The sequence below is a fragment of the Gammaproteobacteria bacterium genome (assembly GCA_024235095.1).
GTDB lineage: Bacteria > Pseudomonadota > Gammaproteobacteria > Competibacterales > Competibacteraceae > UBA2383.
The window spans coordinates 2233819-2291489 of sequence record JACKNC010000001.1; the positions used below are offsets into that span (position 1 = coordinate 2233819).

The 57671-nt window shown below is 56.5% G+C and carries 51 protein-coding genes, 1 tRNA gene, 7 pseudogenes and 1 CRISPR repeat array (1 of these 60 running past the window's edge); of the genes and pseudogenes, 34 read left to right on the top strand and 25 right to left on the bottom strand.

Annotated features, from left to right (window positions below; all coding sequences use genetic code 11):
- The 7 genes from H6973_09915 to H6973_09945 all read right to left on the bottom strand — a co-directional run.
- A protein-coding gene (locus H6973_09915) for a hypothetical protein (GenBank protein ID MCP5125931.1) crosses the window boundary here: on the bottom strand, positions 1-395 show its 5' portion. Its footprint begins 214 nt before the window's first position; the window shows 395 of its 609 coding nt (coding positions 1-395); the start codon lies at positions 393-395; its stop codon lies beyond the left edge, outside the window.
- 208 nt (positions 396-603) lie between these two features.
- Positions 604-1143, bottom strand: a complete 540-nt coding sequence (locus tag H6973_09920) for an NADP oxidoreductase (GenBank protein ID MCP5125932.1) — start codon at positions 1141-1143, stop codon at positions 604-606.
- A complete protein-coding gene (locus H6973_09925) occupies positions 1139-1879 on the bottom strand; it encodes a (2Fe-2S)-binding protein (protein MCP5125933.1) in 741 nt (246 codons plus the stop codon). Before H6973_09925 ends, H6973_09920 begins: the two co-directional genes overlap by 5 nt.
- Positions 1876-3693 (bottom strand): NAD(P)H-dependent oxidoreductase subunit E, encoded by a 1818-nt coding sequence (locus H6973_09930; protein MCP5125934.1) that lies wholly within the window; start codon positions 3691-3693, stop codon positions 1876-1878. The genes H6973_09925 and H6973_09930 overlap by 4 nt, the downstream gene beginning before the upstream one ends.
- A 238-nt stretch (positions 3694-3931) precedes the next feature.
- A complete protein-coding gene (locus tag H6973_09935) occupies positions 3932-5149 on the bottom strand; it encodes a M23 family metallopeptidase (GenBank protein MCP5125935.1) in 1218 nt (405 codons plus the stop codon).
- Positions 5150-5277: 128 nt separating this feature from the next.
- Positions 5278-5655: a cupin domain-containing protein gene (locus tag H6973_09940; GenBank protein MCP5125936.1), complete on the bottom strand. Its 378-nt coding sequence runs from the start codon at positions 5653-5655 to the stop codon at positions 5278-5280.
- Between the two features lie 67 nt (positions 5656-5722).
- On the bottom strand, positions 5723-6166 hold the full coding sequence (locus H6973_09945; protein MCP5125937.1) for a low molecular weight phosphatase family protein: 444 nt from the start codon (positions 6164-6166) through the stop codon (positions 5723-5725).
- Between the two features lie 42 nt (positions 6167-6208).
- Here H6973_09945 and H6973_09950 point away from each other — a divergent pair, with 42 nt between their 5' ends.
- Positions 6209-6679, top strand: a complete 471-nt coding sequence (locus H6973_09950; GenBank protein ID MCP5125938.1) for a YbhB/YbcL family Raf kinase inhibitor-like protein — start codon at positions 6209-6211, stop codon at positions 6677-6679.
- Between the two features lie 171 nt (positions 6680-6850).
- Here the strand turns inward: H6973_09950 and H6973_09955 are convergent, their stop codons facing one another.
- The 4 genes from H6973_09955 to gatC all read right to left on the bottom strand — a co-directional run bounded on the left by H6973_09955 (position 6851) and on the right by gatC (position 11547).
- Entirely contained in the window at positions 6851-8254 is a 1404-nt protein-coding gene (locus H6973_09955) for an FAD-binding oxidoreductase (protein ID MCP5125939.1), read from the bottom strand.
- 78 nt (positions 8255-8332) lie between these two features.
- The gene (gene gatB / locus H6973_09960; GenBank protein ID MCP5125940.1) at positions 8333-9769 is read right to left on the bottom strand and encodes an Asp-tRNA(Asn)/Glu-tRNA(Gln) amidotransferase subunit GatB; all 1437 of its coding nucleotides are present in this window, start codon (positions 9767-9769) and stop codon (positions 8333-8335) included.
- A 12-nt stretch (positions 9770-9781) separates the two neighbouring features.
- Positions 9782-11233, bottom strand: coding sequence for an Asp-tRNA(Asn)/Glu-tRNA(Gln) amidotransferase subunit GatA (gene gatA, locus H6973_09965; GenBank protein ID MCP5125941.1), 1452 nt, complete (start codon positions 11231-11233; stop codon positions 9782-9784).
- A gap of 20 nt (positions 11234-11253) precedes the next feature.
- On the bottom strand, positions 11254-11547 hold the full coding sequence (gene gatC, locus H6973_09970; GenBank protein MCP5125942.1) for an Asp-tRNA(Asn)/Glu-tRNA(Gln) amidotransferase subunit GatC: 294 nt from the start codon (positions 11545-11547) through the stop codon (positions 11254-11256).
- A gap of 228 nt (positions 11548-11775) precedes the next feature.
- Between gatC and H6973_09975 the strand changes: the two genes are divergently transcribed.
- Entirely contained in the window at positions 11776-11937 is a 162-nt protein-coding gene (locus H6973_09975) for a hypothetical protein (protein ID MCP5125943.1), read from the top strand.
- A gap of 138 nt (positions 11938-12075) precedes the next feature.
- Here the strand turns inward: H6973_09975 and H6973_09980 are convergent, their stop codons facing one another.
- The gene (locus H6973_09980) at positions 12076-12237 is read right to left on the bottom strand and encodes a transposase (GenBank protein MCP5125944.1); all 162 of its coding nucleotides are present in this window, start codon (positions 12235-12237) and stop codon (positions 12076-12078) included.
- A 276-nt stretch (positions 12238-12513) separates the two neighbouring features.
- Here H6973_09980 and H6973_09985 point away from each other — a divergent pair, with 276 nt between their 5' ends.
- The 12 genes and pseudogenes from H6973_09985 (at position 12514) to cmr6 (ending at position 24216) form a co-directional block, all read left to right on the top strand.
- Positions 12514-13194, top strand: coding sequence for an SOS response-associated peptidase (locus tag H6973_09985; GenBank protein MCP5125945.1), 681 nt, complete (start codon positions 12514-12516; stop codon positions 13192-13194).
- Between the two features lie 429 nt (positions 13195-13623).
- Positions 13624-14781 (top strand): TIGR02584 family CRISPR-associated protein, encoded by a 1158-nt coding sequence (locus H6973_09990; GenBank protein MCP5125946.1) that lies wholly within the window; start codon positions 13624-13626, stop codon positions 14779-14781.
- Between the two features lie 73 nt (positions 14782-14854).
- Complete coding sequence (locus H6973_09995; protein ID MCP5125947.1) at positions 14855-16021, top strand: TIGR02221 family CRISPR-associated protein; 1167 nt, start codon at positions 14855-14857, stop codon at positions 16019-16021.
- A gap of 5 nt (positions 16022-16026) precedes the next feature.
- A complete protein-coding gene (gene csx16, locus H6973_10000) occupies positions 16027-16326 on the top strand; it encodes a CRISPR-associated protein Csx16 (protein MCP5125948.1) in 300 nt (99 codons plus the stop codon).
- 55 nt (positions 16327-16381) lie between these two features.
- Positions 16382-17365: a type III-B CRISPR module RAMP protein Cmr1 gene (cmr1, locus tag H6973_10005; protein ID MCP5125949.1), complete on the top strand. Its 984-nt coding sequence runs from the start codon at positions 16382-16384 to the stop codon at positions 17363-17365.
- Positions 17362-19266, top strand: a complete 1905-nt coding sequence (gene cas10 / locus H6973_10010; GenBank protein ID MCP5125950.1) for a type III-B CRISPR-associated protein Cas10/Cmr2 — start codon at positions 17362-17364, stop codon at positions 19264-19266. Before cmr1 ends, cas10 begins: the two co-directional genes overlap by 4 nt.
- Entirely contained in the window at positions 19263-20423 is a 1161-nt protein-coding gene (locus tag H6973_10015; GenBank protein MCP5125951.1) for a hypothetical protein, read from the top strand. Before cas10 ends, H6973_10015 begins: the two co-directional genes overlap by 4 nt.
- Before the next feature lie 20 nt (positions 20424-20443).
- Positions 20444-20830, top strand: a pseudogene (cmr4, locus tag H6973_10020) (type III-B CRISPR module RAMP protein Cmr4).
- A 91-nt stretch (positions 20831-20921) separates the two neighbouring features.
- A pseudogene (locus H6973_10025) lies at positions 20922-22096 on the top strand (IS630 family transposase).
- A 105-nt stretch (positions 22097-22201) separates the two neighbouring features.
- Positions 22202-22561 carry a hypothetical protein gene (locus H6973_10030; GenBank protein MCP5125952.1) on the top strand — a complete coding sequence of 120 codons (360 nt, stop codon included), beginning with the start codon at positions 22202-22204 and terminating at the stop codon, positions 22559-22561.
- Positions 22562-22564: 3 nt separating this feature from the next.
- Positions 22565-23116 carry a type III-B CRISPR module-associated protein Cmr5 gene (cmr5, locus tag H6973_10035; protein MCP5125953.1) on the top strand — a complete coding sequence of 184 codons (552 nt, stop codon included), beginning with the start codon at positions 22565-22567 and terminating at the stop codon, positions 23114-23116.
- Entirely contained in the window at positions 23113-24216 is a 1104-nt protein-coding gene (cmr6, locus tag H6973_10040; protein ID MCP5125954.1) for a type III-B CRISPR module RAMP protein Cmr6, read from the top strand. The genes cmr5 and cmr6 overlap by 4 nt, the downstream gene beginning before the upstream one ends.
- A gap of 11 nt (positions 24217-24227) precedes the next feature.
- On the opposite strand, the pseudogene H6973_10045 reads toward cmr6, so the two are convergent.
- Positions 24228-24652, bottom strand: a pseudogene (locus tag H6973_10045) (type II toxin-antitoxin system VapC family toxin).
- A complete protein-coding gene (locus tag H6973_10050) occupies positions 24649-24897 on the bottom strand; it encodes a toxin-antitoxin system (GenBank protein MCP5125955.1) in 249 nt (82 codons plus the stop codon). Before H6973_10050 ends, H6973_10045 begins: the two are co-directional and overlap by 4 nt.
- Before the next feature lie 174 nt (positions 24898-25071).
- On the opposite strand from H6973_10050, the gene H6973_10055 reads away from it, so the two are divergent.
- The 8 genes from H6973_10055 (at position 25072) to cas4 (ending at position 33758) form a co-directional block, all read left to right on the top strand.
- Entirely contained in the window at positions 25072-27078 is a 2007-nt protein-coding gene (locus H6973_10055) for a CRISPR-associated protein (GenBank protein MCP5125956.1), read from the top strand.
- A gap of 3 nt (positions 27079-27081) precedes the next feature.
- Entirely contained in the window at positions 27082-28023 is a 942-nt protein-coding gene (cas7b, locus tag H6973_10060) for a type I-B CRISPR-associated protein Cas7/Csh2 (GenBank protein MCP5125957.1), read from the top strand.
- 8 nt (positions 28024-28031) lie between these two features.
- On the top strand, positions 28032-28751 hold the full coding sequence (cas5, locus tag H6973_10065) for a CRISPR-associated protein Cas5 (protein MCP5125958.1): 720 nt from the start codon (positions 28032-28034) through the stop codon (positions 28749-28751).
- On the top strand, positions 28748-31087 hold the full coding sequence (cas3, locus tag H6973_10070) for a CRISPR-associated helicase Cas3' (protein MCP5125959.1): 2340 nt from the start codon (positions 28748-28750) through the stop codon (positions 31085-31087). The genes cas5 and cas3 overlap by 4 nt, the downstream gene beginning before the upstream one ends.
- Positions 31075-31755 (top strand): hypothetical protein, encoded by a 681-nt coding sequence (locus H6973_10075; GenBank protein ID MCP5125960.1) that lies wholly within the window; start codon positions 31075-31077, stop codon positions 31753-31755. Before cas3 ends, H6973_10075 begins: the two co-directional genes overlap by 13 nt.
- 113 nt (positions 31756-31868) lie before the next feature.
- Positions 31869-32885 carry a CRISPR-associated endonuclease Cas1 gene (gene cas1, locus H6973_10080; GenBank protein ID MCP5125961.1) on the top strand — a complete coding sequence of 339 codons (1017 nt, stop codon included), beginning with the start codon at positions 31869-31871 and terminating at the stop codon, positions 32883-32885.
- Positions 32848-33153 carry a CRISPR-associated endonuclease Cas2 gene (gene cas2, locus H6973_10085; GenBank protein MCP5125962.1) on the top strand — a complete coding sequence of 102 codons (306 nt, stop codon included), beginning with the start codon at positions 32848-32850 and terminating at the stop codon, positions 33151-33153. Before cas1 ends, cas2 begins: the two co-directional genes overlap by 38 nt.
- Positions 33150-33758: a CRISPR-associated protein Cas4 gene (gene cas4 / locus H6973_10090; protein ID MCP5125963.1), complete on the top strand. Its 609-nt coding sequence runs from the start codon at positions 33150-33152 to the stop codon at positions 33756-33758. The genes cas2 and cas4 overlap by 4 nt, the downstream gene beginning before the upstream one ends.
- Positions 33759-33931: 173 nt before the next feature.
- Positions 33932-36750: a CRISPR direct-repeat array (repeat unit 37 nt; unit sequence GCCTTAATGGCTAATCCAGAACAACAAGGATTGAAAC).
- 3 nt (positions 36751-36753) lie between these two features.
- Here the strand turns inward: cas4 and H6973_10095 are convergent.
- Positions 36754-37047, bottom strand: a complete 294-nt coding sequence (locus tag H6973_10095) for a transposase (protein MCP5125964.1) — start codon at positions 37045-37047, stop codon at positions 36754-36756.
- 203 nt (positions 37048-37250) lie between these two features.
- On the opposite strand from H6973_10095, the gene H6973_10100 reads away from it, so the two are divergent.
- The 4 genes from H6973_10100 to H6973_10115 all read left to right on the top strand — a co-directional run bounded on the left by H6973_10100 (position 37251) and on the right by H6973_10115 (position 39778).
- Positions 37251-38768 carry an IS21 family transposase gene (locus H6973_10100; GenBank protein ID MCP5125965.1) on the top strand — a complete coding sequence of 506 codons (1518 nt, stop codon included), beginning with the start codon at positions 37251-37253 and terminating at the stop codon, positions 38766-38768.
- An 11-nt stretch (positions 38769-38779) separates the two neighbouring features.
- The gene (locus H6973_10105; GenBank protein ID MCP5125966.1) at positions 38780-39148 is read left to right on the top strand and encodes an ATP-binding protein; all 369 of its coding nucleotides are present in this window, start codon (positions 38780-38782) and stop codon (positions 39146-39148) included.
- A gap of 254 nt (positions 39149-39402) precedes the next feature.
- Complete coding sequence (locus H6973_10110; GenBank protein ID MCP5125967.1) at positions 39403-39615, top strand: hypothetical protein; 213 nt, start codon at positions 39403-39405, stop codon at positions 39613-39615.
- On the top strand, positions 39599-39778 hold the full coding sequence (locus tag H6973_10115) for a hypothetical protein (GenBank protein ID MCP5125968.1): 180 nt from the start codon (positions 39599-39601) through the stop codon (positions 39776-39778). The genes H6973_10110 and H6973_10115 overlap by 17 nt, the downstream gene beginning before the upstream one ends.
- A gap of 73 nt (positions 39779-39851) precedes the next feature.
- Here the strand turns inward: H6973_10115 and H6973_10120 are convergent, their stop codons facing one another.
- Together H6973_10120 and H6973_10125 are read right to left on the bottom strand one after the other, a co-directional pair.
- Positions 39852-40607, bottom strand: coding sequence for an ATP-binding protein (locus H6973_10120; protein ID MCP5125969.1), 756 nt, complete (start codon positions 40605-40607; stop codon positions 39852-39854).
- A 16-nt stretch (positions 40608-40623) separates the two neighbouring features.
- Entirely contained in the window at positions 40624-42153 is a 1530-nt protein-coding gene (locus H6973_10125; GenBank protein MCP5125970.1) for an IS21 family transposase, read from the bottom strand.
- Between the two features lie 207 nt (positions 42154-42360).
- Here H6973_10125 and H6973_10130 point away from each other — a divergent pair, with 207 nt between their 5' ends.
- Positions 42361-44358 carry a recombinase family protein gene (locus H6973_10130; protein ID MCP5125971.1) on the top strand — a complete coding sequence of 666 codons (1998 nt, stop codon included), beginning with the start codon at positions 42361-42363 and terminating at the stop codon, positions 44356-44358.
- A 32-nt stretch (positions 44359-44390) separates the two neighbouring features.
- Positions 44391-44894: an ATP-binding protein gene (locus tag H6973_10135; GenBank protein MCP5125972.1), complete on the top strand. Its 504-nt coding sequence runs from the start codon at positions 44391-44393 to the stop codon at positions 44892-44894.
- A 10-nt stretch (positions 44895-44904) separates the two neighbouring features.
- Here H6973_10135 and H6973_10140 read toward each other — a convergent pair whose 3' ends face one another.
- A complete protein-coding gene (locus H6973_10140; GenBank protein MCP5125973.1) occupies positions 44905-45342 on the bottom strand; it encodes a transposase in 438 nt (145 codons plus the stop codon).
- Between the two features lie 169 nt (positions 45343-45511).
- Between H6973_10140 and H6973_10145 the strand changes: the two genes are divergently transcribed.
- Both H6973_10145 and H6973_10150 read left to right on the top strand, forming a co-directional pair.
- On the top strand, positions 45512-46963 hold the full coding sequence (locus H6973_10145) for a transposase family protein (protein MCP5125974.1): 1452 nt from the start codon (positions 45512-45514) through the stop codon (positions 46961-46963).
- Positions 46960-47811: an ATP-binding protein gene (locus H6973_10150; protein ID MCP5125975.1), complete on the top strand. Its 852-nt coding sequence runs from the start codon at positions 46960-46962 to the stop codon at positions 47809-47811. The genes H6973_10145 and H6973_10150 overlap by 4 nt, the downstream gene beginning before the upstream one ends.
- Before the next feature lie 55 nt (positions 47812-47866).
- On the opposite strand, the pseudogene H6973_10155 reads toward H6973_10150, so the two are convergent.
- From H6973_10155 to H6973_10165, 3 genes and pseudogenes are all read right to left on the bottom strand, one after another.
- Positions 47867-48795, bottom strand: a pseudogene (locus H6973_10155) (IS1595 family transposase).
- A gap of 75 nt (positions 48796-48870) precedes the next feature.
- Positions 48871-49416, bottom strand: coding sequence for a hypothetical protein (locus tag H6973_10160; protein MCP5125976.1), 546 nt, complete (start codon positions 49414-49416; stop codon positions 48871-48873).
- Positions 49417-49710: 294 nt separating this feature from the next.
- Positions 49711-49787 (bottom strand) — tRNA-Met (locus H6973_10165).
- Between the two features lie 480 nt (positions 49788-50267).
- On the opposite strand from H6973_10165, the gene H6973_10170 reads away from it, so the two are divergent.
- Positions 50268-51278, top strand: a complete 1011-nt coding sequence (locus H6973_10170) for a hypothetical protein (GenBank protein ID MCP5125977.1) — start codon at positions 50268-50270, stop codon at positions 51276-51278.
- A 20-nt stretch (positions 51279-51298) separates the two neighbouring features.
- Complete coding sequence (locus H6973_10175) at positions 51299-53092, top strand: hypothetical protein (GenBank protein ID MCP5125978.1); 1794 nt, start codon at positions 51299-51301, stop codon at positions 53090-53092.
- Positions 53093-53199: 107 nt separating this feature from the next.
- Here H6973_10175 and H6973_10180 read toward each other — a convergent pair.
- Together H6973_10180 and H6973_10185 are read right to left on the bottom strand one after the other, a co-directional pair.
- Positions 53200-53933: pseudogene (locus H6973_10180) on the bottom strand (formylglycine-generating enzyme family protein).
- A 9-nt stretch (positions 53934-53942) separates the two neighbouring features.
- Positions 53943-54248, bottom strand: a complete 306-nt coding sequence (locus tag H6973_10185) for a hypothetical protein (GenBank protein ID MCP5125979.1) — start codon at positions 54246-54248, stop codon at positions 53943-53945.
- Positions 54249-54482: 234 nt separating this feature from the next.
- On the opposite strand from H6973_10185, the pseudogene H6973_10190 reads away from it, so the two are divergent.
- Positions 54483-54566, top strand: a pseudogene (locus tag H6973_10190) (transposase).
- 304 nt (positions 54567-54870) lie between these two features.
- Here H6973_10190 and H6973_10195 read toward each other — a convergent pair.
- Together H6973_10195 and H6973_10200 are read right to left on the bottom strand one after the other, a co-directional pair.
- The gene (locus H6973_10195) at positions 54871-56235 is read right to left on the bottom strand and encodes a transposase (GenBank protein ID MCP5125980.1); all 1365 of its coding nucleotides are present in this window, start codon (positions 56233-56235) and stop codon (positions 54871-54873) included.
- A 160-nt stretch (positions 56236-56395) separates the two neighbouring features.
- Positions 56396-57115 carry an IS1 family transposase gene (locus H6973_10200; protein MCP5125981.1) on the bottom strand — a complete coding sequence of 240 codons (720 nt, stop codon included), beginning with the start codon at positions 57113-57115 and terminating at the stop codon, positions 56396-56398.
- A gap of 74 nt (positions 57116-57189) precedes the next feature.
- On the opposite strand from H6973_10200, the pseudogene H6973_10205 reads away from it, so the two are divergent.
- A pseudogene (locus H6973_10205) lies at positions 57190-57570 on the top strand (transposase).
- Positions 57571-57671 lie beyond the last annotated feature (101 nt).

A 57671-nucleotide genomic window follows, 5' to 3' on the forward strand; every position in this document is an offset into this window, starting at 1 on the left:
TGACCCAATCCACTCATAATGTTTTCATTCTTTGCCTCTACAAGAGCAATCACTGGCGATTTTATAAATAGCTGCTCTGGAGATAAGCTAACTATGAAATCACAATAACCATTCAAGCCTCTATCTTTATCAATATTAAATTCTATTCCCGAGAAAAAACTGATCTTTCGATTAAATTTTTTTCTTACTTCAATTAGTACATCTGAAACAATTAGCTCAGATTTCGCCTTTTCTGTATTTATAGCAACAGCTAATGGCAGATTTTCTTCAAGAGTTTTAGAGAAATAGTCACTGATTTGAGAACTTTCAATGTTTGAAAAAATACCTAAACCTTCGACTATCTCTAACCCAAAGTCATCCTGGGTTTTTTTAATGCTAAAATCGCTGTATGACATGGTTAGTCCATTTATAGAGGTTCCAGGCATCAAGAACGGAAACAGGGTTCTTTCCCTCCAAAAACAGGAGGGAGTTTAAAGAGCAACCGTTCAGTTCCCCCCTTTAGCAAAGGGGGTGAGGGGGGATTTTGGCCTCGTCGCCCGTGCGAAATCCTCCCCGGCCCCCTTCAGCAAAGGGGGGAGATGAATGCTTATTTAGAGACATCACCTAATCGTAATGAACCTGCCGGTAGGACAACGCAATGGGTTGTCCCGACAGTAATTCGTTAATAAAGGTCCAGATGGTGTCCGCCGATGGTGGGCAACCGGGCAGAGAGTAGTCAATCTTTACCACTTCATGGATCGGATGCACTTTATTCAGCAACAGTGGAATTTCCGGATCGCTGGGAATTTGCGCATTGACCAAGCCAATCCCGCGCACGTAGGACTCGTCCAGGCATTCCTTGAGATCATATTGATTGCGCATAGCCGGAACGCCGCCATTCAGCGCGCAGGCGCCGATCGCCACCAGAATTTTGCAACGCGAACGAAACTCGATAAGAGTGTGAACATTTTCCGCGTTGCACACCCCGCCCTCAATCAAGCCAACATCGCAATCCCCTAGTTCCTTGATATCGGTCAGAGGACTGCGATCCAGCTCCACACGTTCGGCCAGATCAAACAACCGCTCGTCCAGATCGAGCAACGACATGTGACAACCAAAACATCCGGCTAGCGAACAGGTCGCAATTTTCAGTTTGGCTTCAATCATGGCGGCGCCCTCCCAAACTTTCCGACAACTGCGCCACATCGCCGACGACGTTGATCGGCTTGCGATCATAAAGCCGTTGCCCAATCGGAATATTATAACCCTGATGCTTGGTCAGAATCGAGCCGGTGGGACAGACTTGAGCCGCTTTGTCGTGAATGCTGAAATTTGTTGCGCCCAATTGTCCGGAAGGGGTGTTGACCACTAGGTGAGCCTGGATGCCGCGCCCTTCGACCGCGAAGATATTTTTACCATCCACATCCCGGCTGGCCCGGACGCAGAGTTCACAGAGAATGCAGCGGTTAAAGTCGATCACCGCCTCGGGATGCGAGGCATCCACTGGCCGGCGCGGGTAGAAATGCTTGAAGTGTGGCGCCAGCATCCCGACGTAGTAGGCGACCGCCTGCAATTGGCACGCCCCGCTTTTCTCGCAGGCCGGACAGACATGATTACCTTCGACGAACAGCATTTGCAAAATGCCGCGCCGAATGTCCCGCACTTCATCGGTCTCGCTTTGCACGGTCTGCCCGTCCGCCGCTGGCGTAGTGCAGGCCGCCTGCATGCGGTTGTTGACCTTGACCAGACAAACCCGGCAACTGCCATGCGGGGTAAATTCCGGGTTAAAACACAGGTGCGGAATATAGACGCCAGCCTCCAGCGCGGCTTGCATGACCGTCTGACCGTCCTGAAAGGGAATGCGCCGCCCGTCTAGGGTAAAGCTGTGTTCTTCGCTCATGGCATCACCCCTACCAGTAAATCTTCTTCGTTTAGGTATGCACCCGGATCATGCCGACCGGTCAACTGGCGGGCCTCTTCCAATGCCGCATTCAAATTGAAAGCTGGCTCATAGGCGGTAGAACGCAGGCGTCGTTCGTAGGCTTCCGTGAACTGCTCCAGGCTGTCCAGCACCGGATTGGGCGCGGTCTGGCCCAACCCACAATGGCAACTAACCTGCATGATCCGCCCCAGTTTGCGCATTTCTTCCAGATCATACAACGTGCCGTGACCGGTATGGACTTTTTCGACCAGATCGCGCATCAATGATGTGCCGACTCGACATGGCGTGCAGAATCCGCAGCTTTCATGAACAAAGAAATGGGCGAAATTACGCACCCCGTCCAGGATATCCCGTTTCTGATCAAAGACCATGAATGACCCGCCGGTCGCCAGATCCTCAAAGCAGATGCGTCGATCAAATTGCTTCTCGGAAATCATGTGCCCGGCCGGACCAGCCATCTGAATACCCTGTGCGTCATGCGCTCCGCAGTCTTCCAGCACTCGTCTGACGGTAACACCGAAGGGATATTCGTAGATACCCGGTCGCTCGCAGTCACCGCTAACGCTCAACAGCTTGGTGCCCTTGGAATGGGCGGTGCCGCGACTGGCGAACCAGTCACCGCCATCGACCGCAATTTTCGCGGCGGTCGCAAAGGTTTCGACATTGTTGACCACCGTGGGTTTATTCAAATAGCCATGTGTTGTTGGAAAGGGCGGACGGATACGCGGCACGCCGTGCTTACCTTCCAGCGACTCGATCAGCGCCGATTCTTCGCCACAAACATAAGCGCCTGCGCCGAGATGAATTTCAATATCGAAATTGAAGGAAGGGTCGCCAAGAATCCCCTCGCCCAGCAATCCCGCCTCGCGGCGCTGCTGGAGGGTAGCCTTGAGCGCGTTCAATAGATAACGATATTCGCCGCGCAGGTAAACAAACCCCTGACGCGCGCCGATGATTCGGCCACACAGGGTCATGCCCTCGAAAACGAGATCAGCGAAATCCTGCATCAACACCCGGTCCTTGAACGTGCCGGGTTCGCCTTCATCGGCGTTGCAGACCACGTATTTCATATCGCCCGGCGCATTGCGACAGGAGAGCCACTTGTTCGCCGAACCGAAACCGGCGCCGCCCTGACCGCGCAAGCCGGATTTGACCATTTCCTCCATGATGGCGTCCGGCCCCCGCTTCTGCGCCGCGCGCAGGGCTGAACCATCGGCGAAGTGTCGGCCCAGCAGAATATCAGCGCGGCGAATGTTGCTGTACACCTCGAAAAACTCGCGCGGCCATTCTGTCAGCGGAATGCGGCTTTCGACCAGATTAGCGATACGATCCAGGCGAGGTTTATCCAGGTGGGTCAGCGTATAGCCATTGACCAGCGCCGCCGGTCCCTGGTCGCACATACCGGTGCAGGACGTTGCGCCGACCGTGACCAGGCTATCAGCTCGGGTTTCGTTAACGCCAACTTTCAACCGTTCGCACAGATAATGTAACAGTTCACGGTTGCCCAGCATCCGGTCAGTAATGTTGTCGCTGAACAAAATGTCGTAGCGCCCACGTGGAGCCGTGTAGAGGAAGGAATAGAATTCGGCCACGCTGCGCACCTTGTCGGGTGAAATACCGAGTTCCTCGGCAACTCCCTCCAGGGTTTCGGGTGACAGCCAGGTTAAACGATCTTGTATGTCGCGCAGAATTTGCAGCAACCGGGTCGGCATGCCGCCGTGGCGCTGGACGATGTCGCGAATCGCCCCGGTCAGCGTACTGGATTCCGCCATGGCCACCTCCATTATTTAAACGCCGATCCGCCGGCGTCGGGGTGTGCGGATGGCGCATGATTTTATCGGACAGGCTTTGAACCTGGGTGTTATCAAGGATACCGCAATCGCATAATAAAAGCCCTTTTTTACCAATATTGACTTGACGCCTGTTCAGTTAATTTCAAACCATTCGCGCCTGCGCGGTTGAAGATTGTCTTGAACGTTATCAGGAGGATCTGTATGCGCATAGCCACGTCTACAGATTTAACCAATCGATCACGGTCAGGTCCAGGGGTAGCTCGCGGATGTGTCGACTCGGAGGCTGGACCGGTACGATCATCGCAGGCTGGCCGGTTTCCTCCGCATGATCGAAATCCGCCGTGCCGGCCTCATCTACGCCAGTGATTCGGAAGCGGCTGAACACATAGGGCAGTCCATTGGCCACCAGGCCGGAGGGCGCATCCATGACCTGCAAATGCAAATGGGGGGCAATGGAGTTGCCGGAGTTTCCGACCCGACCCAGTACCTGACCGCGCTGCACTCGATCCCCGGCGCGAACTTGAACGCTACCCGGCTGTAAATGGGCGTACAGCACATAAGCGCCTCGACCAAGATCAAGGATGATGTGGTTACCATCGGCCTCGGCTAAGGGGAGGTTCTCGGGAAACGCGCCCGGCGTCGCTTCCAGAAGACCATCCACCGCCACCGCTACGCGCGCTGGGGCGACCGCCAGAACCGGCTGCCCGTAGATGAAATAACTGTGCGGGTCATCGCGTGGTCCCTCGTAAATGCGATTCAGTCTGTCCAGTTTTTCCCAGTCGATGGCGAAGCGCTGACTGAGTCGGTACTCGCCATTCAAGGGCAACAGAGCGCGCAGATGGCGCGTCGAAGCACAACAGCCATCTGCGGCGATGTAACCCGCGCCCTGGAGCGGCGGCCCCAGCACTACCGTCGGCGATGATCCGACCTCGCTCGGCTCCCCCCTGGAAAGGCTCCGTTCCTGCCCAGGAGGCACGGCTGTCAACTGGGCGGTGACCCAGTGTTCCAGGGCGCCAGGCACGGATTCACGATCTGGAAAGCTCAAATGCAGGTACAGGATGCCAAACTGAGCGGCTTCCAGCAGGGCGGTGGTGACGCGCTGACCGGCGATCTGAAATTGCTCGGTGAGGCGTTCCCCGGAAAAGGCTTCCAGGACCACCAGGCGCTCGGCATCGCGCACCTCGACCTGCTCCAGCACCGCCGGGCCTGCCGTGGTGTTGCGTAACTCCAGCTCATAGACCAGATGCCAGCGCCGATCCGAGCCGAGAACCGCCTGCGGCTCGGCTAACACCCGCGTGAGAATCGGCGTGAAAACCGGTTCAACCGGTGGCGTTCGCGCAGCGATTTCGGTACCCGAGGCGACGCCCCCGATTAAACCCCACCCGAGCAGTAAACATAAAGCCAGGGTCAGTAAGTTCTTGTCCGATGTTTGCATGGAGTGCTCCCCGATTTTCAATCGATCCGAATGTCTGCTTAAATGTTTGTAGGTGATCCGGCCCGAAGAACAGGCCGCCGAGCATCTGGCGTGCTTTCGTCATTTTGAGTTGCGCGCTCCGGGAAACCTCAGTCCGGCTCAAGGTCTTCATAACACGCAGGAGTAAAACGCGGGGTACAGATCGCCAGAAAAATCAGATCGACAGCACCAATATTAGTGAGGCGTTGACGAGTTTCCGGCGGAATCACCACCACCGCTCCTGGTTCCACGGCTTCCGGCGGTAAGTCACCCACTTCAACCTGTCCCTGTCCTTCCAGAATCAGGTAGCGTTCGGTGACGCTCCGCAGGCGATGCCAGCGCGTAGTCATGCCCGCTTCCACCCGCGCGCGCGCCACCGAGACCGCATTATCTGTAGGCGCATTCCACCACTCGGTGATGAAACACCCCTCTGCAAAGTAATACTCGGCAGCCGGACTGTGATGAATCCAGGGTATCAGGGACTTCATACGGATAATGCCCAAAAGAAAATTACTGGTCCGATCCACCCCACAACGGAATCAGCGGCCACAACTCCTACGAACGCAGCGCCGCGACCAAATCCTGCACCGTCTCGGTCATGCAAGCCACCGCCTCAGCGGGTAAGGTCCACGGTAAATCGCCCACTTCCCAGTATTCAATAATCGACGCATAGGTCGGAAAGCGTTCAGTCACCATCGGCGCATGCTCCTGGCGACTCAACGCAATGATCCGCTGCGCCTGAGCGAAATCCTCCGATTGCGCAGACAACGGAGGGCGCAACGCGGACTCCAACGCCACCCCCAGGGCGGTCAATGCCTGATGGGTATGCGGCGACAGCGGCCCCGGATTGCGAAATACCGTAATGTCCGGCGCCAACCCCCGCGAATCCGCTCGCCAGGTAAGCGCGCGTTGCATGGCCAAATGGTTGAAATAGGCTTCACAGAACCGGCTACGATAATAGTTGCCGGTGCAAAGAAAGAGCACCTTGCGCATCAACACACATCGACCTCATTGGTTTTTAGCCTCCAGGGGAACATCACCATGACGCTGACGCTCATTTCTCCGGCCTTTGCCGAAGGCCAGACCATTCCCGCTCAGTATACCTGTCAAGGCCAAGATATTTCGCCACCCTTGCAATGGACGGGCCTTCCCGAAAAGACCCGCAGTCTGGTTTTGATCGTGGATGATCCCGATGCGCCCGACCCAAAGGCCCCGAAAATGACCTGGGTGCATTGGGTGCTGTACAACCTGCCGCCCGAAGCGTCCGGATTGACCGAAGGCATCGCCACCGCCCAGTTACCCCTGGGGACGGAGGAAGGTCTGAACGACTGGAAACACACTGGATATGGCGGACCTTGCCCGCCCATCGGTCGTCACCGCTATTTCCATAAACTCTATGCGCTGGATACCCATTTGGCAGGCCTGAGTAAACCCACTAAGGCCCAAGTAGAAGCCGCGATGCAGGGGCATCTCCTCGCGCAAGCGGTGTTGATCGGAACCTATCAGAAATAAGATGCTGTTCCGAAAACCGACCGAGCCTCACCCGTCGGCATGGCCCTTATTGGCGATGCCGCCCACCGGGCCACCCGGAATGCACTCGCATCCGCCAAGGTTAGGCGTACCGCCGCCCAGTATTACGCCAGTCACTGATTTTGAACAGAATTCGCGGTGCAATGGCCTTTCCTAATCAAAAATCTTCCCTGGATTCATAATTCCATTCGGATCAAATACTTGCTTGATCGCCCGCAGGTAACCGATTTCAGTTTCATCCCGGGTATAGCGCAGATAAGGCTTTTTCAGCAGACCGACCCCATGTTCGGCAGAAATGCTGCCGCCATGTTGTTGCAACACCGTGAAGAGATGCTCGCTGACATTCCCGCATTTTTTCGCAAACGCCGCCGCGTCCAGATCAGCGGGTTTGAGAATGTTGATGTGTACGTTGCCGTCGCCAATATGGCCATACCAGAGCACCTCGAAATCCGGGTATTCCCGAGTTAACAGGGCGTCAGCCTCACTCAGAAAAACGGGTACGCGCGAAATACGCAGGGCGATGTCATTTTTATAGGGTTGATAACCCGCGATGGATTCGCTGATATCTTCGCGCAGTCGCCACAACTCCTGGGCCTGTGCTTCACTCTGGCTAATCACGCCATCGGTCAACCAGCCTTGCTCGGCGCAATGTTCAAACAGATTTAAGGCCGTGTCCGTCTGTAATCCGTCTGCGTTCTCAAATTCAATGAGCACATAATAGTCCGTCTGCGCCTCGAAAGGCCGGTGCAGACCCCGGGCTAGCACGTGGCGTAACGCCTTTTCCGAGAAGAATTCGAAAGCGCTCAACTCCAACTTGTTGCGAAAGATGTGATACAGCGACATGATGCTGTCCAGATTCGGCACACCCAGCACCATCACGCTTGGTTCGCGCAGAGAGCGGGTCAGTTTTAGCGTCGCCTCGACGATGAGGCCCAGGGTGCCTTCGCTGCCGATGAACAGATGCCGCAGGTCGTAACCGCTGGCGTTTTTAATCAAGCCCCGATTGAGGTCCAGCAAGTCGCCGCGCCCCGTGACGACTTTCAGTCCGGTGACCCAGTCGCGGGTCAAGCCATAGCGAATCACCTTGATGCCGCCAGCGTTGGTGGCGATGTTGCCGCCAATCTGGCTGGAGCCGCGCGATGCGAAATCGACCGGATAGTACAAACCATGTTCACGAGCAAAGTTTTGCAGAACCTCGGTGATCACTCCAGCTTCGCAGGTCACGCTGCGGTCGGTGGGGTCGAAGTTGAGAATCCGGTTCATGCGCTCCATCGAAATCACGATTTCCCCCTGGCAGGCGACGGCTCCGCCGCTCAGGCCAGTGCGTCCTCCGGATGGAACCAGCGCCAGTTGATGCGCATTAGCGTAACGGACCAGCGCTTGCGCCTCTTCAATCGTTCCCGGCAAAACTATGGCCAGCGGATTGGGCGTGTGCAGTCGCGTCCAGTCGCGACCATAGTTCAGGCAACAGTCGGGATCGCTGCGCACATAAGCAGGTTCGATGAGGGTTTGCAGGCCGTCCAGCAGGGCGGCGGCATTCGGGTCATGCAAGGTCATCGGCGGTTGGCGCTCCGAGGTAAAAGTACTGAATTGACCAATCCCAGCCAAAATGGCTCTGTTTGAATCCGTTAAAATTTAACCCTTCAGCTTCTCCATCAACAATTCGTTCACCTGCTGCGGATTGGCTTTGCCCTTGGACAGCTTCATTACCTGGCCGACGAAGAAGCCAAACAGCTTGTCCTTGCCGGCGCGGTACTGAGCGAGCTGATCCGGATTCGCGGCAATCACATCATCAATCACTTTTTCAATCGCCGATGTGTCGGTAATCTGCCGCAGACCGCGTTTTTCAATGACCGCGTCCGCATCGCTCTCGCCAGCCCACATCGCTTCGAAGACTTCTTTAGCGATCTTGCCGGAGATGGTGCGGTCCTGGATCCGGCGCAGTAAGCCCGCCAATTGCGCGGCGTTGACCGGACTGTCGGCAATCTCCCGGTTCTCCTTGTTCAGGAACGCCGAAAAATCGCCCATGACCCAATTGGCGCACAGTTTCGGCTCACCGCCCAAAGCCGCGACCGTCGCTTCGTAATAACCCGCCAATTCACGACTCACGGTCAATACAGCAGCGTCATACGCCGATAAGCCATACTGCTCCATGAACCGCTGTTTTTTGACATCCGGCAGTTCCGGCAAGTCGGCGCGAGCAACATCGATAAACGCCTCGTCCAGCGCCAGCGGCAACAGATCGGGGTCGGGAAAATAACGGTAGTCATTCGCTTCCTCCTTGCTGCGCATGGAGCGGGTTTCGCCCTGGTCTGGATCATACAGCCGGGTTTCCTGCACGACCTTGCCGCCGGATTCGATCAGATCAATCTGCCGCTCGATCTCGAATTCAATCGCTCGTTCCACAAAACGAAACGAATTCAGATTCTTGATCTCGGCGCGGGTGCCGAACTTGGGATCGCCCTTAGGTCGCACCGAAACATTCGCGTCGCAACGGAACGAGCCTTCCTGCATATTGCCGTCGCAGATACCCAGATAGACCACCAACTGATGCAGCTTCTTCATGTAGGCTACGGCTTCCTTCGCCGAACGCAAATCCGGCTCGGAAACGATTTCCAGCAACGGCGTCCCGGCGCGGTTCAGGTCAATCCCGGACTGGCCGTGGAAGTCTTCGTGCAGCGACTTGCCGGCGTCCTCTTCCAGATGCGCGCGCGTGACGCCGATGACCTTGCTGACGCCCTCTTCCAGGTCGATGACCAGTTGGCCTTTCTGCACCACTGGTAATTCATACTGGCTGATCTGATAACCCTTGGGCAAATCAGGATAGAAATAATTCTTGCGAGCGAAGATCGACCGGCGGGCGACTTCCGCACCGATCGCCAACCCGAACATGGCCGCCATGCGCACCGCTTCCCAATTCAGAACCGGCAACACGCCTGGCATCCCGAGATCAATCGCGCAGGCTTGCGTATTTGGTTCTGCGCCATAAGCCGTTGCAGCGCTGGAGAAGATTTTGCTTTTGGTAGCAAGTTGGGCATGGATTTCCAGCCCAATCACGGTTTCCCATTCCATATCGTTGACCCTTTAAAAACCCGCTGGAGTGCGTGCGTGCCAATCGGTCACCTGCTGATAGCGATGCGCAATGTTCAGTAGTCGGTCCTCGGCGAAGTAGCGACCAATCACTTGCAGGCCAACCGGACGCGCGCCGATAAAACCTACTGGCAGCGATAACCCCGGCAATCCAGCCAGATTTACGGCAATCGTGTAAATATCTGACAGATACATAGTGATTGGATCATCCGCCTTCTCGCCGAGATTGAACGCCACGGTCGGCGAAGTCGGTCCCATAATCACGTCGACCTGTTCAAACGCCCGCCGGAAGTCATCACTGATCAAGCGGCGAATCTGCTGCGCTTTCAGATAGTAGGCATCGTAATAGCCGGCGGAGAGCGCGAAAGTCCCCACTAGAATCCGGCGCGTGACTTCAGGGCCGAAGCCTTCGCCGCGCGAACGGGTGTACAAATCCAAAAGGTCCTTGGGATTTTTGCAACGATGACCGTAGCGCACCCCGTCAAACCGCGCCAGATTAGAGGAGCATTCAGCCGGGGCGACCACGTAATAGGCAGGGATCGCCAACTGACTGTTCGGCAGGCTGATCTCTATCGTTTCCGCGCCCAGTTTCCGGTATTCGGCAATCGCTGCTTCAACGACTTGCGCGACCGCGTTGTCCAGTCCCTCACCGAAATATTCTTTGGGCAGACCGATTTTCAGTCCCGCCAAAGGCGGGTCGAGAGCGGCGGCGTAGTCTGGGACAGGGCGGTCGACGCTGGTGGAATCGCGGGGATCGAACCCCGCCATCGCGCCCAACAACAACGCGCAATCTTCAGCAGTGCGCGCCATGGGTCCGCCCTGATCGAGACTGGAAGCATAGGCAATCATGCCCCAGCGCGACACCCGGCCATAGGTCGGTTTAAGACCGGTAATGCCACACAACGCGGCGGGCTGGCGAATCGAGCCGCCTGTGTCCGTACCTGTTGCGCCCGGCGTTAAACGCGCCGCCACCGCGGCGGCGGAACCCCCGGAGGAGCCGCCGGGCACCGCATCCAGATCCCAGGGATTGCGCACCGGGCCGTAGAAGCTGGTCTCATTGGACGAACCCATGGCGAATTCGTCCATGTTAGTCTTGCCGAGCATCACTGCGCCCGCGGCGTTCAGCTTTTCAACGACAGTGGCGTTATACGGTGCGATAAAGTTGTCCAGCATCCGGGAACCGCAGGAAGTGCGAACGCCGTCGGTGCAGAAAATGTCCTTCTGCGCGATGGGAACGCCGGTTAAGGGTCCGGCCTCGCCCCGTTGCCGGCGTTCGTCAGCAGCGCGCGCCTGATCCAGTGCGGATTCAGCGGTCAGGGTGATAAAGGCGTTGAGTTGCGGATTGAATCGCTCGATGCGCTCCAGTAAAGCGCGGGTCAATTCTTCACTGCTGAATTCGCCGGCGGCGAGACTGGCGCTGAGTTGGGCAATCGTTTTGTCGTGCATAGCGGCGGATAGCAAAATAGTTATTCAATAACCTTCGGCACCAGATACAACCCGGCCTCGGTCAAGGGAGCGATGGACTGGAAATGTTCGCGCTGATTGACTTCGTTGACTTCATCGGCGCGCAGACGTTGCGCCATGTCGTCCAGCGGATGGGCCATGGGCGTGACGCCGGTTGTATCCACGGCGTTCATTTGCTCTACCAGTTCCAGAATAGCCGACAGGTTGCGGGCATAGGCGGGTGCATTTTCTTCATGAATGGCCAGTCGCGCCAGATGCGCGATTTTAGCAACTTCGGCAGTTCCCAAAGGCGTCATGCGCATTTTCTCCTTAGCAATGGATTCGGACGCGCAACCCTATCATAATCAGGACTATCGCGCCATGTGGAAGGTTAATCATCTCACCACCTATCAGTTCCGCATCAGTAGATGTTGTAGCCTGGATTCCGCTTCGCTTCATCCAGGCTACGAGTTACGAGCTGCAAGCTATCGATCTGTCCGCGATGAGGAACTGATAGGTGGTAAGGGTTAACCATAGCGATGGCGGTGAACTACGGTAGCTTGCCCTTTGCCGAGGTGCTGGCCTTCTTCCGCCATAAGCTCAACCTGCCTACCCAGCAGTGGGACGATCTGCTCGGCGCGGCGCAGGATCGCGCCTTCGTCGTTGTCGGGGCGATGCAGGCGGATTTATTGCAGTATTTAACGTGAGTTATTCCTTTACTAATACCATTTACTGAAAGATTCTGTTATTTAATGGCATTAAGAGTAAAATTATAGCCTGTCAGGGAGGCGAGTTCATTTTGAGTAATAGACTGAATGATCTTATCAACCTCGCGGCGCAGATCATCAATACTTTTTGAACCAACTCAGTTTTTCTTTAAAAAATTGCCAAGCTCTCTCAATAGGATTGAGTTCCGGACTATAGGGCAGCTGAAAGATAAGAATAATATTTTTAGGAATCTCAATTTTTTTCGCTAAATGAAATCGCCCATTATCGAATTGAACCACATTTAAATTGTTCGGATAAGTCGATGTAGGGTACGCACCGCGTACCTTGGAGTGCAGGCTAAACAGGTTGCCAGACTACAGGAGTATTTATACCAATTACCGTTAGGTTTAACTCGAAAAATGGAGGGGCCGCTAGGGTTACCCAGGGAAAGAAAGATTCAGAATCTATCGGTAAACGGTATTACGTCGTCAGGGCGGGTTTGGATGCAGCGCCACTGAGCCTTTGCTACACTTCGTCAACTTCTTCCAATCTCCGTCAAAAATGGCGTGTCCTGCATGTGTGGCCGGTTTATCCAATCCTCGTCCAGCGACCGGCTGGCCGAACGGTTCCATCTGCCGGCGATCCCGGCCCGGACGCCGCGCTATAATCTCGCGCCAAGCCAGTCCATCCTGGCCATCCGTATGGCCGAATCGGGGCAGCGGGAAGCCGTGGCCTTGCGCTGGGGCTTGGTGCCAGCCTGGTCGCCAGAACCGCGCACGGCGTACAGCACCATCAATGCCCGCGCCGAGACCGTGGCCGAGAAGCTGACCTATCGCCAGGCGTTTCGGCAACGGCGCTGTCTGATCCCCGCCGATGGGTTCTATGAATGGCGTAAAGAGGGTTCGCGCAAACAGCCGTACTGTATTGCCCCGACCGATGGCCAGCTCCTGACCTTTGCCGGTTTATGGGAACACTGGGAACGGGAGGGGCAGTTGGTGGAGTCCTGCACGATTCTGGTCACTGCGGCCAATGCTCTGATTGCCCCGATTCATGACCGGATGCCGGTAATTCTCGCTCCCGAGGACGAAGCCCGCTGGCTGGATCCAGCGCTCACCGATCCTGCCGTCCTGAAACCGCTGCTCCGTCCTTGTCACCCGGCGCGGTTGCGCGTCTGGCCAGTGAGCACCGCCGTCAACGCGCCCGGCCACGACGGGCCGGAACTGATGGCGCCACTGCGAGCCAGCTTGAACCTGTAAGCCGCCTGATCTCCCTGGATCACCGTCTCATCTGCAATCAATTCTGTTACGCCTTTGCACCGCTTTCCCGGAAAGCATGTTGAAGAGTTAGGCTACACGAAACCCCGGAATAAGGCGGTTCTTGCTCTAACATGATTACACTTTATTAATCATGAAGTTATTGTCTTCTCTTTTCCGTTCTCGTCTGCCATACTCAAAGAAAACCCGAGAACGAAAATGCTAAATTCACCCACACTTCCCAGGCGAGGCAGGCCGTACGCTTCCAGCAATGATCCGATGGCGTGACTGCCAGGAGCCAATGTCGACTTTTACAGCTACCCGATCGACCGATTATTAAGTGTGGGAGGCGGCAAGCTTGTCGCCCCTGATTTCTCCGGTTAGCGCGGGTACAGTGGTGGTTGATCCTCGTGTTATCAGGAGTCCGCTGCTATGAACCCGCAAGATTATCCCCGCCGTATTTTGTTATGTGTCACCGGCCTGTCGCCGCAGATCGTAACCGAAACCGTCTATGCGCTCACGATGATCAGTGAGCCGCGTTTTATCCCGACCGAAATCCATGTGCTAACCACGGCCGAAGGCGCCGAACGGGCGCGGTTGACGCTGCTTAGTGAGGATCCGGGCTGGTTCCATCGGTTACGCGGAGATTATGGCCTACCGGACATCGACTTTACGCATCATCATCTGCATATCCTACGCGACGCTGAAGGCCGGTTGCTCAACGACATTCGCGGCGTGAGCGATAATGAAGCGATTGCCGACGCCATCACTGCCCAAGTCAGGGAACTCACCGCCGATCCGGAGAGCGCCGTCCATGCCTCGATCGCCGGGGGACGCAAGACCATGGGCTTTTATCTCGGCTATGCCCTGTCGCTGTTTGGGCGGTCCCAGGATCGCCTTTCCCATGTCCTGGTTTCGAGTCCCTTTGAGACCAACGCCAACTTTTTCTACCCCAGTCCCACGCCAAAAGTCATCTTTGCCAATCCGCCGGATCAACGGCCGCTGGATGCCAACTCCGCCGAAATTACCTTGGCCGATATTCCCTTTGTGCGGTTGCGCGATGGTTTGCAAGAGCATCTCCTGGAACCCGGCGCCAGCTTCAGCGCGGTGGTGGCTCAGGCGCAACGTAATCTGGCCGCGCCTCATCTGACATTAAACCCGGCACGCTGTCAGGTGCGCTTTGGCGAGACGGCATTGACATTGCCCCCCGTGGATTTCGCTTTTTATGCCTGGTTGGCGCGGCGGTCCCTTGCGGGACAACCCGGTGTTTGCCGTGGCCGAATCAGTGCGGCGGATACCCTTGAGTTTCTCAAAGAATACCAAGGGTTGCGCGGCGATCTGGATCAGGAAATAGAGCGTGTAGCGCAAGCGCTACGTAACGGTATGGATCCCAGCTACTTCGATAACCGTTTGACGAACCTGCATCGAAAACTGGTGCGGGCGCTGGGCAAACCCGGCGCACACGCTTATTTCATTCACAGCGATAAGCAGCGTCCTTTATCGCGCTATGCCTTGACCTTGCCACCGGGACAGATTTGTTTTGTCGCGATGGCGAATGACAAGCTTGTCACCGGCGATGAATCGCTCTGATGTCCTGCATACTCGACTCGATCGCTACAACAACCGGCTCGACTGAAGATCGGGCGTCTTACGGAGAATATGAATGGCGCATACGCTGATTTCTTTCCTGGGTCGGGTCCCGAAGGGTGAAAACGGTTACCGGACAACCCGCTATAGCTTCGATGATCAATTGGCGGAACCAACGGCGTTTATTGGCTGGACCTTGCGTCAGCGACTGGCGCCGGATCGGCTGGTGATTCTGGGTACGGCCGGCAGCATGTGGGATCACTTGTTTGAAAGGGATATCAATTTTGGCGTTGTGGCGGAGGATGAACGCCTGGCGTTGCAGGAGGCAACCGAGACTAAAACGGTCACGGAAGCATTATTGGAACCCTTAATGCCCTTGCTGGAAAAGGAATTCGGTTGCGAGGTGCGCCTGGTCTTGATTCCCTATTGCCGCAATGAAGCGGAGCAACTGGAGTTGTTGCGTCTGATGGCGGCGGAAGTGAACGCTGGCGATCAGGTCAGTCTCGATGTGACTCACGGTTTTCGACATTTGCCCATGTTGGCCCTGCTCAGCGCCATGCATTTGCAAGCCGTGCGTAACGCGACCGTTGAAGGTATCTATTACGGTGCTTACGATCATGATTCCGGCGAGGCGCCGGTCTATAACCTCGCTGGTTTGCTCCGCATCGCCCGTTGGTTAAATGCACTGAATACTTACGACAAGGATGGCGACTATGGCGCATTTTCCGAATTACTTGGACCCGCCGGCGCGCAATTGGCAAAAGCCGCTTTCTTCGAGCGCACCAGCAACCCCGTCAAGGCGCGTGAAGCGCTTACCGCCTGGATCAATCGCGATGATCGCTATCCAGACCATGATCCGGCGACCTTCCTTTTTCGTGATCAGTTAGAACAGCGTATCCGCTGGTTTCGTTTTCCCAGTCGGCCTGATTGGGAGAAAACCCTGGCTTGGGAGTACCTGGAGCGTGGTGATTATGTGCGCGCCGCCATCTACGGTTTGGAAGCGGTGATTTCCCAGGAGATCATTGAACGCGGTCAGGATGCTGGTGATTTCGACTGCCGCGATGCGTTGCGTAACGAGCTAAGGGATACACGGGAGGGCTTCAAAACCTTGGGGCGGATGCGCAATGCATTCGCCCACGGAGTGCGTCCTTTCAACCGGGATGCGGAATGGGCGATTAGCAGCCCTACCAATTTACGCAATACCCTGAAAAGTCTTTTCATGCAATTGCTCGGCCCGCAGTAAAGCCCATGACCACCTACTTTGTAACGCGCCACCCTGGCGCAGTGGATTGGGCCGCTACGGAAGGACTCATCGTTGATATACAGGCAGCCCATCTCGATCCGCAAATTATCCAGGCGGGCGATACGGTGATCGGGACGCTGCCGATTCACCTGGCCGCGCAAGTTTGCGCGCGGGGTGGACGCTATCTGCATTTAAGTATGGAGATACCAGAAGAGGCGCGGGGTCGTGAATTAACCGTCGCTGATTTACGTCAGTTTGGGGCGCGGCTGGAGGCTTATCAGGTTATTCCGGCCAGTACGGATTAAGCAGTTCAAAGTTCTATGACATTTTCCAATCGACCTCTGAATCGTGAGGATCGCTATGAGTGTATTGACGGCAACATACCGCATCGTGACACCGATGTTTATCGGCAATGCGGAGCAAAAAGCGGATAGTGTGCGACCGCCCTCGATCAAGGGCGCGTTGCGTTTCTGGTGGCGCGCGTTGAACTGGGGGCGCTTTCTCCGGGAAGACGGAACTGTGACGGTAGCCCTCAAACATTTGCATCAAAAGGAGGCTTATTTGTTTGGCAGCGCTGCCGATGAACCGGGTTCCGGACAGGGGCGGTTCTTACTCCGGGTCAGCCACCAAGCGCGCATCGCCCTGGAAACCGTCTGGCCACAAAACAATACCGGCAGTGGTTATCTGGGCTATGGACTCATGGCGACTAACGATAAACCGCACCGTGAAGGCTTAAAGGAAGGAACCGATTTCTGCCTGGAGCTACGTTTCAAACCGGGAACGCCGCCAGCGGACATCGATGCGCTAACGGCAACTTTGCGAACCTGGAGCCTCTTTGGCGGCTTGGGGAGTCGGGCGCGGCGCGGATTTGGTTCGGTGACGCTGCTGAAACTGAACGATCAGGATGAACGACTGGATCAGTCCGCCTATGAAGCAGCGGCCCGGCGCATTCTGACGACCGCCGCCGAGGTTGAAGCCTTTCCACCCTATACTGCTTTCAACCGCCACGCCCAATTCGGCATTCTGGCAAACGGTCGCGAGGCGCGCGAAACGCATAACCAGGCCGGATTACAGTACAAAAACCACCGTGGCCAGCCGAGCGCTTTGCGCGGCGCGGCCAAAATTCCCTTCGGTTTGCCGTTGCCGCTACAAGGGATTGATCTGGAAAGCCGCCGCGCCAGTCCGTTGTTTTTTCATATTCATGCTCTCCCGGATGGCGGTTTCACGGCCGCCGTGCTGTATCTGCCTGCCGAATTTCACTGTGAACCCCGTCATCAACCGGCGGATCTGGCGGGATTTTACCGTGAAGTAGCTCGCTTTGTGCCTGCAGAGGCCCAGCCATGACCGACCGTACTTTTCACTTCACGCTCGGTCCCGTGCAGGGCTTTGTGGCCCAGGCCCGGCGCACCCGCGATTTTTGGGCGGGTTCGTTCCTGTTGTCATGGCTGGCCGGCGCAGCCATGCAAACGGTGATCGTTCAAGATAGAACCATCGTCTTTCCGACCGCTGACCAAGACTATCTCGCCTGGTTACGGGGTGAAAGAAAAGGCAAACGCCCGCGTCAAGGTGGGATTCCCAACCGTTTTAAAGTCACTGTGAATGATCAGTTCCAGCCAGCGCTGGTTGAACAGGCGGTGCGCAAGGCGTGGCGGGCGGTTGCCGAGAAAGTCTGGGAAAAAGATTTAAAGCGACATTGCGAGCGCTATCCCGACAGTCGGGTGATCTGGGACCGGCAGATTAACGGTTTTTGGGAAATCGCCTGGTGCATCGGTGACGATGATTCGCTGCTGGATCGCCGCAAGAACTGGCGAACTCAGATCCCGCCCGCCGAGGCAGGCGTCAAGTGTTCGGTGATAGCCGGCTGGCAGGAGTTGTCCGGTTTGCCGGCGAAGACATTGGAGACGTTCTGGAAACCGCTACGTCAGGACTGCGGACGTGATTTCGCTGACGATGAAGCGTTATGCGCGATAGCCTTCGTCAAGCGCCGCTTTCCTCATTATTTCGAGCAGGTTGAGGCAAAAATGCCCGGTGGCTGGACGCTGCATGGTTGGTCGGTGAATCCACGCACGCCTTCGACGCTCGATCTGGCGGCGGCTCCTTGGTTGGCGCAGGCCGTCCGCCATGAGTCGGAAGCCGCGTTACTACGGTTGCATGAGGCTGCCAAGTCTTTGTTTTCCGAGGGAGACAGTGGTATTGACCGGCTGCGTTGCGTCAAGGACGCCTACCGGGAGCGCAGTGGCCTGACGCGGTTGAACAGCAGCGCACTGTTCGCTCATGTCCTCGATAACAAAAAAGAATGTCCTGACCAAACCGCCGTGCGGGAGATGAAAAAAGCGCTTAAGGCCCTGCAACGTCAGGAATCGCCAACGCCGTTTTACGCCATTTTGTTGATGGATGGCGACAGTCTGGGCGCACTGCTGCGCAATCAGGATCACCAACTGAAAATTCCAAAGGCGCTGGAGCATTTTACCCGTGCGGTTCCCGACATCGTCGACCGGTACAACGGCTTTCTGATTTACGCGGGTGGTGATGATGTGCTGGCGCTGTTGCCGTTGGAGGATGCGTTGCAATGCGCAGCGGCAGTGCGCCAAGTCTATCTCGATGCGTTCGGCGCTCAAGGCTTGCAATCCACGATCTCGGCGGCGGTGGAATACGCCCATGTCAAGATGCCGCTGACCCGAATTCTCGGCGATGCGCACAAGCTGCTGGATGAAGTCGCCAAAGACGAGCGGGGGCGCGACGCTCTTGCCGTGCGTGTGTGGAAACCGGGCGGTAAAGCGCTGGAATGGGCGATGCCGTGGGAATGGGCGCTGGACGGCGCGGAGGTAAAACTGAGTCAGTTAGCCGCACAATTTGCCCGCGACGATGCCACCGTCAAAGGCAAGGAAGCCGACCGTTTCAGCAGCAAGTTCTTCTATAAAATCCGCGAGCGCTTCGATTTGCTCAATCCACCGCGTTGCAAATCCGGGCAACCGGAAGAATCAGCCATCTTCAACGAAAGTGATGCGTTATCCCTATTGGCAGTGGATTACCTGGCATCTGGGGTCAACGAGGGTCGTGAGCCTAAGCTCAAGATCAAGGATGCTGAGGAAATCTTACGTCCCCTGTTGCAGCAGTGCCGCCCAGTGACCCGCGATCCTGAAGAACAGGATGAAAACAAGAAGTTTACGTCAAGCCAGCGGCTGGAAGTAGACGGCGCACTACTGATTCGATTTTTAGCGCATAAAGGAGTGGAACGCTCATGAACAATGGCAAGGAATGGCGGTTCGAGTCTTTGGATAGCTGGTTTTTCCGCGAGGCGCGGCCATTTAACGTCGCAACAAGCAACGAGTTGAGTAGCGTCTTTCCTCCGCCCGCCCGTGCTGTGGCAGGGGCCGTGCGCACGCTGATCGGCGAAACGCAGGGTGTGGATTGGGAACGGTTCGCACGGGACGGTGAGTATGCTGAATTAAAGCGCTGGATCGGTGCGTGTGACGATCTCGGCGATTTGAAAATCACTGGACCTTATCCGTTGTGGGAAGGAAAACGACTGTACCCCGCACCACTGCATCTGTTAGCCAAAGGATCGGAATACGTTTTTCTGCAACCGGGCGCTCCCGTCGAATGTGATTTGAGCCTGGACTCCCCTCGCTCTCTGGGAGAGGGGCCAGGGGTGAGGGCTAAAAAACTGGTACGCCTGCCAACGCTGGAAAAGTCGCTGCCCGGTGCAAAACCCCTGGAAAACGCCTGGCTGAATAGCGCTAATTTACAACAGGTTCTATGCAGCCAGTGCCCCGAAAAAATTATTCGCTCCAGCACATTGTATGACGAAGAACCCCGGCTGGGCATCGCCCGCAACAACGCCAAACGCACCGTCGCCGACGGCTTGCTGTACCAAACTCGACATCATCGACCACGTCCCGGACTCGGTATTGGCGTCACAGTAAGCGGTATTCCCTCAGAGCAGCATCCAGAACACGGCATCATTCGCTTTGGGGGCGAAGGCCGACCCAGTGCCGTAACCGTGGATAGTGCGCCGCCAAGGTTGGCGACGCCAATAGCCAATGGCCCTAACGTGCTGCTGGTGCTGTTGACGCCTGCCGATTTCGGCGGTGATGAGTGGTTGCTCCCGGGTTTCAAGCCGGACATGCAAGGCGATGTAAAGGTCTGGCGCGGGCAACTGAATGGCGTTGATTTGGTACTGCATTGCGCCGTGTTGGGCAAGGCGGTGCGCGAGGGAGGCTGGGACTTGCTCCATCAACGCCCGCGTCCGGTCAGAAGCCTGATTCCGGCGGGCAGCGTGTACTTCTGCACCGTCCAGGGCAATTACCAAGGCGCTATTGATGCGCTGCACGGTCAGCACATTGGTCACGATACCGCGCTGGGACGGGGCGAGTTGGCCATCGGCTCTTGGAAATCCTGAGAATTTTGGAGAGATGAAGAATGAACAACAATACCGCTTTACTCGGCTTGTTGGCCGAAACCTCCATCCATGCCGGTGCGGGACAAATGGCCGGGGTGATTGACCTGCCCATCCAGCGCGAGGCGCATACCGACTGGCCGGTGGTGTTCGGTTCCGCAGTCAAAGGGGCGCTGCGCACCCTGGCGGATGAGCAAAAAGCGCCGTGGCTTAACGCCGTATTTGGGCCGGAAACCGCGAATGCGTCTGACCATGCTGGCGCGCTGCTGGTCAGTGACGCCCGTTTATTGTTGCTGCCGGTGCGCTCATTGACCAGTCATTTCAAGTGGGTGACCTGTCCAGCCCTGTTAAAACGCTTTCAGACCGATATGGAGCGCCTGGGATTAGGGAATACCGCCTTTGCAGTCCCTGAAGTGACGGATCCGAACTAGTGGGCTGACACAGAAGTTTTGACAGGTAGCGGTGGGTGCCCTATGGTTGAGATCAACAGGAGGAATCACCATGGCCCACAAGTATCTGGTTGATCTAACTGAAGAGGAGCGGGAAGACCTGCTGAAGGTCATTCATAAAGGCAAGGCAGCGGCGCGCAAGGTTGCCCGTGCCCATGTGTTGCTGCAGGCTGCGGAAGGGGCGACGGATGAGGCCATTGCCCAAAGCCTTCACTTGGGGATTTCGACCGTTCATCGTACCCGTCAACGGTTTGTCGACGAAGGGTTGCTGGCGGCGTTAAGCGAGCGGCCACGAGTCGGTTTGCCCCCGGCCTTGACCGGCAAACAGGCCGCCTTTCTGGTCGCCTTGGCCTGTAGTACCCCGCCCGCTGGCCGTTGTCAGTGGACTCTCCAATTGTTAGCGGACCGCTTCATGGAACTCCGGCCCATCGAAGCCATTTCCCGTGAGAGTGTGCGGCGCATCCTTAAAAAAACGACCTCAAACCCTGGCAACGTCAAGAATGGTGTATTCCCAGTGTCAGTCCCGATTATGTTTGGCATATGGAGGATGTGTTGGACCTGTACGCCGAACCCGATGATCCTCAATACCCCCAAGTGTGCTTCGATGAAAGTCCGGTGCAATTGACCAGCGAAACCCGCTGTCCTCAACCCGCCCGCCCGGGTCAACCGGCGCGCTATGACTGTGAATACAAACGCGAAGGCACCGCCAATTTATTTCTATTCGTACAACCCTTGCGCGGGTGGCGTCATGTTAATGTCACGAAACAGCGCACCAAACGCGATTTTGCCCAGCAAATGCAGCAACTCGTTGATGTGTACTTTCCGAAGGCGGAGCGAATCCGGTTGGTCGTGGATAACCTCAATACCCACACTCCTGCGGCCTTGTATAGTGTCTTTTCTCCAGAGGAAGCCCGCCGGATCACCCGCAAGCTCGAATTTCATTACACCCCCAAGCATGGCAGTTGGCTCAATATGGCGGAATGTGAGTTCGCTGTTCTCGCCGGCCAGTGTTTGAATCGCCGCATTGCGAACCTCGAAACTTTGCGGAAGGAAATCGCCGCTTGGCAAGGCCCACGCAACCTACGTCAGACCAAAATCCACTGGCAGTTCGGCACCGACTTGGCCCGGGTCAAACTCAAGCGCCTCTATCCTCCCTTGAAATCTTCTGAAACCCCGGTGGACCTAGAAACCTCTGAACCTGTCAAAACTTCTGTGTCAGCCCACTAGGCGCTAACCTCGGAAAGTGCAGCGAATGCCCTGTTCCTGGAAGAATTCAGATTCACGGTGAAGTCCGCCGATTTGGGCGGAGTCACTACGGCGCTGGCCCGGTTGATGGGTCGGGAGGACGCCGCCGCCGCGCTGCAACGGCAACTGGTGGTCGTGAACGATGACCGGTTCAGTCACCTGGCGCGTTTCGCCACGCCGGTGAATCCGCATGTTTGCATCAACAATCAAACCAAAACCGTCAAGCCGGGGGCGCTTTGGTACGAGGAAAGCCTGCCCTCTGACACGGTGCTGTATGTGAGCTTGTATGCACAGGCGGCGCGGGTTAAGGGCGAAACCAAGACCGCCGTGGAAGTGCTCAACCACATTACGCAGGATCTGTTCGTCCGGCCCTATCTGCAACTGGGTGGCAATGAGACGGTAGGCATGGGCTGGTGCAAAGTGACGATTTGCCGGGAGGAGGGTTGAGCGATGCCTAAAAAACACCGCAAAGAACAACGGCAAACAGCACCACAAAGTAAGGTTGAAAAAAAGTCAGCGCCTCTGACACCGCCTGAGCCAACCACCCCGGCGCCAACGTCGCCACCCCTCCTTAACCAAGAAGGGGAACAAGACACTGTGCTCCCGAACGCCACCTTGCAACAACGCCGCGCGCACTTCGCTTTACAGCGGATTCGGGCGTTGGCGGACGAGTGGAAAGACGAACTAAAGAAACAAAAGGAATTCAACAGCTACGCCAGCGCCATGCCGTTCATGATCCATGCCAATGGCTTGGGGCAAACGGCAGCGTTCTATCGGCGCAAGGGGCCAGATCACACTTATTATCGGCTTTACAAGCTGCTGGGCGACTGGCTGAGTCAAACGGATCAACCGTTTTCCGGCAAGACGGATCTGCTGGAGGGCGTTACGCAATCGGATATGGATACTTATCTCGCCGCACAGACCGAGGCGATGTTGTTTCTCGATTGGGTCAAGAAGCTGGCCAGCGCGTTTCTGGCCCGTGAAGAGGAGGCGTCTGTATGAACCTGCCTCTGTATCGACTTGACGTACCACCCGTATTAGCGACGGATGGCAACCGGGGACTCTGGTACAACCGTTTTTTCAACCGGTATAACGACGATGACTGGGAAATTCCTGAAGACGGTAAACGCCAGTGGGTCAGCGAAAACGCCCAGCGCACCGGTTCGCGTGAAGTCCTGGAAGCGCAGGCGTTACGGCATTTGGCGCTGATCACCACCCTAGGCGGACGGGGCGCCGTGTTCAAAACCGACTGGCATTTCGCTACTGGTCTGGGCCTGCCGCATCCGGTCGAGAATGGCTTGACCTGGCATCACACTCTGGGCGTTCCCTACCTGGCGGGCAGTGGCGTGAAAGGATTGGTCAAGGCCTGGGTCGAGGTTTGGGATGAGTCGCTGAACAACGAGGAAAAAGCGCGGCGACTGAACGACTGGTTTGGTACGACTGAACAGGCCGGTTGCTTTCGGTTCTTCGATGCATTGCCGGTGGAACCGGTGACGCTGGCGGCTGATGTGATGACCCCGCACATGGATCAGTGGTACGAACAAGGTGGAAAGATCGGTGAGCCTTGCCAGGAGCCGCATAGGCGCATTCCTGCCGACTGGCATAGCCCGGTGCCGGTACCGTTTCTGGTGGTGAAAGAAGCCAAGTTGCTGTTTGGCGTTGCGCCGCGCTGCCCGGAATTTGCCAATGAATTGCCCCAGGTGTTTGCGGCGCTGAAACAGGCGCTGGACTGGCTGGGGGCGGGCGCTAAAACCGCAGCCGGTTATGGGCGGATGCTGGAATACGAAAGCGCCGTGACAAGCTTGCAGAAGAAAGCGGAACAAGCGGCGGCGCAGGCTGAGGAGGCAACGCTGAGTCAGGAACAGCGGGCCTTGCGGGCGCTGCAACAGCGATTCAAGGCTGACCAGGAACACAACGTCAAGGAAGCCGGTGGTGAATTGATCAACCAAACCAACCGGTTGCTTAAAGACGGCCTGGAGTGGCTGCCAGCGGATCGGGAGGCGTTGGCGAATCTGGCCGAGAAAGTATTCAGCTATGTCGGTTGGGGCAGCGGCCCGAGGAAGAAGGAACGTAAGGAAAAAATCGCGGCATTGCGGGAGTGAATTGCAATGATTTACGGGATATCCGTGCAATCCCAGGGATTGACCGCTGATATTCCTTCAAAGTGCTTGAGATTACGGGTCGCCAAGGTTGCATGGTTTGCTAACACGATGCCGGCAATCAAAGTATCCCGAATATCGACCGGCCGCCCCGCTTTTTGTCTACCGGCTGCTAGCATCGCGGTATGGAGAGCAGCATCGCTATCGAAAGACAGCACACGATTTGCCAAGTCTTCTTCCAACACACGGATAAGCGCCGCCTCCAAAGTGCGCCGCCGTCGACCATCGGCTAACAGTGACAGACCCAGGCGCGCTTCAAACAGGGTAATACTGGTTATCCAGATGGTCTCGGCAGGCTGCTGGTTCAGCCAGCGCACGACAACCGCTTCGGGCTCGTTTGCATCAATGCAGACAAGACATTGGTATCCAGGATGATCATGGAGCAAAGTCAATGGGGTAAAGGATTTGCCCATGCAATTCGGGCAGGTCATCAGTCAACCCCGATTGGGCGAAGCGGGCGGCAATGCGTGAACCCAGGCCTTTCTGAAGCGGAATCTCTTCTTTTACTGCATCGTGCAGGATGCGTTGTATTTCTTCTTCCACACTGCAGCCATGCAGAGTTGCACGCTGCCGGAGACGTATCTCAACCTCTTCTTGTAAATGGCGAATGGTGACTTGAGCCATACCTACCCCATTAATTCATAAAACCATGATGAGGGTATTCATACCACAAGAAAGAGATTGAGTCATTCGCTCAATCGCTGGATTGAAAGCCACCGACAAGCTTGTCAGGTCGGACAAGGCGCGCTGAGCGTGACAGGCTGTATCGAATATTTGGATGTTCAGGAGACAAATACCATGTTGGAAACGATGCGGGAACTGGCGTTGTTGGAATTGAATCATCGTGCTGGGGAGAATGGCTTGGGTTTAGATGAAATTCGCGCCCGGCATGGCGAGCAACTTGCGCCACTGCTGGTAGAGGCTTCGGAGAAAATTCCCCGCGTTTATTTATTACAAGCGATACCGGATCAACCGGGCGTGGTGCGCATGTGGGTTGAAGAACTCGATGATGCTAAGCGACGGCGGTTACCGTTCAATAAACCCAGTGGCTCTCAGGCAGCAGCACTGGGGCCGGTCTTCAAACGCACCAGCATATCTAAGGAAAAACCGCCCTATGGTCCGAAGCTTAAAATCCAGAACACCACTGAAAAAGGGTTCATGGCGCAGGCCGGAAGTACTGCAACATGGAGCGGCTACTTTCAGGAAGCCTGCACCGTTCTGTTTCAAAGCCAGGCATTGGTCTACGGCGATACTGCGCATCCGGTCGGTTCCGATCAGGCGGATCCGCACACGCTGGCAGCAGCAATCCGCCTGATCCCGGAAAAGGAGACCGTATTTCTTAGCGTTGTGGACGCTGCTGGACACTGGCCGGGCGATCGTGCTGAGTATCAGGCTTACCTGGCTCATGCGTTGGCAAACATCAAATATGTCACTGGCGAAGCCGCTGCACACGACCCTGCCGATTGTCCACTTTGCGGGGCGACTGGAGTCACAGTGTATCCGAACCTGCGTGGCACTGGCCTTAATTTCGCCAATATGGATCGAGCGGGCGCATTTCCAGGACTGGATACTGGCGAAGCTTGGAAGGGCTATGGCCTGTGCCTCGATTGTGCGGATTTACTCTATGTCTTCAAGAATCATCTGCTCGGTCAATTTCTCGGCAATGTAGCCGGCGATAAAGCGCTATTGATTCCCAGTCTGCTGGGTAATCCTGACGGCAAGCGCCAGTTTCTCGAAGACTGGCGGAAATATCTGAAAATTCTGGATGGCGACAAAATTGCGCAAGCAGACCCGTTACTGGACTCACACGAAAAGGATCTGTTGGAATTCATAAAAGGGCGAAATGACGCTCAAGTCGTGCTGCACATTCTCTGGGCCACCTTCGGCCAAGTGGTTGACGAAGTGCGTGGCGTGGTCAATGACATTTTGCCGTCCCGCTTGCGTCAACTGGCGAAATACAACCAACAGGCCAATGGCTGGAATCACGCGCTCGCCCCGCGCTATCCCATCGACGATGCCCGCTTTGATTTAGGTTTGAACCTGTTATTGGTCTTGCTGAAACGTCCCGGTGGCCGGAAAGCCGCCAAAGTAAATGACAGCAGCCGTTTGTTCACGGTCAAGCGGCAATTAGCCGAGGTGATTTACCACGGCTCGCTGCTAGGCACGGCGCAGATTGGATTATGGCGCGAAATCCTGACCACCGCCCGCTGGTATCTGGACGACATCGCTGAAACCGACAATACCTGGGCTTTGCTGCATGAAGGCTATAGCGAGAAAAGCGGCAAGCAAACCCGTTACTGGACGCTGGCCGGATGGGTCCGTCACTTGGCCCGCATTCTCTATTACCTGGACCTAACTGGAGTATTACCAATGGAAACGACCGATGATCTATTTGAACCCTCTCTACCGGCGCTCAAGCCGTATTTTCAGCCCGGCTCCGGCCTGAACAGCCCGGAAAAAGCGTTCACCTTCATCCTTGGCATTTTGTACGGCAAGGTGCTGCAAGTGCAGGCAGTACGGGGTGTGAATGTTGCTTCCAATGCGCTGACTTGGCTTAAGCGACTCAACATTAATGGCCGCGACCTGCCAGAACTCTATAACAAAGTCCGCGAGAAATTACTGACCTATGAAACCGAAGCCAACGCCGATGTCCGGGTGCTAATTCAAGACTTGGGTCGGCTCGGCGGTAAGCAATTGGGCAATGCCATTACGCTGGATAACACGACTACCTGCTATTTCTTATTGCTCGGCCAGTCGGTCATGGTCGATGTACTCCCTTCCAAGCCCAGGACAAACAAGGATTAATCCATGTCTACGCTCTCTTCTCGCCGGGAACCGCTATTTATCTATGACATCCGGATGGGCAATCCGAATGGTGATCCCGATGAAAACCGTCCGCGCAGCCTGCCCGATGGCCGGTTCTACGTTACTGACGTGCGACTGAAACGCTTTGCTCGCGATTATCTCGCAGCGCAGGGCCAAGAGATTCTGGTCGGCAATATTGAGGGCCGCACCACGAATCTGACCGGGCGAGTAGCACATCATCTGGAAAAAGTCGGCAAGGCCAAAGCCAATGGCGAGGAACTGGTCAACATCCTGCTGGACGCCTTCATCGATGCTCGCTGGTTTGGCTCTTCGCTGGCGTTCAAGAAACAGGATGACTGGGAGCCGAAACCGTTGCCCAAGACCCTGACCGGGGCGGTACAGTTCAACATGGGCGAGGTGCTGCATGAGGCGGAGGAAATCCAGATTCAGGGCACCTCGGTGTTTGGTAGCGATGAGGAGAAGAAGCAGGGCACTTTTACCAACTACGCGGCGTTGCGTTATGCCCTGATCGCTTTTCACGGAATCGCCAATGAACACGCCGCGAAAAAGTCACGGATGACTGACGCTGATTACGACGCATTGCTACGGGCGCTATGGAATGGCGTTCGTTCTGCCGGCAATACCCGCACCAAGATCGGCCAGGTTCCTCGCCTGCTGCTATCAGTCGAATATCAGCCGGGTGAAGAATTTCAGTTCGGCAACCTGATGGATTACGTCAAGTTGCAAGCGGCGACGGGTAAACCAGAACGTGCTTGGGCATCACCGGATGACTACCGGGTCGATCTGTCGCGGCTATTGGAGCGATTAAACGGTCAACGCGCCCGTATTGCTCAAGTACGTTATGAGTTGTCACCCGATCTGCAATTTGTTGGTGCCGGCATTCCTGGCGACTGGCGGCCGCTTGGTTTTGATCAAGCCGTGTGAGCAGGATCATGGACATCCTTAGTTTTCGCTGGTCGGCCAAATACGGTCACTTCCTGCGCGCCGAGGCCAACGTGAACGCTCTTAGTTATCCCGCGCCGCCGCGAACAGCAGTGTTGGGCATGTTGGCGGCGATTCTCGGTTTGGAAAAGGACGCGCTTGCGATTGAATTAGCCGAAATTCGGGTCGCAGTAGGCGGCGCGGTTCCCTCGCGGTTCTGGCATCGAGTCAAATTGCGTAAAGATCCGCCGACGGCATTGCCGTGGGAGGTCAAGCGCAATCAACGGGGTACGGAGAATCCCGCCCCGGAAAAGGCGACGTTGCTGAATCAGGAATGGTTGCTCAAGCCGGATTTCCGGGTGCAGATCGCCTGGCCGGAGCAACCGGCGCGTTTTGCCGAACTGGTCGAGCGGATTCGAGAGCGACGCTGGCACTTCAGCCCGTGCATGGGTCTGTCGGAATTGCTGTGCGATGTAGAGTTTGTGGCCTGCCAGACCGCCAAGCCGTTGCCAGCCGGTCGCCATATCGTGCAGGGGTTATGCCCCGCTGAGAAGGTAGGTCTGGTCGCAACCGATGGCCTTGGTGTTCATCTCCTGAGATTGCCGCATAGCGTTAGCGCCGAGCGGGTTTTCCGCCATGTTCCTTACTATCTGGAACATCGTGGACAACCGTTTCCGGTAGAAACGGACGTTGCTTGGCAAACTGGTAACTGGACGGGATTATTCCTTTGAACGACGACCTTCTGCTTTCCCACTATCAGCCGACCCTGCAACTGCGACAACATCTCGCGCAGGTGCGGGCATCAGCAGAATTTCTGCTGGCTGGCCATTCCCAACAGACCCGCGAACGACGCCCGGAAACAGCGCCGATGCTGACTGCCTTGGCGCGCGGCCACGATCTCGGCAAGGGCAGTCCCGCGTTTCAGACCTATATCCGCAATCCACTGAAATATCGTGGTGATGCTCACGCCAAAGAACATTCGGCGTTATCGGCAGCACTGGCTACGCTGTGGGCCAAATCTCAAGGTTGGGAAGCATTGCCTACGTTGGCGCTGGTCCAGGCTATTGCCGGTCATCATGCGGGATTCGCTACGCTGGATTATTTGGAGAATCGCTTACGATTGGATGAAGACGACTTGCTGCTGGAGCAATGGGCAGGGTTGAATCGGGAGGCGCTGGGACAAGCGACTGGGCTGGCGCTGGAGGGAACAGAGGGCGAATTTGAGGATGCCCGGCGCTGGTTATTTCGGCGGCAGAAAGTTGCTGAGCGATTACAGGCGCTGACTTTGGCGGAAGCGGTGCGTTTTCGATTGTGGACGCAGTTTCTCTTTTCGTTGCTGCTGGAGGCGGATAAAGCCTTTCTGGCGCTGCGTGAGGAGAAATTGCGGCGCTATTTTCAACAACCACGCCCGGTGTTACGACCGGAGTGGGTTGATAAGCGGCTCACACAATTGCCGCAGACGCCGCTGAATGCCTTACGACGACAATTGCGTCAGCGAATCGTTGATGATGCAGAGCAGGGAGAACGCTGTTGCACACTAACCTTACCCACCGGCACCGGGAAAACACTGTTAGCGGCAACTTGGGCGCTGCGTCAACGAGAACAGTTAGCAAAGGAAGGACCACCGCCGCGCATTATTATCGCGCTGCCGTTTCTGTCCATCGTCGATCAGACCGAGCAGGAATATCGTCAATTGCTGGGACTGGATCCGGCAAGCAACGCGCAATCAGATCGACTCTTGGCCAGTCACTCACTATCGCAACGTGAATACGAGTCAGAGGATCAACCCTTGGGGTCGGGCTACACACGGTTTTATCTGGATACCTGGCGAGCCGAAGTCATTGTGACCACTTTCGATCAATTATTGCTGGCGTTGTTTGCGCCACGCACTCGGCATCAGATGCGCTTTCATGCCTTGATGGACGCACTGATTATTCTGGACGAAGTGCAAACCTTGCCATGCCGATTGTGGGATGTAGTGGATCAGGCACTGCGAGGACTAACTGAAGAGGGCAATAGCCGGGTGTTGTTGATGTCCGCAACCCAACCAGCGTTATTGACTGGAGCGCACGAACTGGTGGGCGATGCGGCGCAGGTTGCTAAAATTTTTTCAGAGTTCCGACGGTACCGGCTGGTCTTGCAGCATCTTTGCCCACGAAGCCTGGACGATTTCATCGCCGGATTGTTGCCGCGTGTACTGGACTGGCAGCAGGAAGGGCGGCGAGCATTGATTACGCTGAATACTCGTGCGTCAGCCAAAGCGGTATGGAAAGCCGTCGATGAATGTTTGCCCGAGATTCCGGTGTGGTTGATTAGCGCTGATGTGACGCCTCGCGACCGGTTGGCGAAGATTGCCGCTATCAAGACTGGACAGATGGGCGTGGTGGTGTCCACGCAGACCGTGGAGGCGGGGGTCGATATCGATATGGATATAGTGATCCGTGATTTTGCACCGTTGGATGCGTTAATCCAAGTTGCTGGGCGTTGCAATCGTCATAACCACTTGGGCGAATACGGCGGACGGGTTGAGGTAACAGCACTGTGTAACGCGACTGGACGCGATTATGCCGGAATGATCTATGATCCGGTTTTGCTGGACATAACTCGTGAAGCGCTGAGTGAGCTTGCTAAAGCGGTATCTGAAGAATCGGTGCTGACCTTGAGCCAGCGCTACTTCAATTTGGTCAAGGCCCGTAAAAACACAGGTGCAGATTTGACTGAAGCGTTTGCGCGTTGGGGAGAAATGCCGGATATGCATACGTTATTACGCGGCGGAGCTGAACAGATTGCGTTTCTGGTATTGGCTGAAGGCGAGGAATGGTTACGTGAACGGATGGAACAGGCATTAGCGGTCGCTGATCGCTGGGAACGGCGTGAATCGTTACGAGCGTTGGCCGCAGATATCCAGAAGCGGACAGTGAGTGTCTATGCAAAACGTGGCTTTCACCCAGAGGATTATGCTGAACCGCTCGGGCCATTTTGGTTATTGCGTCCTGGTTATTACGACTCCGAAAGCGGGTTGGATTTGCGGCTTGATGAGGAGGATCCCGCAACATGCATCTTTTAAAGAGAATCCCCTGCGCCCAGGTTGAGTTGTGCTGGGACCGCGAACTGAAAGGGGGAGCAGAAGGGCGCGTTCGGCAGTTACGCGGCGTGCTGGCGACGGCTTTTGCGGATGATCTGTTTCATCAGCATGATCCGGTGAGTGGCAAGCCCTTGTATCGCTATCCGCTGGTGCAGTATCGCTGGAAAGCGGGGCATGGGCTGGTGATGGGTTGGGGCGAAGCGGCCGGGCGCTTGTTGGCGTTGCCCTGGCTGGATCTCGAACTGCAATTCGGCGAGGAGACTACTTTGGTGAGCGATGCTGCGCTGACCTTACATCAGGGTCGGTTCGGGGTTAGCGAGCGACTGCTCCACTATCGGTTAGTCACGCCGACGCTGTTGCTGAACTCGGAAAACTACCGTCGCTATCAGAGCTTGGACGATGCGGGGAAACAGAAAGAGCGTGATCGGTTATTGGTCTCGAATCTGTTGACCGCGTTGCGGGGCTTGGATGTCGTGTTTCCGGAACGGCTCTATGCGACCTTTACCGACATGCGCGAACGCACCTGTCATTACAAGGGGCAGGAATTGCTGGGTTTCAGCGGGCATATGACTTGTAATGTGGCACTGCCGGATGGTTTTGCCTTCGGTCATGCCGTCAGTCATGGATTTGGGTGGCTGATGGCCGGGTAAATGCCTGATTCGTTCTTTAACAATTTGCTGAGCAGTACCTTTGGTGAGACCTCTTATTGAAGATTAAAGGGGATTCTCATGCGATAGAAACCAAAATAAATCAGGAGGGAAAAATGGACTTGATACTGACAACCTTTGGAACGTATCTCCATCGCCAAGGTGAAATGTTCCTGATCAAAGTCAAGGAACAGAAACAAGAAGTTTCTTCGAGAAAAGTGCGCTCGATTGTGATTACCACGGGAGCGAGTCTTTCGACGGATGCAATTCAATTGGCCATCGAGAAAAATATCGACATTGTGTTTCTGGATGCAGTGGGGCACCCGTATGGACGGGTCTGGCATGGACGGCCAGGGTCAACGACGGCGATTCGCCGGGAGCAGTTGCGGTTGGCAGACACGGAAAAAGGTCTGCGGCTGGCGCTGGGTTGGTTGTTGCGCAAGCTGGATAATCAGGTTGAATTTCTGCGCGAAGCGCGACAACGGCGGAGTCGCCTGTCTGCCGCTCTGACCGAGAAAATTAATGCGCTACTGGATCTGCGCCGGTCGCTGGAAGACGTGAGCGGGGAGCTGGAAACGGTGCGTGGTACGATTATGGGGTTTGAAGGGCGGGCTGGCCGCACTTATTGGGAAGCTGTCAATTTGTTGTTGCCGGAAAATTTTCAGTTTAAGGAGCGATCCCGGAATCCGGCAAAAGATGAGTTCAATTGCCTGCTGAATTATAGCTATGGGGTACTGTATGGCACGGTTGAACGCGCGTGCATTCTGGCGGGACTCGATCCGTATGTCGGTTTTATTCATACGGATCATTATCAGAAAAAATCGCTGGTTTTTGATTTGATTGAGTGTTATCGCGTGTGGGCGGATGAAACAGTGGTCGGGTTGTTCGCGGCGCGCAAGGTTAAACAGGATATGTTCGATTCATTGCAAAATGGCTTGACGCTGAATAAGGAAGGCAAGGCGGTGTTGATGACACAGTTTGGTGAATATCTTGATGAAGGGATTCGCTATCGAAATCGGAATATCAAGCGCCGGGATACGGTGCAACTGGACTGTCATCGCATGGCGAATGCGTGGATTGGGAGAGTGATGAGCGATGAAGACGACCGAGACGCTAGTGTGGATCCTGTATGACATCGTAGAGAACAGACCACGCAGCAAAATTGCAAAGCTGTGTAAGGAAGCCGGATTGTATCGCGTACAGAAGTCGGTATTTTTGGGAACGATTGAGCGCAATCGCCTGGATGAATTGCGCTTGGCGATTGAAGAGTGGTCTAATGACCAAGTCGATTCAGTGTACATCTTTCCGATGTGTGAACCGGATTTTAAGAAAGTCATTCTTCTCGGTCAGGCATTTGACAAAAAACTGGTCACTGATGAAGTAAGAGCATTGTTTTTATGAGCGAGGGTGCTTTTGATAATGAACGTACTCCGATGATCACGCCATCGGAGGTGCTTGAGCATGTTTATTGTCCGCGCTTTACCTGGTTTATGAATGTGCAGAATATTCCGCAATATGAAGAAACCCGGTTTAAGGTACTCAAGGGACGGGAGGTGCATCGGCGGCGGGCGACCGAAAATCGCGATTATCTGCGGCGAAAGATCGGCGCAGTGAAGCGCGAGATTGAAGTGTATCTGGCATCTCCGGCCTTGCGGTTGCGGGGTATTGTAGATGAGGTGCTGTGGCTGAAAGATGGAACCCTGGCGCCTTTGGATTATAAGTACACTGAGGCGCGAGACACGGTATTCAAAACGCATGAAACCCAGATTGTGATGTATGCGATGCTGATTCAAGAGGTCTATCAGCAACCGGTGACGCGCGGTTTCGTGGCTTATGTGCGGGATGGTAGCCAGTTGTTAGAGGTGGCCGTGACCGAGGAGCGCATGGCGAAGGTGCATTTGATCGTTAAGCAAATTTTCGACATAATTGCCACCGGTCGATTGCCGCAGCGAACCGCTCACCGCATCCGCTGCGAAGACTGTTGCTATAAAAATATTTGCGTCTAACAGACGGGTCTCTATAACGTATTGATTATTTGATTTGATTTTTCGAATTTTCAATGCAAGGACTTGAAAAAAATGACCAAAACGAAGGTAATGGAGGTGGAAAAATTGCGAAAAACAACTCAGATCACTGGGCCTTATGACACTGATCTGCAAAATCTTTTCCTGAAAATGCGGCCTTAATGGCTAATCCAGAACAACAAGGATTGAAACAACTGACCAAAGCGGTCAATGACTACAAGACGAAGGCCTTAATGGCTAATCCAGAACAACAAGGATTGAAACGTAAACTCATCGGGCTCTACGAAAAGAAAACCGCTGGGCCTTAATGGCTAATCCAGAACAACAAGGATTGAAACTACTGCGCAAGGGGCGCATCGCCGATGCGCGTATCGCGCCTTAATGGCTAATCCAGAACAACAAGGATTGAAACTTTAAGCCGATGATCCCACTGATATCGATGGACGTGGCCTTAATGGCTAATCCAGAACAACAAGGATTGAAACGTGTCAGGGATCGAGGTCTCTTGCAGCCCGGTGGGGAGCCTTAATGGCTAATCCAGAACAACAAGGATTGAAACATGGATATCGATTTGTGAACGCTGAGGTTCCTTCGCCTTAATGGCTAATCCAGAACAACAAGGATTGAAACGAAAGTCCGGGGCCAGCGTGGGCGCAATCACCAGCGGCCTTAATGGCTAATCCAGAACAACAAGGATTGAAACCCTTGACCTGCTCTTGCGCCAGCAGAGCATCCAGCGGGGCCTTAATGGCTAATCCAGAACAACAAGGATTGAAACATCGATTATCCACCATGTGGGGGCAAATTGTTCGCGTGCCTTAATGGCTAATCCAGAACAACAAGGATTGAAACCAATTGCAGGGGAATCAACGCGAATTGCTGGCGATGCCTTAATGGCTAATCCAGAACAACAAGGATTGAAACTATTAAAGTCCTCCAGCCAGACCGTAGTCTCTTGCGGGCCTTAATGGCTAATCCAGAACAACAAGGATTGAAACATTTTTAGTGTCGCCCCCAACGTGGGCGTGGGCGTGGGCGGCCTTAATGGCTAATCCAGAACAACAAGGATTGAAACTTTGTACGGACTTTGGCGCGAAATCGCCTGTCGCATCGCCTTAATGGCTAATCCAGAACAACAAGGATTGAAACACCCGACCGCAGGCGTGAACAGCAACTCGGCGTCCAGCCTTAATGGCTAATCCAGAACAACAAGGATTGAAACTCCTGCTGCAATTGTATCTACGGAGCCAACGCATTGCCTTAATGGCTAATCCAGAACAACAAGGATTGAAACGCCAGTGGAAAGTCGATGCCGATTTGACGCCTGCCGCCTTAATGGCTAATCCAGAACAACAAGGATTGAAACGCTTCCATGAGCGCCAAATGCGCCAAAACCGTGCTGGCCTTAATGGCTAATCCAGAACAACAAGGATTGAAACGTGAGGGTCTGGAGTTCGGCAATGGGCAGGGCGTCTTGCCTTAATGGCTAATCCAGAACAACAAGGATTGAAACTCCACGGCATTGAGTAGTTCGCGTTCTTGAAAAGCTGCCTTAATGGCTAATCCAGAACAACAAGGATTGAAACGAAAATAAGCTGATGGCCCGCTTGATTGAGGAAATGCCTTAATGGCTAATCCAGAACAACAAGGATTGAAACAGTTGCTGGCGCAAGAGTTGCGCTTTTTCATCCGCTGCCTTAATGGCTAATCCAGAACAACAAGGATTGAAACGGTTAAGACCGGCGTCAGCACCTTGCCGACCGTCTGCCTTAATGGCTAATCCAGAACAACAAGGATTGAAACTTGACCACGACCAGGGACTGCGGCCCAATCTCTTGTGCCTTAATGGCTAATCCAGAACAACAAGGATTGAAACCTGTGTAGAGCGCTTGCAATACGATCTTCGATTTTGGCCTTAATGGCTAATCCAGAACAACAAGGATTGAAACGCGTCGCTGCTAATGCCAGTCCCACCGGTGGATTTGGCCTTAATGGCTAATCCAGAACAACAAGGATTGAAACCGTTAGTTCCCGCGCCAGTCGATGGCGCTTGATGATTGCCTTAATGGCTAATCCAGAACAACAAGGATTGAAACTAAGCAGTCATAGACTGAACATCAACCCAAGTTCCAGGCCTTAATGGCTAATCCAGAACAACAAGGATTGAAACTTGTTTACGCTCACAGAGGGAGACGGAGTTGTGATTGCCTTAATGGCTAATCCAGAACAACAAGGATTGAAACTATGTGATCGTAGGATAAGCCAATGCTACTTGATTTGCCTTAATGGCTAATCCAGAACAACAAGGATTGAAACCTGGCTGACCTTCTCGGTCACCGTGCCAACAAGTTTGCCTTAATGGCTAATCCAGAACAACAAGGATTGAAACATGCCACGCGCGGCTGCTTTCAGGCGTTGCGGGTTGCCTTAATGGCTAATCCAGAACAACAAGGATTGAAACTTCAGGTAGAGTGTCTCGCGGCCACGCCGCGCAAGGGGCCTTAATGGCTAATCCAGAACAACAAGGATTGAAACCGCGAGAAGTACGGTGAGGCCGCGATGGCAGCGCTGCCTTAATGGCTAATCCAGAACAACAAGGATTGAAACTAGCGATCGCTGTATTCCAGATGATTGGCGGCGAAGGGCCTTAATGGCTAATCCAGAACAACAAGGATTGAAACGGTTGGCCCGATCCACGGTTGCCGCAAGTTTCCGAGCCTTAATGGCTAATCCAGAACAACAAGGATTGAAACATTTTATAAAGTGACACTTACCAAAGCCGCAAAACCGCCTTAATGGCTAATCCAGAACAACAAGGATTGAAACCTTCAATTGCTGGTGTCGGCAAAGGACGAAGCCAGCGCCTTAATGGCTAATCCAGAACAACAAGGATTGAAACCCCATCCTGATTGAGCGTCATCGTGATGCTTTTTGCGCGCCTTAATGGCTAATCCAGAACAACAAGGATTGTACCCGTTCACACCCCCTGCATAACGGGAGTGGGTAGAGAGGCCAAGGGGCGTCCGGCGCGGCGATCGGCAATGGCGTCACGCAGGTAGGGCCATAGGGAATGACCCCGCTGTCGACAGGTCGTGATGACACTGGCCAACACGGTGAAGGTGCGCGAACCGGTCGGGGTGCGGGTGCCGTGGCTGATTTTGCGCAGAATCACCCAGTGACGCAGCGCCCGTTCCGCCTCGTTGTTGGTCAGAGGCAACGTAGGATGGTGCAGGACCTGGAAGATCACGTCCCAATTGTGAACTTGCGGCAATATGGAGCCATTTCAATTGCGGCGTAATGGAGCCATTTCAATTGCGGCGTAATGGAGCCATTTCAATTGCGGCGTAATGGAGCCAATGGATTTTCGGTATCCAGGAGCCACTGCGTTGCTGTTTGAGGGGTTCGAACTTTCGTGAACCGGCTATCCTCCCGGCTTTTTTGTCGGGAGATCGCCATGAGTAACCGGAGGTTCGAATGTACCAATATCGACAAGTCTTGGTGCGGATGCGCCAGGGGGATTCGGATCGGGCGATCGCCCGATCGCGACTCATGGGGCGCAAGAAGGTCGCCCAGCTGCGCGCCCTGGCCCAAGAGCGAGGTTGGTTGGCGCCCGCTGCGGCCTTACCCGAAGATGCCATGCTGGCGACCTTATTCCCACGCCGGGAAGGGTTACCGAGTCAGTGCGTGTCCAGCCTGGAACCGTGGCGCGCGCAGATCATGGCCTGGCGAGAGGAAGGCATCCAGGGCACGACCATCCATACGGCCCTGGTCCGCCGCTACGGTTACACGGGGAGTTACTCCGCCGTCCATCGGTTCCTCAAGTCGTTGCCGTCGGCGGCGCCGGACGTGCCCCTGCGGCTGCGTTTCAAGCCCGGCGAGGCCGCCCAAGTGGATTTCGGCGTGGGGCCGGTGATCACCGATGTTCGCACCGGTGAGACGTTCAAGACCTGGGTGTTCGTGATGACGTTGTGTTGGTCGCGTCATCAGTACGCGGAAGTGGTGCGTAACCAAAACATCGCGACCTGGCTGGCCTGCCATCGCCACGCTTTCGAGGCGTTCGGCGGGGTGGTCGGGCGGGTGATCATCGACAACCCCAAGTGCGCCATCACCAAAGCCGGTCTCTACGATCCACAAGTCCAGCGGAGCTATGCCGATTGCGCCGAGGGGTATGCGTTCCGGATTGAACCGTGTCTACCCCGGGATCCACAAAAAAAGGGCATCGTTGAGGCCGGCGTCAAATACCTCAAGGGCGCCTTCCTACCGTTGCGCGAGTTCCGTAGTCTGGCCGACGCCAACCGGCAACTGGCCGACTGGGTGCGGGACGAAGCCGGTCAGCGTTGCCATGGCACGACGCGGGAACCACCGCTGGCGCAGTTTCTGGAAACCGAACGCGCGTTGTTGCAGCCGCTGCCGGCCACCCCGCCGGTGCTGGCGGTGTGGGCGAAAGTGAAAGTCCATCGGGACGCCCACGTCCAGTTTGCGCAGTGCTTGTACTCCGTGCCTTTCCGGTTGGTCGGCCAGACCCTCTGGCTCAAGGCCAGCGACACGCTGATCCGGCTCTACCAGGATCATGAACCGGTGGCCTGCCATCCGCGCCAGACCCGACCGGGTGATCGGGTGACTCTCCCGGATCATCTGCCCCCCGAGGCGTTGGCCTGGAGCCTCCACGATACCCAATGGTGCCTCCAGCAAGCGGAACGCATCGGTCCGAGTTGTCATACGCTCCTCCACACGCTGTTCGCGGATCGGGTGTTGGTCCATCTGCGTGCCGCCCAGGGTCTCCTCCGTCTGGAGCAATTCTACGGCGCCCCGCGCCTGGAGGCGGCCTGCGCGCGCGCCCTGGACGCGGGCAGCCCCCGTTATCGCACCGTGAAGACCATTCTGGCCAAAAACCTGGAGCAGGAACCGGCACTCGACGTGGCCACGCCACTCCCGGCGACCTACACCCAGGGCGGTCGGTTCTGCCGCAATCCCCAGACGGCGCTGCATTGAGGTTCTGTACCATGACCACCCTGCCCGAACTGAGCGGCCTGCTCAAATCCCTGCGCCTCTCCGGCATCCTCGATTCCCTGGAGGTGCGCAACCAGGAAGCCATTGATCGTCATCTGGCCTACACCGACTGCCTCGGTCTCTTGCTCCAGGACGAAGTGGCGCGCCGTGACCAGAAGAAACGGGCCCAACGCCTGCGCCGCGCCCATTTTCGCAGTCAGAAGAGCCTGGAATGTTTCGATTTTGACCGCCTGCCCACGTTGAATCGCGCCCTGGTTCACGATCTGGCCACCGGGCGCTTCATCGCCGAAAAGGTCGCCGTCCTCATTGTGGGACCTTGCGGTACGGGGAAAACCCAACCAACTGACTACCCCGATCGGTAGCAGCATTTCTTCCGAACCCACCGTCACGGTCATCGATCCTCGCCATCCGTTGTGCGGACGGACGCTGCCGCTGATTGGGATCACCCACAAACCGTACCTTGGTCGCTGTTGCGGGGTATGGCTGCGCCCGGCGGTCGAGCGCTGGGTACCGATCTCGGCCACCACGCTGGCCTTCAACCCGCACGAGTTAAGCCCGACGCCGTTGTCCATCGAAGCAATTCAACAATTGCTTCAGGTGTTCGAGGGGGTCGGCCATGCCACGAGAACCCGTTCCCACCCAGGAGCTTCTGCCGGAGGATTGCCATCTGGCGCCATGGGGTCCCCTGGCGCCCTGCCAGGTTTGGACCCGGCTGACGCCACCGCAACAACAGCAAGTTCGCCAACTGCTGGTGAATGTGTGCCAGCAGTGGCTGATGAGGCGCCCGGGCGGCGCGGTCGGAGGGCAGTCCGATGCTGACCTCATCTAACGGGCTACACCGACCGACCAAAATCACTCCCCACCATCTGGAGCGCCGGGCCATGGTGTACATTCGCCAGTCCAGCGCCAAACAGGTGCGGGATCATGTCGGCAGCCAAATCAACCAGCGCGTGCGTATTTCACTGATGCCGGCCATCCATTTCACGGGATGACGGCCGGCGAGTTCAGTCGAAGGCGGCAGCGTATTTCACTCGGTCGGAGCGCAGCGACGCAGTGGATGAGTGTTTACTGTTCCGTGATGGAGTTCGTCAAGGGGGTTTTACGTTTTCGTAAGGATTCTCCGGTCAGGTTGAGGGTGTAGGCGTTATGGACGAGCCGATCGAGGAGGGCATCAGCCAGAGTGGGTTCGTCCAGATAGGCGTGCCAGCTTGCCACGGGCAACTGGCTGGTCACGAGGGTGGATTGACGGTGATGCCGGTCATCGAGGATTTCCAGAAGATCACGGCGGCCCTCGCTGGTGAGCGGTGTTAAGCCCCAGTCATCGATGACCAACACGTGTGCTTTAGCGTACTCGCGTAGCAGCTTGGGATAGCGGCCATCGGCGCGGGCCAACGCCAGTTCAGGGAGCAAGCGGGGCAAACGGACATAGCGCGCGGTATAGCCCAGACGACACGCATGCTGAGCCAAGGCACAAGCAATCCATGTTTTCCCCACGCCGGTGGGGCCGGTAATCAGGCAGTTGAGATGCTCCACAAGCCAGCGTTCACCGAGCAGATGCTGGATGAGGGTTTTATCCAGGCCCCGGGGATGTTGGTAATCCAGGTCTTCCCGGCAGGCTTGCTGGGGCAAACGGGCTTGCTGTAAGCGGTACTGGAGGCGACGATTCGCGCGTTCGGTCAGTTCGCGATCAACCAGGAGACTCAAGCGATCCGTAAAGCTGAGCTGATCGCTATCGGGCATCTGGAGTTGCTCGTGCAAGGCCTGACGCATGCCGCTGAGTTTCAAGGTGTGCAGTTGATCGAGAAGGGGTTGTTTCAGCATGGCGGAGGCTCCTGGGTTATTGGTAATAGCGTGCGCCGCGCACGTTCGCGTGGGTCGCGGTCGAAGGGATGGGCGGTGGCGAAGTCCCCGCATCCGGGAGGCGTTGCTGGTCCAGGCCATGCTTGAGAATCGACTCGATGCTCTTGTAACTCAGTCCCCCAATGGCTAACGCGCGCTGACAGGCGGCCTCCAAGCGGTCGGCGCCATAGGCTTTGCCCAGACGCAAGATGCCCAAGCACGAGCGGTAGCCCTGCTGAGGATGGGGCCGCGTGGCCAGGATACGTTCCACTAGAGTCGCCGTGTGGGGGCCGGTCTGGTGAGCCCAGCGCACTAACCGTTCGGGCGTCCATTCGGCGTACTCCCGATGGGCTTTGGGCATGTGGGCGGTTACGGTGGTATGGCGACCAGGCTGCGGATGGCGGCGATGACAAGCCACCCGCTGACGTTGATGGAAGACCTCGACCGTGGTGGCGGTCAGGCGCACCTCCACTTCCTGGCGCACCAGGAGGTAGGGGACCGAATAGTAATGGCGCTCGATGTCAATGTGATAGTCAATGTTGACGCGCGCTTTTTTCCATTGCGCGAACACGTAGGGTTCGGCCGGTAAGGGACGCAACGCCGGTTGTTCCAGCGTTGCAAACCAATGCTGACGGGAACCGGGGAGTTTTTTGAAGGCGCGCTGATTGAGGGCGTCGCGCAGTTCGCGGATGACCGTGTTGAGTTCGTCGAGACTGAACAGAGTCCGATGGCGCAAGCGGGCCAGAATCCAGCGTTCCACCACGAGCACGCCACTTTCCGCTTTGGCTTTATCACGCGGTTTTCGGACACGCGCGGGGATCACCGCGACGCCATAATGGGCGGCTAACTCCAGATAACTGGGGTTGAGGTCGGGCTCATAGCGGTGCGGCGTCTGGACGCCGGTTTTCAAATTATCTGGAACCACAATTTCCGGGACACCGCCGAAAAATGCAAAGGCCCGGACATGCGCCATGAGCCAGTCATCCAGTCCTTGGGTCCAGGTCGCCTCCACATAGGTGTAATTGCTGGCGCCCAGCACCGCAACAAACACTTGGGCCTGGCGGAGTTCACCCGTGATGCGGTCCACGATGGGCACGGTGGGACCGGCGTAGTCCACAAACACCTTCTCACCGGCCCGATGGGTCTGGCGCATCACCACATCGGTATGCGCCACCCAAGCCCGATACTGCTGGCAGAACCAGGTGTATTGATAGCCCTGGGGATGCGTGGCTTTGTACTCTTCCCACAAGAGCCACAAGGTGACGCCGGGGCGGCGTAATTCCTGGTGGACGGTGGCCCAATCCGGTTTTCCGCGATCCGCAGACCCAGCGGCGGGGCGCGGCGGAAACAACCGTCGTTCCAATTCATCGGCCATCATGCCCTTGGGCAGGGGCCAACCCAGGCCCGCTCGTCGGGCGCGTTGCAGATACTCTCCGACCGTGCTACGGCCGATCCCGCAACTCCGGGCAATTTGTGGTTGGCTATGGCCCGCCGCCTGCAAACGAAGCACTTCTTGAATCTTGCGCATGGATAACCTCTCAGTCGGCATGAGTTCCTCCTCGGAAAAAAAGGAACCAGCCTACAAGTTGTTAACCTGCGTCGCTGCTCATTGGCGAAACAACCCGCCGCCTTCCGTGTAATGGCCTGCCGCCTTCCGTGAAACGACCTGCCGTCATCCCGTGAAACGACCTGCCGTCATCCCGTGAAACGACCTGCCGTCATCCCGTGAAACGACCTGCCGTCATCCCGTGAAATACGCAAGCGCGCCCTGGTGGAGCGCGCACAGGCGCTGGGTTGGCATCCCGAACGCATCCAGGTACTGGACGGCGACTTGGGCCAATCGGCGGCCACTGCGGCGGGGCGGGATGACTTCAAAGCGTTGGCCGCTGAGGTCGCCCTGGATCAGGTCGGGATCATCTTCGGCTGGGACGCATCCCGCCTGGCGCGCAACAACGCCGACTGGTATCAACTATTGGACTTAGCGGCTTTGTTCGGTACGCTGATTGCCGATGCCGAAAGTATCTACGATCCCCGTCTGTACAACGATCGCTTGTTGCTCGGCCTGCAAGGCACCCTGTCGGAAGCGGAACTGCACATGTTGCACCAACGCTTGAATGCCGGGCGCTTGAGCAAAGTCCAGCGGGGGGACTACGTCCAGCATTTGCCGACCGGGTTGGTGCGATTACCGGATGGACGGGTTCAGAAAGACCCCGATATCCAGGTCCGTCAAGCGATCGAGCGGGTGTTGACCCGGTTCACGGAATTAGGGACCTGTCAGCGGGTACTGCGCGACTTCAAACAGCACGGCTTGTTGTTGCCCCGGCACCAGACCGGCGGGCTACACGGCGGTGAACTGCTCTGGAAACCACCATCGGCGTCGGCGATCTACGAAATAGTCGGCAACCCCGCCTATGCCGGGGCGTTCGTGTACGGCCGCCGACCGACCGACCCCACCCGCCGTCAACCCGGCCGTCCCGCCACCGGTCATGTCCGCAAACCCCTGGCCGAGTGGCCCACCGTGATCCGCGACGCCTATCCGGCCTATATCTCTTGGGAGCAATTCTTGGCCAATCAGGCGCGCCTGCACGATAACAGCCAGCGGTATGCCGCCGGCTGCGGGCGCGGGACGCCGCGCGCGGGGGCCGCGTTGTTGCAAGGACTGGCCACCTGCGGTCAGTGCGGCCACCGCATGCGGGTGGCGTACAGGCCCGGCGTTCGCTACCTCTGTGCCGGGTTGCGCGAGGAGTTTGCCGAGCCCGGCTGCGCCTGCCTGGAGGGCGCGTCCATCGAAGCCTTCGTGGTGGCCGCGTTCTTTGAGGCCCTGCAACCGGCGCAGTTGGATGTATTGGCCGCGGTGCTGGCCGAGCGCCAACAGGAACGGGATCGGCTGGCCCAATGGCATCAGCACCAAGTCGAACGCGCCACCTATGAAGCGCAGTTGGCGCGGCGGCGCTATGGCGCGGTGGACCCGGACAACCGGTTGGTGGCCGCCGAACTGGAACGGCAATGGGAAGAAGCCCTCCTGACGTTGCGCCAGGCGCAAGAGGCCGCCGAACGCTGCGCCCGCCCGCCGGCCGAACCCCCCGTCACGCCCGAACTACGCGACCAGTGGCAGCATCTCAACCAGACGCTACCCGCCCTCTGGGCCAGCGAGCAGCTCACTTCCGAGCAGCGCAAACAACTCCTGCGCAGCCTGATCCAGCGGGTGATCCTGACGCGAACCGCACCGGATCGTGTGCAGGTGAAAATCGTCTGGGTCAGTGGGCATTTTTCCCAAGGCACAGTGATCCCCCCGATCCATCGGCAGGCTGCCGTCACCGGTTACGCGCAGATGGTCAGCCGCGCCCACGAACTCTGGCAACAGGGTCACACCGATCGCGACATCGCCCGCGTGCTCAGCACCGAGGGGTTTCGCTCCGCCCGCAGCACGGCCGTATCGCCCGCTACCGTCCTGAAAATTCGCGGGCAGCACCACTGGGTCAGCCGTTACCACGAACATCGCCTGGCGTGCCGGATCGAGGGGTGGTGGACCGTCCATGGCTTGGCCGCGGAGTTGGGCGTCGACCGCAATTGGCTCTATCGGCGCATCCAGCGCGGCATCCTCAACCCCCCGGTCGTGATCCGCCGGCAACCCTATGGTAATTTCCTCATCCAGGACGACCCCACGCTGCTCGAGTCCTTGCGCCAACAGGCCCATCCCACTCGCGGGCGGGATGGGTACACTCAAACCTAACAGGGCATTGCAATGGCTGAGATAAAAGTCACTTGGCCCAAGCCCTGGGCCATCTCGCCGTCCGCCAAGGCCATGACGTGCTGTTCACCACGCAGACTCATCTGTTGAATGGCTTACGAGAAGCCCAAGCCGTGGGGAGCTTCGCGCGCCGTTTCCATGCCCTCGTCCAGGTGCCGCTGCTTATCATCGACAATTTCGGTCTCAAACCGCTACGTCCTCCCGAAGATGAGACTTTCCATGATTTAGTCGCCGAACGCTATGAACAAACCGCGATGCTGCTTACCAGTAATCTGGACTTCGGCGAGTGGGGTGATGCGTTTCCTGCCAACAAAATGCTGGGCGCGGCCACCTTGGATCGGCTGCAGCATGGTGCCTATCGCTTGATCCTCGATGGAGCAAGTTATCGCCGTCCCCAACCCCTGTCGTCACCGGCTCCCGCGCCGGTTGCGAAAGGCGGAAAAAAACAGCCATTCTTGAGGTCCGTTCGAACCCCTGATTTCAGTACTTGGTGGTGGCACCATTACGCCGCAAATTGACACCAATCATTCAGCAATTCGATCGCCAACGCCCGGGTCTTGGCATGGGTGTGCTCTTTAAGGCCTTCACCGGTCGCTCGCAGGCGAGCCGAGGTCCTCGGCATACCGGGTCGGTAAATCCGTGGGTGGCCCTTCCCGAGCCGTGTAGGAGGGTCACCGTGGCGGCCGTGAACACCCATAACCAAGCGGTGTGCCGGCCCTCCAACCATAGCATTTCATCCACATGCCGTTGACCGCTGGCCTGCACGGCCGCGATCAATTCGGCTTCGGCGGGGAGGACCGCTGCGCCGGCTTCGTGAATCGCTTGATGGATCGTCCCGATACTCAGGTCAATCCCCAGCCAATCGTGCAGAAATTCTTGAAGGCGCGGGCGCGCCGCCCGGAAGCACAGGCTGAGCGCCATGATCAGCGCGCCCAGTCCGGGGCCGATGAAGCGCCATTCGGTCAAGGCCGGGTCCACCGTTCCCTAGCCCGGTGCTCGGTGACAATTACACATTAACATGGATGAAATTAGACCTTAACATGGCAGGCCACCTGTAAGTTGATGGCAAGCTGTGCGCTTTGGCAAGCCGGAGAGCACAGGCGTGATAACGACCGACCGACAGGTGAGAATGATCATGAAAGAGCTGAGTAAGCAGGGGAATCAGGGGAGAGCGGCGGCCAAAGCAGGTGTCTGCCGACAGACGGCAGCCAAGGATCAGCGGTTGGGAAAGTTGCCCTCAGAACTCAAAACTGGGCGGGAGTGGCGGACCCGGTCGGATCCGTTTGCGACGGTCTGGCCCGAAATTGAGGCCCGTTTGAGGGAAGCGCCGGGACTGTGGGCACGGACCCTGTTCGAGGAGTTGCAGGAGAAATACCCGGGTCAGTTCGTGCCGGGCCAGCTCCGGACGTTGCAACGGCGGGTGCAGCAGTGGCGAGTGGTGCATGGAGATGACCGGGCGGTCGAACTGTTCTTTCCGCAGCAACACCGGCCGGGGGAAGCGGCGCAGACCGATTTTACCCACACCGGCGAGTTGGGACTGACCTTGCAAGGCGCACCGTACGCGCCGTTGCTGTGTCACCTGGTGTTGCCCTACGCCAACTGGCAGTGGGCCTGCCGCTGTCGCTCGGAGTCGGTGCTGGCGCTGAAACGGGGGATTCAAGAAGCCCTATTTCGGTTAGGAAAAGTACCGGAATGGCATCAGACCGACAACTCGACCGGCGCTACCCATCAAGTGCGCACCGGCCAGCGGGACTTTAACCGCGAGTATCTGGAGCTGATGACCCACTTGGGGATGAAACCGCGCACCATCGCAGTTGGCCAGAAACAACAAAATGGCACGGTGGAGGCCCAGAACGGCGCGTTCAAACGGTTTCTGAACCAGGGCCTGCTACGGCGGGGCAGCCGTGAGTTTGATGCCGAGACGGCTTTTGACCGGTGGCTGGAGCAGGGACTCACGCAGGAAAACCACCGCCGCCAAGCCCGGTTACAGGATGAGCTTGCCGTGATGAAACCGCTCCCGGTCGATCGTTTCCCCGAGTTTAAGGAAGTCACGGTCGGGGTCAGCCAAAACAGCACCATCAACGTGCTCGGCAATCGGTATTCCGTACCGCCCCGACTGCTGCATCAATCCCTGCGGGTGCAGATCTATGAAAACCACTGGGTGGTCTTTGCCGGCCAGACCTGGATTCAGGAGATGCCGCGGCTGATCGGTCGGTCCCATCATGCCATCGACTACCGCCACGTAATCTGGTCGCTGGTGCAAAAACCCGGCGCCTTGGTTCGCTATCGCTATCGAGAAGCGTTATTCCCGACGCTGGTGTTTCGCCGAGCCTACGCGGCCCTGCAAGCGGCCCATCCCGGTACCGCGGGGGATGCCGCCTACCTGCGGCTGTTGCACTTGGCCGCCTCGACCCAGGAAGCGGACGTCCAGGCCGCCCTGGAACGGGTGTTGGAAGCCGGGCAAGTGCCCGAGCCGGACCGGGTGCGCGAACTGGTCCGTCCGGCCACCCCGGTCGTGCCGGCCTTGGCGATCCCGGCGGTCGAATTGGCCAGTTACGACGCCCTGCTCGGTGGGCTGACACAATGACGGACACACTCGACCATCTGTTGCGCGAACTCCACTTGCCGACCATGCTGGCCCAAGCGCAAACCGTTGCCATTGAGGCCGAACGGTCGGGTTGGAGCTTTACCCGTTATCTCTACACCCTGGCGGCATTGGAACTGGAGGAACGCCACCAGCGCCGGGTTCAGCGGCGGCGCAAGGAATCCGGCTTGCCGGCCAACAAAACCCTGACCACCTTGCAGATGGCTCATCTCCCCATTCCGGTACGGCGCCAACTCCCCACGCTGTGTGAAGGGTCGTTTGTCGAGCAGGCGCAGAACGTGCTGGCTTTCGGCTTACCCGGTCGCGGCAAAACGCACGTCCTGTGTGCCGTGGGCCACGCCTTGGTAGAACGAGGTTATCGCGTCCTGTTCGCGCCCGCTTACCAACTGGTGCAACGGTTGCTGGCGGCCAAACAGGCGCTGCGGCTGGAACAGGAACTCCATAAGTTGGACGGCTTCGCCGCCATCATCCTGGATGATATTGGGTACATCCAACAAAGCCGGGCGGAAATGGAAGTGCTATTTACCTTTTTGGCCGAGCGCTACGCGCGCAAGAGCGTCCTTATCAGTAGCAATCTCGTGTTCAGTCAATGGGAGCGGATTTTCCAAGATCCCATGACCACGGCGGCCGCGATCGACCGGTTGGTCCACCATGCCATCATCCTGGAACTGACCGGACCCAGTTTCCGGACTGAACAGGCCCAAGGGCGACAACAGCCCGCCGCGCTGACGGAGCGTGACCCCTCAATGGACCGTGATACACCGAGCAATCACCTCGCTCCAGAGACGGTGACCGAGTTGGGTGGCCACTCTGCCAATGTTAAAAAGTAGTTGTCACTGATGTTAAAAAGTAAGGCTCAATATGGATTCCAGTCAGTTGGCGTTGTTAGGCGACCAGCAGTTCCAAGAGAGGTCTGAGCAAGCCTTTGCCCCGAATGCGGACGTTATGCACGAACTGAAAGAAGCCCAGGTAGAGCGGCAGCTTTTCTTGCGAAATTCCTCGATGGGGTCGCAACCAGGAACGCAACAGGGACCAGAAACCCTCAGCAGTATTGACATGAATCTCATGGAAGCCATCGCCATCGTCGTCGCGGGCGTATTCACCCCGGCTGTGACACACCGTATGATGATCAAAGCCCCAATCCTTCAATGGGTTATAGATTGCATATTCATCGGTATACACCCGGGTTCCCGGGGCGATGAAAGTCTGAAGGAGCGGTTGGATGGTCGCTTGCTGGACATTATCCAGCATCCGGACGACCACCGCGCCGCCGCGCTCAATCATGCCGAGAATCGGCGGCTTTTCCTGCTCCAGGGTGCCTCGACCCCGTGCCCCCTTCAGCCGGCGACGCCGCCCGCGGCGGCCTTTTTTTTCACCGCGTCCGGATGCCCTTTATGCCCGGCCACCATATAGACCTCGTCGCATTCCACTTCCCCCGCCAAGGTGGGTTCGGGTTGGCGGGCGACGATACCTTGGCGCAGTTGCTCGGTCATCCGCTGCACGTCGTCCGGATTCAACGCCAACTCTTGGGCAATCTGGGCATTAGATAAGTTCAAACCCATAAAATATAAACATAATATCCAAATTCGTAACGGCGGGTGGTGGCCGGCCAACACCGTCCCGGTTAGATCGTCAAAAGAGCGATGGCACCCGGCACACCGATATTTCTGTCGCGCCGGTTGGGTCGTGTCGTGACCCTGCTTCGTCACGTTCGCCGCCCCACAATGGGGGCAGTGAACCCCATCGGGCCAGCGCAGTTGGCGGACCGTTTCGTAACACCGGACATCGTCCAGTAGATTCTGAAGGTTGATCATCGACGGGAAACCTGGAGCGCGGCGGTTCAAAACCTCTTCAGTGTAGCTCCTGTCCCTTGGCAGGGCGAGCCATCTTCAACAGCCTGGAATCCATATTGAGCCAAAAGTAATTGACGTTGAGCAGCCCGGGGTGGCCCGGGTGTGATGGCCACACGCACAGGTCACTTCATAATAACGATGATCGGTGATCTCGACCTGCAGACCCCAAGCGCCCGGTTCACCTTCGCGCAAATCGATGGATTGAAAGCCGGTGTAGGCCACCGCGTTCCCCTCGTCGATCAGCGACTGGCCACGGCCGGCACAGATTGCCGGATCATGGGCATGCGTGTGATGGGCAGGCCAGATCTGCGTCCGTCCAAAACCGGGGGCGCCGAGTTGCTTCCTAGGCTTACGGGCCGGTTTCCCCTCCGTAGCGTCGGTCGAGGATGCGGCTTCGTCCGAGGGCGTAGCGTCCCCGGTCTCTATCACTGGCGTCCCGTCATCATGCGCCGGTACCGCTCGATCACCGCGCGCCCACGGCGCCCGGCTACTCGGCGGACGCGAACTGTTCGTCGGCCCCTGATCCAACCGTTCCTGCGCCTCATGCAGATCCGCGAGCAGCTGAGACGATAGATAGCGCAATCCCTCCACATCCAAGGACTGGATGTAAGCATTATCAATCTGTCGGAGGTTATAATCACTCAGGCGTATGGATGAATCAAAACACGGTCAACCGGGTCGGTCACGAGGCGCGAGTCAGTCTTCAGTGTCCCACGGTGCCCAACCAAAAGGAAGGGGGTCTGAACGCTTACCATACGCTTACATCCGCTTACAAAATATCCGATCTGCCGTTGCTATTCTCGATAGCGTGTCACGATATAGTCACGCTGAAAGAAACCAAGAGGAGAAGAAAGCGATGTAAGAACCTGATTAATATGGTGGCTACGGGTGGACTCGAACCACCGACACCGGCATTATGAGTGCCGTGCTCTAACCGCCTGAGCTACGTAGCCACTGAAGAGGAGTCAAGAGGAAAAGAATAAATATGAATTTTGAATTATCTAAATCCAATACTTATATGTCAAGAAAATTTCTTCCGCATATCCAGAACCCTGGCCTCACCACCTATCAGTTCCTCATCGCGGACAGATCGGTAGCTTGCAGCTCGTAACTCGTAGCCTGGATGGAGCGAAGCGAAATCCAGGATGCCCCTAGATCCTACAAGAATTCGATCTCTATTGAGAAGCAGTATTACATGTCTCACTTCTCACTCATCGAGCCGAAGTGAACAGGAATGGCCAAAATGCGTCAGGCAATTGAAAGAATTTTTGTTGATCATTTTGATCTACCGGTTAACCTCAACTTGGATCACCCATCAAAAAACCAGGGATTATGAATTTGACAGTATTGAGTGTAGTAAAGAGTCGGTATCCTACGATATAACATCGTTCCAAGCTCCTTGGCTGACCCGGGCTAACCGGAAGGATTCGCCAATGCGTTGTCCCGAGTGTAACCACAACCAGAAATACAAAGATGGCGTGCGCTGCAACCAGTGTCGCTATCAATTTGTCTTCCGCAAAAAAGATGATCAGATCAGCGACTTTACCCTGCAGCAAATCATCAAGCGCTTGTCGGACAACAGACAGTATGCGTTCACCGCTACGCAACTCGCTCTGGAAATCTGCCGCTTCTGGGGCAAAAAGACGGTGGGACCAGTCGGTTGCAGTGTCATCGCCCTGGTCGTGAGTGTGATTGGCGGACTGATCGTATTCGACGATTGGAGCTGGTTTGGCGGTCTATTGTGCTTTGCGGCGCTGCTGCCTTTGGCGATCTGGCTGGGTCGGGGCGGCAAAGGCAAGCTGTCCTTCCACAAAGCCCGTGACACGATCAATCGCTACCATCAGGCCCATCCGATCAGCGAACTGGCGGATGGCGCGGCTTTTCGCCAGCAAGCTCCGCTGGAGGATTTCCAGGATCCGCACTATGCCCCGGAACGAATCCTGATCGTGGAGCGGGATGATCTGGTGGACATGCTGGTTCGTAACCGCTTTCACTTGACAGCCAAAGCTGCCGTGGTGAGTCGCACCGGTTACCCGGCGCGCGTGTTCGCCGCCTGCCGGGAATTCCTGCGCAATCATCCGGGTACTCCCGTGCAAGTTATTCATGATGCCTCCGCCCAGGGATTCGCCCTGACTACGCAGTTGGCGAGCGACGCCCAATGGCAGTTTGCCCAGCAACGTCTGATTGATCTGGGTATCTCCAGAGCAGCACTGGAAAATCATGCTGCCCTGCCCTGGCTGCCCCCTGATCAAAGTCGGCGCGACGGCGCATTCGGCGGTAATGCAACGGAAAGGTTGCGCAGTGGTTGCCGCGTTCCCGTGGATTATGTGGGGCCGAAACCGATGCTGAACCTGCTCAGCGCGGCGGTGGTCGCCGGAACCTTGCTGTTGGCCCCAGAGATTCTGAACGCCAGCGGCGCTGAAATAGAAATCGATTATGGTTGACGCCCTGAGTAATCTCTAGCATGGCCTGCCTGTTCGGTTATTGCGGACCGCCGGCGGACGGCTTGCTGGCGCGCATGGCGGCGTTGCTGACCCATCGCTGTCCGCTGGGCTGGGAACAGACGCAGGGAACTACCGTTACCGGCGATTCTGTGGAAATCGGCCACGGTCGCGCCGCCTGGAGTCAGCCCACGCAACTGGCCCAACGCGATCATGACCTGCTCGGTTATGGCGGCGTCTTGTTCAATCGGGATGAACTCAGGCTGCAAAACGCTGGATCGATGTCTTCCGCCGTCTGGCTGTTAACGCAACTCGCTGATGCACCCGAACCTCGTCTCGAAGCCTTGACGGGCTACTTTGTACTCGCGGCGAATATGGGCGATTCGTTCTATCTGCTGCGCGATCCCGCCGGCGTCAAAGTCGTTTACTGGACCGTATGCAATGGCCGATTATTGTTCGCCAGCGAAATCAAGGCGCTGTTCGCCGACCCTGCCTTACCGTGCCGGATGCGTCTTGGCGCGCTGCTCGAATATCTGAGTTTCAGCTTCGTGCCAGGCGCAAGCACCATGTTCGAGGGCATTGAGGAGCTGCAACCTGGTTCTATTCTGCGTTTCCATCGCGGCCAGGCGCGAATCCGGCGGCATTTTCGCTGCGAGGACTGGGCGGCGTCAGTCCCCTCCTCTACGCGCGCCGTCGATTATCCCGCCTTGGTGCGCACCGCCCTCGAACAATCGGTTGCCGAGTGCCTGGCGATTCAACCCGATAAACCGCCCGCAGTTTTCCTATCCGGCGGCATCGACTCCAGCGCGGTGCTGGCGGTCGCGGCTCAACAACGACCGGATGCGCGTCTCCCAACTTTCTCGGCGCACTTTGGTGCGGAGTACGCCCGCGAAAATGCATTTATTGAGTTGATGGTGGATCGCTACCACACGGACCATCACTGGCTGGAGATCCGGCCTGGCGGATTTCTGGAGCGGTTGCGGGAAATTATCTGGCGCCTGGATGACCCGATTGGCGATCCGGTCACTGTACCCAACTACCTGTTGGCGCAAGCGGCTTCCCAGGTCGCAGACGTGGTGCTCAATGGCGAAGGCGGCGACCCCTGCTTCGGCGGCCCGAAAAACATCCCCATGCTCATGGCCCAGCTGTACGGTCCCCTACCGGGGGAACCGGCGACGGGCTGGCTGGAGCGTAATTATCTACGCGCTTTCCAGCGTTGCTATCAAGACCTCAGCGCGTTGCTCAACCTGGACCTGTTGCGGGAAGCGGGCGGCGAAGAAGCGCTGATTGCGCTACTGGAACCGTATTTCCAGGCCCCGGAGCCGCGCGATTTCGTCAACAAACTGATGAGCATCAACATCCGGCTCAAGGGCGCTAACCTCATTCTGGTCAAGGTCGAGAAAATGAGTGCGGCGCATGGTCTGCTGGCGCTGCCGCCGCTGTTCTCCCGGCGTATCATCGAAACCAGTATGCGTTGTCCGCCGGGCGTCAAGCTGGAAGGTGCAGTCGAAAAGAGCGTTCTTAAAAAGGCCGTGCGGGATTGTGTGCCAGAAGCGATTATCGCCCGCCCCAAATCCGGGATGATGGTGCCGGTGCGCTTCTGGTTCCAGGGCGAGATGCGTCGTTACGGGCAAAAACTGCTATCCCGTCCGCAAATCCGGCGCGGTGGCTTGTTCAACCCGGATTATGTGGAACGGTTGCTGAACTATGAAATGGAAGGCGTCCCTGGTCTGCGGCATGGCCTGAAACTGTGGATGCTCATGACTTTTTTGTTGTGGCATGAACAGATGGTGGAAGCGCCGATCATCCCGTCGTAACCATCAGGGACGCACATCCCGGCACCGCAGGACATAAAAAGCGTAGCCGTAATCTGCCGTAGAAGAGTCATCATCGCAATAAGGGCAACAGTACAAAGAGCAAAGGGTCATAAATCCCTGGCGAGACGAAAGCCCAGGGTGCCGCTGGCCTCAACGGGCGCGGACCAGTCGCGGGTGGCCGACCGGACGCCCCCCGGGCCGTCGAACCAGCCACCGCCCCGAACCATCCGCTGGGCGCAATCTGGTTCCTCCCAGGCGCCCCGTCCGCTGGCGCGCCTTGATAGTTGTCGTGCCACGCGCCTTGATTGTTGTCGTACCAGCAGTCCCGTACCCATTCCTGGACGTTGCCGGCGGTTTCGTGCAACCCTCAGGCATTGGCCGGCAGGTTGCCGGCTTCCACGGTTTGCCCGCGAAAGACCCCGGTCTTGGCGCCACAGTTGTTGTAGTCAAAGTTCCCATGGTAGTTGGCCCGGTCGGTGTCAATGCAGTCGCCGGTCCAGAACGACATGTCAGCGCCGGCGCGGGCTGCGTATTCCCATTCCGCCTCGCTGGGCAGACGATAATGTTCACTTGTTTGTTCGCTAAGCCACTCCGCATAGGCGGTTGCATCGTTCCAGCTCACAGTGATCACCGGGCGCTGGCCTCGCCCCCAACCCCGATCGTCCGGCGGTTTCCGCCCGGTGGCCGCCGCGAAGGCGTCGTAATCAGCGAAGGTGACTTCGGTTTTGCTGATGGCAAAGGTGCGGACGCGAACCGGATGTCGCGGACCCTCGTCCGCCAATCGCGAGGGTTCGCTGTCCGGCGAGCCCATTTGGAAGGCACCGCCCGGCAGCGCGATCATCTCCGGTCCCTAGCCGCCAATCTTCAGCGGATCGCGGAAGCTGAAACTGGTGCGGTCCCGGGCCGGAGTCAACAGCAGCACCCGGACGCGAGCCGATCCCGGCGGGCGATCGAGACCGGAGCCGGCCAGCGGCAACGCCGCGCCCAGTCCGACCTGGATCGGCTCGCCGCCCCAGGCCAGGTAAGCCAGCCGATCCGCCACGAATCCGGCTGCGTCTCCCAAATCGGCGACGCCCCATTGCACGGTATTCACCGGCTGAACTTGCACAGTCCGGTCGGCGGCAACCTGGGCCTGCGGCTCCGGTTGGGCGGCCATCGCCAACTCATGCGGCTCGACACCACCTCGAACCGGGCCGTGCGCAAGGCGCGCTCCAGCGCCTGGGCGTAGCCTTCGGTGGCCTCAGTGTGCCAGATATCAACGGTGATGGCCGCATGGCTTTGCAGTTGGCGCGCCAGCAACCACGCCTCCGCCGGTGCCCGGCCCCAGCCGTTCCAGCCCAGCCGCTACAATGGCTATTTGCCTGAAATCAAAAACCAGAGTATTGATAGGGCGATGAATGGCAGTGGAATTCGGGATACCGCGCGAGTTTTAGAAATCAGTCCGACAACCGTCATTAATGAATTAAAAAAAAGAATCTTGCCTTGAATCCGTCAATCGAACGGTGCTGAACGGCTTAAATCCACAGGAAGTCACCGTTGAGATTCAAAAAGTTGAAGATCAAGAGGCGGAGTTAGACGAGATGTGGAGTTACGTCCAGAGCAAAGAACGGTAGTTCTGCAGATTGTAGTGAACCCTCATGCAGTAACGACCGATAGAGAATTGTTATAATGATCTCCTCAGTCGTAAGTTCTCGGTCTAATCGTCGAACAAGACCGCCCCTGACTGAAGGTTAATCAGCCAAGAATACATTATTTAACCGAGTGATTTGAGCAAGGATTCAGACGATCGAAGGCGGGTCGGCCGGTTCCTCCTCCGTGGTACCTTGGAAAGCGTGTCGGATCTGCGCGATGAGACTGTTTGGTGGGAGATCGAGAAGTGGTTTGATCACCTGAGGAGCGAGGACTTGCCGGACTGTTTTCTCCGAGGGCAGGTCGCGGGAACGGGTGCGCAGATAGAACCGATGTTGTTGCCAGACTTCAGGGCCAAAGCGCAGAGCGATCAGCTGCAACAAGCCTTGGGCGACCACGGCGCAGAAGACGAAGACTTCATAGGCTTGCCAACAGGCGGCGACCGTGGGCTGACGCTCAATCACCGGGGCCTTGAGCGACCGATTCCGGGTCGGACGGCGGGCATGGCGTGGTAGGTGTGAAGTCCAGAAGTGAAAACAAAAAGCGCCCAGGAGCTGCTTTAATACCGCGAACAGAATTTCGATGCGGGTGCGGACACAATAGAGTTCCAACGCGGTGATGGGTGAGAGGCTCAGATCGGAGCACATGAGGACCAAAGGGCCGCGCGAGGTGATCGCGAAGATGAACAGGAGGGCGTCGCCGAGGGGCTTCCAGAGTAAGGGGACGCTCATCAACCGCACCCGTTCCCGCTGGCCATAGACGCAACACTCGACCTCGTCAAAACCTTGTGGATAATCAAAAACTTCTATCAGATGGACTTTCTCGCCATAACGGGGTTGTGGTCCGGGCCGGCCGGCCGGCTTCGGGGTCGCCGGAAAATAGGCGACGTAATTTTTCTTGGCCCGGGCCACGATCACCAAATACGGTTGCTTCAAGGCGATGGAATAAACGGATTGGGCCAAGCGAAAGACCCCCGCGATCGAGAAAAAGGCATCCAAGACTAAAAATGCGGGGCCATCCTGATCGATGGTCAACGTCAGGGCCATCTGCACCACCCGCTCGGGCAGGCTCGGGTCCGCGCCCCTTTGGGGTGAAGTCGGTTCCACCTGACCTAAATGGCAAAAGCCTTGATGCATGCGCAGGGCTAAAGGCAAACAAAAACAAGCATCGAGTGCGCCAACCACCACCCCGATCGCGCCCCAGCAGTGCCCGCGGAAGTACGATGGCTTGTGCTGGGTTTCTGAAGCGTCATGTAACGACACGACGCCTGGCATACGCCCCCCATCCTTGACCACCAGCGTATGATCACCCAACAAGACAGCCCGCCCGGCCACCTGGACGGCGACGGCCTGACGCCACACATAACCCTGCCACGTCGCCAACAGGGTCTCTAGATCATAAGCTTTGGAGCGACAGAAATGCAGAAACCGGTGATAGACCGCTTCATTCCCCTGCCAGAACCGGCACATTGACGTCACCCCGATCATTTCCGGGGCGGCGAGAAAGCTCAACACCACCGCGCAGAACAGCAGCCAACTGCGCTGCCGCGCAAAGGCGCTGCGAAAACTTTCTCAAGCATGGTATACATAAATCAGCATGGATTCTCCTCGGGCGACCGGGTTGTTCAGGCGCGGACCGCTGAGGGGAATTCATGCTGCTCTTGAGGAGCGGCCGTCAAGGCTTTTCAGGGAGAGAACTTATGACTGATGAGTAATGATGGATAAAATACAAAATAGCTCCAATATGGTTTTCCAGTTTCTTCGAAAAAGAGAGCGTCTTTCTAACGAGACGAGAAATTCTTTGTCTTAAAGTACCATTGAATCTTTCAATTTTGTAAGTCCGACCCCTTTCTTTGCCTACGGCTTTGTGACGTTTGGTTGGGAATATCACCTCATACGCTTCCCAAAAATCGGTATAAGCGACGGCGCATTGGCGATAAACCGGCGGTAGGGAGTCCCACAGTCCTTGAGCGCCTTTTTGGCTTCGATTACCGACAAAAACGCCGACGATCTCGCTTGTGCCTTGATCAATCGCTAACCAAGCCCATTGTTTGTTATTCTTATTTCCTACAAAAGACCCCAGTTCGTCACATTGAATCACGAGCCGACCTTTGGGCTTTTTTTTAACAGCGACTTGCTGAGGGACTCCTTGATATTTTCGATTGACATCGCCTTGTAGCCAACGTTCTGAAACCCCAACGACCCGTGCAATACCGGCAATAGGAATCCGTTCTAATAACAGTTTGTCGATTAAATCCTTTTTATCTTGCGAAATTCTATTCTCTGGATTTTCGACAAATTGTCGACTGCAATCTTTGCAAGAAAACGTGGGCTTGCCGTTGTGGATGCTGCCGTTTTTTACAACATTGACGGAATGATAATTAGGACAAATCATCGCTCTTTACTGACTCTATTTGTTAACACTAAAATCATACCATAAATTAATCACTACTTTCTACAGGACTACCCAAAGAACATCCGCGTTGGCTGTGGCATGCGATCGATCACAATACGGGAAAAGTTCTCGCTTATACCCTCGGTGCTCACAAAGACGAAGTGTTTTTAAAGCTTAAAGAGCTTCTAGAACCTTTTGGAATTACCCGATTTTACACGGATGACTGGGGAGCCTATGAACGCCACTTGCCCTCTGAACAGCATACGGTTGGTAAGGCAAATACTCAGAAAATTGAACGGAAGCACCTCACCCTGCGGACACGCATTAAACGATTAGTGAGAAAGACCATTTGTTTCTCCAAGCTGGACAAAATGCATGACATTGTTGTTGGTCTATTTATTAATCGGTATGAATTCTGTAGTATAAAAAACCATGTCTGGAACACTACCGGTTAATTGCGTCGACATTTTTGCATTCCTCGCGAGGAGTCCATGAATAGCCAATAAACTTATATAGTATGTTACATAAATCAAATATTTTTTGCACTATGGCAAAT

Excerpts from the sequence above, each read along its gene's own strand:
- H6973_09995 (MCP5125947.1), top strand. The coding sequence starts at position 14,855 with ATGGCGCATACGCTGATTTCTTTCCTGGGTCGGGTCCCGAAGGGTGAA.
- H6973_10100 (MCP5125965.1), top strand. The coding sequence starts at position 37,251 with ATGTACCAATATCGACAAGTCTTGGTGCGGATGCGCCAGGGGGATTCG.
- H6973_09955 (MCP5125939.1), bottom strand. The coding sequence starts at position 8,254 with ATGACCTTGCATGACCCGAATGCCGCCGCCCTGCTGGACGGCCTGCAA.
- H6973_10115 (MCP5125968.1), top strand. The coding sequence starts at position 39,599 with ATGCTGACCTCATCTAACGGGCTACACCGACCGACCAAAATCACTCCC.
- cas10 (MCP5125950.1), top strand. The coding sequence starts at position 17,362 with ATGACCGACCGTACTTTTCACTTCACGCTCGGTCCCGTGCAGGGCTTT.
- cmr1 (MCP5125949.1), top strand. The coding sequence starts at position 16,382 with ATGAGTGTATTGACGGCAACATACCGCATCGTGACACCGATGTTTATC.
- cas5 (MCP5125958.1), top strand. The coding sequence starts at position 28,032 with ATGGACATCCTTAGTTTTCGCTGGTCGGCCAAATACGGTCACTTCCTG.
- gatA (MCP5125941.1), bottom strand. The coding sequence starts at position 11,233 with ATGCACGACAAAACGATTGCCCAACTCAGCGCCAGTCTCGCCGCCGGC.
- H6973_10145 (MCP5125974.1), top strand. The coding sequence starts at position 45,512 with ATGAAAGAGCTGAGTAAGCAGGGGAATCAGGGGAGAGCGGCGGCCAAA.
- H6973_09935 (MCP5125935.1), bottom strand. The coding sequence starts at position 5,149 with ATGCAAACATCGGACAAGAACTTACTGACCCTGGCTTTATGTTTACTG.
- H6973_09950 (MCP5125938.1), top strand. The coding sequence starts at position 6,209 with ATGACGCTGACGCTCATTTCTCCGGCCTTTGCCGAAGGCCAGACCATT.
- H6973_10150 (MCP5125975.1), top strand. The coding sequence starts at position 46,960 with ATGACGGACACACTCGACCATCTGTTGCGCGAACTCCACTTGCCGACC.
- H6973_10050 (MCP5125955.1), bottom strand. The coding sequence starts at position 24,897 with ATGGCTCAAGTCACCATTCGCCATTTACAAGAAGAGGTTGAGATACGT.
- cas1 (MCP5125961.1), top strand. The coding sequence starts at position 31,869 with ATGGACTTGATACTGACAACCTTTGGAACGTATCTCCATCGCCAAGGT.
- cmr6 (MCP5125954.1), top strand. The coding sequence starts at position 23,113 with ATGAACCTGCCTCTGTATCGACTTGACGTACCACCCGTATTAGCGACG.
- gatC (MCP5125942.1), bottom strand. The coding sequence starts at position 11,547 with ATGACGCCTTTGGGAACTGCCGAAGTTGCTAAAATCGCGCATCTGGCG.
- H6973_10175 (MCP5125978.1), top strand. The coding sequence starts at position 51,299 with ATGGCCTGCCTGTTCGGTTATTGCGGACCGCCGGCGGACGGCTTGCTG.
- H6973_10015 (MCP5125951.1), top strand. The coding sequence starts at position 19,263 with ATGAACAATGGCAAGGAATGGCGGTTCGAGTCTTTGGATAGCTGGTTT.
- H6973_09985 (MCP5125945.1), top strand. The coding sequence starts at position 12,514 with ATGTGTGGCCGGTTTATCCAATCCTCGTCCAGCGACCGGCTGGCCGAA.
- H6973_10030 (MCP5125952.1), top strand. The coding sequence starts at position 22,202 with ATGGGTCGGGAGGACGCCGCCGCCGCGCTGCAACGGCAACTGGTGGTC.
- H6973_10200 (MCP5125981.1), bottom strand. The coding sequence starts at position 57,115 with ATGATTTGTCCTAATTATCATTCCGTCAATGTTGTAAAAAACGGCAGC.
- H6973_10110 (MCP5125967.1), top strand. The coding sequence starts at position 39,403 with ATGCCACGAGAACCCGTTCCCACCCAGGAGCTTCTGCCGGAGGATTGC.
- H6973_10125 (MCP5125970.1), bottom strand. The coding sequence starts at position 42,153 with ATGCGCAAGATTCAAGAAGTGCTTCGTTTGCAGGCGGCGGGCCATAGC.
- cas2 (MCP5125962.1), top strand. The coding sequence starts at position 32,848 with ATGAAGACGACCGAGACGCTAGTGTGGATCCTGTATGACATCGTAGAG.
- csx16 (MCP5125948.1), top strand. The coding sequence starts at position 16,027 with ATGACCACCTACTTTGTAACGCGCCACCCTGGCGCAGTGGATTGGGCC.
- H6973_09990 (MCP5125946.1), top strand. The coding sequence starts at position 13,624 with ATGAACCCGCAAGATTATCCCCGCCGTATTTTGTTATGTGTCACCGGC.
- gatB (MCP5125940.1), bottom strand. The coding sequence starts at position 9,769 with ATGGAATGGGAAACCGTGATTGGGCTGGAAATCCATGCCCAACTTGCT.
- H6973_10120 (MCP5125969.1), bottom strand. The coding sequence starts at position 40,607 with ATGCTGAAACAACCCCTTCTCGATCAACTGCACACCTTGAAACTCAGC.
- H6973_10105 (MCP5125966.1), top strand. The coding sequence starts at position 38,780 with ATGACCACCCTGCCCGAACTGAGCGGCCTGCTCAAATCCCTGCGCCTC.
- cmr5 (MCP5125953.1), top strand. The coding sequence starts at position 22,565 with ATGCCTAAAAAACACCGCAAAGAACAACGGCAAACAGCACCACAAAGT.
- H6973_10170 (MCP5125977.1), top strand. The coding sequence starts at position 50,268 with ATGCGTTGTCCCGAGTGTAACCACAACCAGAAATACAAAGATGGCGTG.
- H6973_10055 (MCP5125956.1), top strand. The coding sequence starts at position 25,072 with ATGTTGGAAACGATGCGGGAACTGGCGTTGTTGGAATTGAATCATCGT.
- H6973_09940 (MCP5125936.1), bottom strand. The coding sequence starts at position 5,655 with ATGAAGTCCCTGATACCCTGGATTCATCACAGTCCGGCTGCCGAGTAT.
- cas7b (MCP5125957.1), top strand. The coding sequence starts at position 27,082 with ATGTCTACGCTCTCTTCTCGCCGGGAACCGCTATTTATCTATGACATC.
- cas4 (MCP5125963.1), top strand. The coding sequence starts at position 33,150 with ATGAGCGAGGGTGCTTTTGATAATGAACGTACTCCGATGATCACGCCA.
- H6973_10075 (MCP5125960.1), top strand. The coding sequence starts at position 31,075 with ATGCATCTTTTAAAGAGAATCCCCTGCGCCCAGGTTGAGTTGTGCTGG.
- H6973_10185 (MCP5125979.1), bottom strand. The coding sequence starts at position 54,248 with ATGGCCGCCCAACCGGAGCCGCAGGCCCAGGTTGCCGCCGACCGGACT.
- H6973_09925 (MCP5125933.1), bottom strand. The coding sequence starts at position 1,879 with ATGAGCGAAGAACACAGCTTTACCCTAGACGGGCGGCGCATTCCCTTT.
- H6973_09930 (MCP5125934.1), bottom strand. The coding sequence starts at position 3,693 with ATGGCGGAATCCAGTACGCTGACCGGGGCGATTCGCGACATCGTCCAG.